Source organism: Xanthobacter sp. AM11 (assembly GCF_047444035.1).
Taxonomy (GTDB): domain Bacteria; phylum Pseudomonadota; class Alphaproteobacteria; order Rhizobiales; family Xanthobacteraceae; genus Xanthobacter.
Map to the genome: position 1 here is coordinate 3,714,396 of NZ_JBLAOA010000001.1, position 56,413 is coordinate 3,770,808.

Here is a 56,413-nt window from a genome sequence, read left to right on the forward strand (position 1 = left end):
ACCTTCACCCAGGACGAGGTGAAGCTCACCGGCTGGGCGGTGGAAAGCCGCATCTATGCGGAAGACCCCTACCGCAACTTCCTGCCCTCCACCGGCCGCCTGGTGCGCTACCGCCCGCCCCAGGAAGGCAAGGACGGCCCCATCACCGTGCGCAACGACACCGGCGTCTATGAGGGCGGGGAAATCTCCATCTTCTACGATCCCATGATCGCCAAGCTGGTGACCCACGCCCCCACCCGCGCCATGGCCATCGAGGCGCAGGCGGATGCGCTGGATGCCTTCGCCATCGACGGCATCGGCCACAACATCCCCTTCCTCTCGGCGCTGATGGCGCATCCGCGCTGGCAGTCGGGCAACCTGTCCACCGGCTTCATCGCCGAGGAATATCCCGACGGCTTCCACGCCCGCGCCCCCGAAGGCGAGCTGGTGCATTACCTGTCCGCCGTGGCGGCGGTGATCGACCACATCCACAATTCCCGCAAGCGGCAGATTTCCGGCCAGACCTCCGGTGTCACCTGGACCATCGCCCGGCGCCGCATCGTCCAGCTCTCCGCCGGGGAGGCGACGCTCTCCACTCCCTGCGAGGTGGAAGCGGTGGACGGCGGCTACAAGGTGCAGATCTTCGACGCCGACGGCACCCCCGGCCACACCCACCTGCTGCGCTCCTCCTGGAAGCCCGGCGACGTGGTGTGGACCGGCACCATCGACGCCGACCAGGTGGCGGTGCAGGTGCGCCCCATCCCCAACGGCTATGTGCTGGCCCATCGCGGCATCTCCACCAAGGCGCGGGTCTATACCGAGCTGTCCGCCGCGCTGGCGGCGCTGATGCCGAAGAAGGAGAATGCGGGCGGTGGCAAGGAACTGCTCTGCCCCATGCCCGGCCTCGTGGTTTCCATCGCCGTGGTGCCCGGCCAGGAGGTGAAGAACGGCGAGATCCTCGCCATCGTCGAAGCCATGAAGATGGAGAACGTGCTGCGCGCCGAGCGCGACGGCATGGTCAAGGCGGTCCACGCCAAGGCCGGCGACAGCCTTGCCGTGGATGCGGTGATCCTGGAATTCGCGTGATGCTTGCAATGCGTCCGGCCCTGCCCCCTCCCCAACCCTCCCCCGCAAGCGGGAGAGGGAGGTCTACCGGCTGGAGCGGAACAAGCCCTCTCCCGCTTGCGGGGGAGGGTTGGGAGGGGGCCGACCGCCGACTCGAGCACGAGTGCTTCCGCGACAAAGGCAGCAGCGGCGGCTACCTTCTGGCGGCACTCGCCCGGAAGGACTCCTGAATGCGCCTCCTCTCCCACCTCCTCAGCCGCTTCGTGGAGAAGGGCCAGCTCACGGTCCTCACCGCGGACGGCCAGCGCCACGTGTTCGGCTCGGGGCAGGACGGGCCGTCCGTCACGGTGCGGATGCACGACAAGAGACTGGAGCGCGACCTGTTCTTCAATCCCGAGCTGGTGGCGGCGGAGGCCTATATGGACGGCCGCCTCTCCTTCGAGGACGGGGCCGGCGCGTTCGAGCTACTGATGCTGTTCTCGGTGAACCGCAAGGGCCTCGGCTCCCACCCGGTGCAGCAGGCGCTCAGGCAGGCGTGGCGCTCGGTGCGGCGGTTCCAGCAGGCGAACCCGGTGGGCAAGGCGAAGGAGAACGTCTCCTCCCATTACGACCACCCGGCCGAATTCTACCGGCTGTGGCTGGACGAGACGATGGCGTATAGCTGCGCCTACTTCACCCACCCCGACCAGCCGCTGGCCGATGCCCAGCGCAACAAGTTCCGCCACATCGCGGCCAAGCTGAACATCTCCCCCGGCATGCGCGTGGCGGAGATCGGCTCCGGCTGGGGCGGGCTTGCCATCTATATGGCGAAGGAATGCGGGGCGCAGGTCACCGCCATCAACGTCTCGCCCGAGCAGCTGGCGGAAAGCCGGCGCCTCGCCGAGGCGGCGGGCGTCATCGACCGCATCGACTTCCGCGAGGTGGACTACCGCAACCTTTCCGGCAAGTTCGACCGGGTGGTCTCCATCGGCATGATGGAGCATGTGGGCGTCTCCCACTTCGACGAATACTTCACCACCATCCGCAATCTTCTGGACGAGGGCGGCTTCGCGCTGGTGCATGCCATCGGCCGCATGTCGCCCCCCGGCACCACGGCGCCCTTCATCCGCAAGTATATCTTCCCTGGCGGCTATGTGCCGGCGCTGTCCGAAGTGTTCGCCTCCACCGAGCGCACCCATCTGTGGGTGGACGATTGCGAGGTGCTGCGCCTGCATTATTACTGGACCATCCGGGCGTGGCGGCGGAACTTCATGGCGCGCCGCGCGGAAGTGGACGCCATGATGGGCGAGCGCTTCGGCCGCATGTGGGAATTCTACCTCGCCGCGGTGGAGCTGGGCTTCCTGCACGGCTCCAACATGGTGTTCCAGTTGCTCCTCTCCGACAAGCGCGACGACGTGCCGGTGATCCGCGACTACATCGTGGACGCCGAGCGCGCGCTGGCGGCGCGGGAGGGGCGGTGATGGAGGCCTTCGGTGCCGGACATGGGCGCCGGCTGCGCCATGGACCCTCCGGTCAAGCCGAAGGGCGACGCCCTGCCGATTGTCTACCGCCGTCGTGCTCCGGCTTGACCGGAGCACCCATGCCGCGCCCGCAGCCGCCCGCGGCGCGCGAAGCCCAAACCTTTTCGGAGGCCCTGCCATGACCACCCTCCCCTTCGCCCAGGACATCGCCCGGGGCCTTGCCCCCGTCACCCGCGCCGACTGGCTGAAGCTGGTGGAAGGGGTGCTGAAGGGCGCGCCCTACGACAGGAAGCTCGTGACCCGCACCTATGAGGGCCTCGCCCTCGATGCCCTGCCCGAGCGCAAGGCCGACGCCCCCATCGTCGCCGGCCGGCCGGCGGGGGCGCCGTGGGTCATCTCCATGCGGGTGGACCAGGGCGACCTTGCCGCCGCCCATGCCCAGGCCCTGGAGGATCTGGACGGCGGCGCCTCGGGCCTGGCGCTGGTCTATGCCTGCGCCCCCTCCGCTTATGGCTTCGGCCTGCCCGACGGCGCCGACCTTGGCGTGGTGCTGAAGGACGTGCTGCTCGACCTCATCGAGACCCGCATCGAGAGCGGCAATTTCCAGGGCCGCGAGGATGTGCTGGCCTTCGCCGACCATGTGGCGGGGCGCGGCTTCGATCCCAAGGGCATTGCCGCCTCCTTCGGCCTCAACCCGCTGGGGGATTTCGCCGCCCACGGCACCCTGCCCATGGCGTGGCCGCTCCTGGCCAAGCGCTTCGCCGAAACCTCGGCCATCCTCGCCGCCCGCGGCTTCGCCGGCCCCTTCGCCCGGGCCGACGGCGGCGTGTTCCATGCCGCCGGCGCGTCCGATGCGCAGGAGCTGGCGGCGGTGCTGGCCACCATGGTGGCCTATCTGAAGGCCTATGCGGAGGCGGGCATTCCCGTGGCCGAGGCCGCGACCCGCATCGAGGCGGCGCTGGTGGCCGACGTGAACCAGACCGCCACCATCGCCAAGTTCCGCGCCATCCGCCTGTTGTGGGGCGCGGTGCTGCGCGAATGCGGCGTGCCCGAGACGGCGCTGAGGCTGCACGCCACCACCGCCTGGCGCTCCCTCACCCGCCGCGATCCCTATGTGAACCTGCTGCGCAATACGGTGGCCGGCTTCGCCGCCGGCGTCGGCGGGGCGGACAGCGTCACCGTGCTGCCCTTCACCCAGGCGCTGGGCCTGCCGGACGCCTTCGCCCGCCGCCTCGCCCGCAACACGCAGGTGATGCTGCTGGAAGAGAGCAACGTCCACCGCGTGGCCGACCCCGCCGCCGGCGCCGGCGCTGTGGAGGCGCACACGGACGGGCTGGCGGAAAAGGCGTGGGACCTGTTCCGCACCATCGAAAAGCGCGGCGGCATGGCCGACGTGCTGGAGGACCGCTGGCTGAAGGCCGAGATCGCCGAGGTGAAGGCCAAGCGCGACGCGGATGTGGCCACCCGCCGCGCGCCCATCACCGGCACCTCGGAATTCCCCATCCTGGTGCAGGAGATGCCCGAGGTGCTCAGCCCCCTGTCGCCCGAACCTGTCCCGGTGGCCGACGGCGCGCTGGCGCCCAGCCGCATCGCCGAGGCCTTCGAGGTCCTGCGCGACACCGCCGAGGCCGCGCCGAAAGCTCCGTCGGTGTTCCTCGCCACCCTCGGCCCGGTGGCCGCCTTCACCGCCCGCGCCACCTTCGCCAAGAATTTCTTCGAGGCCGGCGGCATCTCGGCTGCGGTGCCGGACGGCTTCGCCGATCTCGACGCGCTGGTCGCCGCCTTCAAGGCCTCGGGCACGCCCTTCGCCTGCCTCGTCTCCTCCGATGAAGTCTATGGCGCCGAGGGCGCGGCGGCGGCCGAGGCGCTGAAGGCCGCCGGCGCCGCCGCCGTCTGGCTCGCCGGCAAGCCCGCCGCCGAGCTTCAGGCGGCGCTGGCGCCGGCCGGCGTGACCGATTTCATCTTCGCCGGCTGCGACGCCCTGGAGACGCTCACGCGCGCCCAGGCGGCGGCGGGGATCTGAGATTGGCGCCTCCCGAGCGGGGGCGCCCCTTCGACACCAACGCCCCTCCGATGGAGGCGGCACTGCATTTGCGCTAGGATGAAGCGCGACAGGATGGATGCCATGAGCCGGATCCCCAACTTCGCCGATATCGACTGGCGCGCACCGGAAGCGGCGGCGCCTGTGGCTGCGGCCGCCCCCTGGATGACGCCCGAGGGCATCCCGGTGAAGCCGCTCTACGGCCCGGCGGACATCGAGGGCCTCGGCTATATCGACACCTACCCCGGCATCGCGCCCTTCCTGCGCGGGCCTTATGCGCCCATGTATGCGACCCAGCCCTGGACCATCCGGCAATATGCCGGCTTCTCCACGGCGGAGGATTCCAACGCCTTCTACCGGCGCAACCTCGCCGCCGGCCAGAAGGGGCTTTCGGTGGCCTTCGACCTCGCCACCCATCGCGGCTATGACTCCGATCACCCCCGCGTTGCCGGCGACGTGGGCATGGCGGGCGTCGCCATCGACAGCATCTACGACATGCGCACCCTGTTTTCCGGCATCCCGCTGGACCAGATGAGCGTGTCCATGACCATGAACGGCGCGGTGCTGCCCATCCTCGCGCTCTATGTGGTGGCGGCGGAAGAACAGGGCGTGGCGGCCTCCAAGCTTTCCGGCACCATCCAGAACGACATTCTCAAAGAATTCATGGTGCGGAACACCTATATCTATCCGCCCGCACCCTCCATGCGCATCATCTCGGACATCTTCGCCTATACGTCGAAGGAGATGCCGCGCTTCAACTCCATCTCCATTTCCGGCTACCACATGCAGGAGGCCGGGGCGACGCAGGATCTCGAACTCGCCTACACGCTGGCGGACGGCGTGGAATATGGCCGCGCCGGCGCCGCCGCGGGCCTGCCCATCGACGTGTTCGCGCCGCGCCTCAGCTTCTTCTGGGCCATCGGCATGAATTTCTACATGGAGGTGGCCAAGCTGCGCGCCGCCCGCCTCCTGTGGACGCGGCTGATGACCGACCTCGGGGCCAAGAACCCCAAGTCCCTGCCGCTGCGCACCCATTCCCAGACCTCCGGCTGGTCGCTGACCGCGCAGGACGTGTTCAACAATGTGATGCGCACCGCCATCGAGGCCATGGCGGCGACGCAGGGACAAACCCAGTCGCTGCACACCAATGCGCTGGACGAGGCCCTGGCCCTGCCCACGGACTTTAGCGCCCGCATCGCCCGCAACACCCAGATCCTGCTGCAGCAGGAGAGCGGCACCACGCGGCAGATCGACATCTGGGGCGGCTCCTATTTCGTGGAGAAGCTCACCACCGATCTTGCCGCCAAGGCCTGGGCCCATATCCAGGAGGTGGAGGCGCTGGGCGGCATGGCCAAGGCCATCGAGGCCGGCATTCCCAAGCTGCGGATCGAGGAGGCGGCGGCCACCACCCAGGCCCGCATCGACGGCGGGGCGCAGACCGTGGTGGGCGTGAACAAGTTCAAGCCGCAGCGCGACCGCATGATCGACGTGCTGAAGGTGGAGAACGCCACCGTGCGCGCCGCGCAGATCGAGAAGCTCAACCGCCTGCGCGCCGAGCGCAACCCCGCCGAAGTCGCCGGCAAGCTGGAAGCCCTCACCAACGGCGCGGCCGGGGGCGGCAACCTTCTGGCGCTGGCCATCGACGCCGCCCGGGCCAAGGCCACGGTGGGCGAGATTTCCGACGCGCTGGAGAAGGTGTTCGGCCGCCACCGCGCCGAGATCCGCGCCATCTCCGGCGTCTACAAGCGCGAGGCTTCCGCCATGACCGACAAGGTGGGCAAGGTGCAGAGACTGGTGGAAGCCTTCGAGCACGCGGAAGGCCGCCGCCCGCGCATCCTGGTGGCCAAGGTGGGCCAGGACGGCCACGACCGCGGCCAGAAGGTGATCGCCTCCGCCTTCGCCGACCTCGGCTTCGACGTGGACATCGGCCCCCTCTTCGCCACCCCCGAGGAAGCCGCCCGGCAGGCGGTGGAGAACGACGTTCACGTGGTGGGAATCTCCTCGCTCGCCGCCGGCCACCTCACCCTCGTGCCGGCGCTGAAAAAGGCGCTGGAGGCGGAAGGCCGCCCCGACATCATGGTGGTGGTGGGCGGCGTGGTGCCGCCGCAGGATTACGAGGCCCTGCGGGCGTTCGGCGCCGAAGCCATCTTCCCGCCCGGAACCGTGATCGCCGACGCGGCGAAGGAGCTCATCGGCACCCTCTCCCAGCGCCTCGGCCACACTCTCGAAGCGGCGGAGTGAGCGGGGCGCAGGCCACCAGCCCCGGCTCCACCCTTCGGGTGCTGGAGCCGGCACCGCACCTGCTCGCCTTCTATGACGGGCGGGTGCCGGGGGTGCGCCTGCACGGGCCGCACGAAAACTGGCTGGACGACGGCGCCTACGCGCTGGGCATCGCCTCCTATGCTCTGATCGACGGCGGCGAGGCCCTCGTCTACGACACCCACATCTCGCTGCCACACGCCCGCATCATCCGCCGCACTTTGGAGGAGAAGGGCGCCCGGCGCATCCGCGTGGTGCTGAGCCACTGGCACGACGACCATGTGGCCGGCAACGCGGTGTTCGCCGATTGCGAGATCATCGCCAATGGTGCGACGGATGCCCTGCTGCGGGCCAACCGCGCCCGGCTGGAGGCGGCCGACCCGCCCATCAAACCGCTGGTGCTGCCGAACGTGCTGTTCGAGGAACGGCTCCGCCTGATGGTGGGCGCCGTACCGGTGGAGCTGATCCACCTGGACATCCACAGCCGCGACGGCACCGTGGCGCTGCTGCCCGGCGGCGTGCTGCTGGCCGGCGACACGTTGGAAGACCCCATCACCTATGTGGACGAGCCGGACCGCCTCGCGGTGCATCTCGAAGGGCTGGACCGCCTCGCCGCGCTGGGGGCGACCCGCATCCTGCCCAACCACGGGGCGGAAGAGGTGATCGCCGCCGGCGGCTACGGGCCGGGGCTGATCGACGCCACGCGGCTCTATGTGGAGAAGCTGCTGCGGCTGAAGGGGGAGCCGGCGCTGGCGGCGCTGGATTTGCGCACCTTCGCGGCGGAGGCGTTCGCCACCGGGGCGATCGGGTATTTCGAGCCCTATGAGGCGGTGCACCGGAGGAATGTGGAGTCGGTGCTGGGGGTGGCCTGACACACATTTGCAGTGCAACATGGCCATGCTCCGCGCCGATCTTTCGACCCGGAGCACAGCGCAATGAGGTGGCTGTCGCGTCTCTTCAGAAAGCCGGCCACGCCGGAGCCTCAGGACCCACCGGGAGCGACGCCCGGTGGCGTCGCAGCAACGCCGGATCCGAAGCCGGCGTCCCGGGACGCAGGGGTGGCCGTTTCCCCGAGCCTGGCCGCCGCAGCCTTCCCCGTGAGGCAGGTGCCGGCCGAAGCAGCGGCCGACGCATGGCTGGCGGAACAGGCGGCGGGCCGGCGCGCCGGCTTCTCCCCCCTTCTATTCCTGCCGCATGCCCCACCCCCGTGGGCGGACGCGGCGTCGGCGGCTTCCGCCCACGTCTTCGCAACCGATGAAATCATCGCCGCTTATGTTTCGCGTCTGGTCTATGAGGAATGGGCGCTGCGCCAGCCCGGCGAAACGCCCGGCTTCGATGCCGCTAGCCCAGACGCAGTGGAAGCTGCGCTCGCCGCCCACAAGGGCCATGTGCCGGGCGATCCCTATTCCTACGTGTCACCGGATTTCGACGCCGTACGCGAACGGCCGGCACCCCTTGAACCGGAAGGCCTGCGGCTGCGGATACTGGAACCACCTCCGAGCTTCAGTCACCCCGGGCCGCAGGTCGCGATTGCGCGCATTCCAACCGCAGAAAGCTGGCGTCTGCCCCTGTTCGCGGGCTTCGGCGGCTGGAACGCCGTCCCCCGGCCGGCAGAGATCGCGGCCTTCGCGCAACGCTGGAAGCGCCTGCACGGCGCCGACATCGCCGCCATCACCACCGACACCATGGAATTCATCGTGGCCGAACCGCCCGCCGCTTTCGAGGCCGCGCGGCGCCTCGCCATGGAACATGCCCTGTTCTGCCCCGAGGATTTCGGCGATCTGGACGTCTATGTGGCCCGCCTGCGCACGGCGCGCACCTGGTCCTTCTGGTGGGATTGAGGGCGGGCGGCCCGGCGCCCACTTTGCGAAATCCCACGGTGCGCCTTTCTTCGCCGGTGAGGAGCGAAGCAATGAGACTTGCCGCATTCGACATGATGATGGAGGAGTGGACCGCTGCTCCCATCATCCGGCAGACGGCCAACGACAACACCGCAGATGTTGCGCATCTGCGCGCCGAGATCGAGCGCGATGTGGAAACGTTTCAGCAGGAAACGGACCGTTGGCTTGCGAGCATGTGGAAACGCATAGCCACCCTCGAAGAAACGTTCGAGCAGATGGCGTCCGACGATACGGCATCCGCCCGCAACCATGCCGAATCTCTCCTGTGGCCCGCCGCATCGGCAATGCAGACGCGGTTGGTGCAAGTCACCACAGCTGGCGATAAAGTCCGAAACGCCTTTGAAGATGCGATGCGAGATTTTGCACAGCAACATCCACTCTCGGCCGATTTGGCGCAAAGAGGGGCGCTGAAGATCGCGGAAATTGGAGCCATCCAGCGCAAAGCGCGGGCCGGGATGTATTTCCACATTCTTGACCTCGCCGAGAAATACGCCCCGAACACCCGCGCCGCCTCAATCGAAGCCTCGGTGAAACGCACGCTCAAGAGCTATTCGGTGGTGAATGACATCCTCGCCCGTTGAGCCCGACTGGCTCGGCGCCTTGGACATCATTGTCATCAACGCGGTGGTGGTCGCCGCCACCGGTGAGCCGCATGCCCTGATCCGCCCGGCGGAGTTGGAAAGCGCGGCCGCACGCCCGCTCAACGCCTGGCAATATGAGGACGAACAAGACATCCTATTGAAGGATCGGGCAGTGATCGTGCCGCGCCGCTGAACGCCCGGATTCACCCCGCCTTGTGCAGCCCCAGCCCGGCCTTCGCCTTGCCCACCAGCCCCTCCACCTTGGCCACGATGGCGTTGGCGTCGAGGCCGGCTTCGGCCAGCTGGCGTCCTTGCGTGTCGTGGTCGATGTAGATGTCCGGCAGGACCATGGCGCGCACCTTCACCGCGCCGCGGTCCAGCGCTCCCTCGTCGGTGAGGAGCTGGAGCACCTGGCTGCCGAAGCCGCCGATGGAACCTTCCTCGATCGTCACCAGCGCGCCATGGCCGGCGGAAAGCTTCAGCACGAGATCACGGTCGATGGGCTTGGCGAAGCGGGCGTCGGCCACGCTCACGGCAAATCCCGCCGCCTCCAGCCGCTCGGCGGCGTCGAGGCAGGCGGCAAGGCGGGTGCCGAGCGACAGAAGGGCCACATCGCCCTCCCCCGTGCCGCGGACGATGCGCCCCTTGCCGATGGGCAGGATTTCGCCCCGCTCCGGCCGCTCGATGCCCACGCCCTCGCCGCGCGGGAAGCGCACCGCGCTGGGGCCGTCGTCATGGGCCACCATGGTCGCCATCATGTGGGTCAATTCCGCCTCGTCGGCGGGGGCCATCACGGTCATGCCCGGCAGGCAGGCCAGGAAGGCGATGTCGAAGGCGCCCGCATGGGTCGCCCCGTCCGCCCCCACGAGGCCGGCGCGGTCGATGACGAAGCGGACGGGCAAGCCCTGCAGGGCCACGTCGTGCACCACCTGGTCGTAGCCGCGCTGCAGGAAGGTGGAATAAAGCGCGCAGAAGGGCTTGAAGCCCTCGGTGGCGAGGCCGGCGGCGAACGTCACCGCATGCTGCTCGGCGATGCCCACGTCGAAGGTGCGCTCGGGATACACCTGCCCGAACAGGTCCAGCCCCGTGCCCGAGGGCATGGCGGCGGTGATGGCCACGATCTTCGGGTCGCGCCGCGCCTCGCAAATGAGGCTTTCCGCAAACACGCGGGTGTAGGACGGGGCGTTGGACTTGGCCTTCACCTGGGCGCCGGTCACCACGTCGAACTTGACCACGCCGTGATACTTGTCGGCGCTGGCCTCGGCGGGGGCGTAGCCCTTGCCCTTCTGGGTCACCACATGAACCAGGATCGGCCCGGTCTTGGCGTCCCGCACGTTCTTGAGCACCGGCAGCAGGTGGTCCAGATTGTGCCCGTCGATGGGGCCGACATAATAGAAGCCCAACTCCTCGAACAGGGTGCCCCCGGTCCAGAAGCCGCGGGCGAATTCCTCCGCCCGCTGGGCGCCGCGCTCCACGAACTTGGGCAGGTGGCCGGCAATCTGCTTGCCGATCTCGCGCAGCGAGCGGTAGGTCTGCCCCGAGATGAGCCGCGCCAGATAGGCCGACATCGCCCCCGTGGGCGGGGCGATGGACATGTCGTTGTCGTTGAGGATGACGATGAGGCGCGAATCCATGGCGCCGGCATTGTTCATGGCCTCATAGGCCATGCCCGCCGACATGGCGCCGTCGCCGATGACCGCCACCACGTTGCGTTCCTCGCCGGAGAGGTCGCGCGCCACCGCCATGCCCAGCCCCGCCGAGATGGAGGTGGAGGAGTGCGCAGCGCCGAACGGGTCGTAGGCGCTTTCCGAGCGCTTGGTGAAGCCCGAGAGGCCCCCGCCCATGCGCAGGGTGCGGATGCGGTCGCGCCGGCCGGTGAGGATCTTGTGGGGATAGCACTGGTGGCCCACGTCCCAGATGAGGCGGTCGTGGGGGGTGTTGAACACGTGGTGCAGGGCCACCGTCAGCTCCACCACGCCAAGGCCCGCGCCCAGATGCCCGCCGGTGACGGACACGGCGTCGATGGTCTCGGCCCGCAGCTCCGCCGCCAGCTGGGCGAGCTTTTCCTGCGGCACGCGCCGCACGTCGGCGGCATCCTTGATGGTATCGAGCAACGGGGTCTTCAGCGACGTCACGGATCACTCCGACCGGTCCAAGCCGGGACAGCGAGCCTTACACAGCACGCTGGTGGTATGCAACGTACATTGGAGCCGGGCAACCCGCCGGTCCCTGATGCCCGGCAAGGGTTTCAGGGCGCGAGCGGGGCATTGCGGCACGGCCCGTCGAGGCATCCGGCGAGCTTGCCGGCGCGGATGGCGAAGCGGTGGAGATCCAGGCAGGCCAGCGCCAGCAGGCATCCCCCCGCCAAAGTGATGAGCCGTCCGGCCCGCCCCCGCGCCCGGTGGTATTTCGCCAGCACATACAGTTCGGAATGCATCTTGGCCCGGTTGGTGCGGAAGGTGTGGGCGAAGCTGGGCGTGCTGGAGCGCCCGCCCGCATGCACCACCCGCGCCTGCGGCACCACGATGATGGGAAGCCTGCGCGCCAGCGCCCGCAGGGAGAGGTCGTCGTCCTCGTGGTAGAGGAAGATGGCCTCGTCGAAGCCGCCCAGAGCGAGAAAGGCGGCCCGCTCCACCAGGAAGGCGGCGCCGTGCACGAAGCGGGTGCAGTAATCGCCGGCAATGTCCTGCGGCGCGAGGCGCGCACGCCGCGGCACCTTCTCCAGAATGGAGCCTTCCTTGCGCATCAGCCGGCCGTTCTCGCCGACGATGGCGGGCATGAAGATGCCGCCGCCATAGGCCCGCGCGGCATCGAGCAGGCGCGCCACCGTGTCCGGCGCCAGCTCCGCGTCGGGATTGAGGAACAAGACATAGGGGGTGGAGGCATGGCGCGCGCCGGCATTGCAGGCGGTGCCGAAGCCGGCATTGCGCGGCAGCGGCAGCAGATCCACCGCCCGCGCCAGGCCATCGCGCCAGGCGGTGCCCTCCGGGCTGGCATTGTCCACGATCACCACCGCGCAGTCGGCCGGCACGCTGGCCACGGCGCGGGCGATGACGGCGCCGCTGTTGTAGGTCACGAACACCACGGTGACGGCAGGCGGGCCGAAAGCGGCAATTGCGGCGGACACGGGCACCTCGAACGCTCCTCGCCGCAGCCGGAACCCCCGCGGCCCGCCCTTCCTGCCCCCGCCGACCCGCGAACTCAAGCCTGCGCGGCGGAAACCGCCAGCGTGCGCACCTTTTCCGAAGGGCCGGTCCAGGACTGGGCGCGCAACGGGCCGGGAGCGGGAGCGGGAAAGGGCAGCTTGCGCCTTCGCGGCAGGCCGAGGAGATCGCGCAGCTTCATTCTCGCCCTTTCGGAAGGCGCCCGGAGCGGGTGCCCGCCGGCTCATGTCCCATTAACTGAAGGAGAATGCACCGTAAAGTTGCCCGCCGCAGGGTCGGGGAACGGGCCTGGAAGCATCCGCCGCCACGCGGCGCACCAAAGCCCCCGGCCCGCTCCTGCCCGCAGGCGGAAGCGGGCACCAGGGCGCGGGCGCCTCCACCCCCACGCCGGCAGGCTGGCCTTCGCCGGCCGAGTTCGCTAGAAGGCGCCGCATGCGGGAGGTCCCAGGAACGCGCATCGGCCGGCGCCACGTCTTCTTTGTCGCGGGCTACGATCCCATGGCCGCGGACGGGCACCACCGCATCTTCACCCGCGAGTTGAACCGCTTCGGCGCAGTGTGGGGCGTGCGCACGCGCTGCGACGACGCCGAACCCGTGGCGGTGCCCACCGGCGCCTTGTGGCACACCCAAGCCGCCGGCCCCGACTGGCACACGCACACCACCTTCGAGCTTCTGGCCTGGGACGATCTGGTGCGCGCCGACATGGCCCGCCCGGCCCGCGCCCATCTTGCCGGATCGGTCCGGGCGCTGGCGGACATGGTGGCGAGCGGCACCCTTCTCAATTATTTCCGCACCAGCCGGCGCTACGGCATCTTCTTCCTGTTCACCTATCTGCTGCTGCTCGCCTTCTGGGCGATGGCGCTGGCCGCCGGCGTCGTGGCGGCGCAGGTGGCGTTGCCCCATGCGGGAGCGGCCGGCGCGGCCGCGGCCGGGCTTGCGGCGGCGCTCGCCGGCGGCGCCCTGCTGCTGCGCTGGCCCGGCCGCCGCTTCCGCCTGAAGCAGTCGCTGGACCTTGCGGAATTCTCGGTGGATTTCGTGCGCGGCCGCCATGGCGAGGTGGACGACCGCATCCGCGCCTTCGCCGGGCGGCTCCAGGAGGTGGAGCGCGCCGCCGCGGCGCAGGGGGTGGAGGAAATCATCGTCGCCGGCCACAGCCTCGGCGCCATGCATGCGGTGAGCGCGGTGGCGGCGGCGCTGGCGGACCCGGCGTTCGGCACACGCGTGCCGGTGCGCATCCTCACCCTCGGCAGCACCACGGCGAAATTCGCCCTGCATCCGGCGGGCGGGCGCCTGCGGGCGGCGGCCGCCACGGTGGCGGCGGCACCGCAGATCGGCTGGCTGGACATCCAGTCGCGGGACGACATCGTTTCCTTCTACAAGGTCAATCCCGTCACCCTCGGCCCCGCCACCTTCGCTCCACCGCTGCTGCCGGCGGGGGATTTCTCCGCCCGGCCGGTGCTGCGGCACGTGCCCATCCGCGACATGATCTCCCCCGCCGTGTACCGGCGGCACTGGTTCGACGTGATGCGCCTGCACTGCCAGTGCTTCCTTTCCGGCGACATCCGCTCCAGCCACGATTTCAACGCTTATGTGTGCGGGCCTCTGGCCTTCGATATCCTCGCCGCACACGCCAACGCCCTGCGCGCCTTCCTCCTCCCCGACGGCAGCCTGCGCCCGCTGGCGCGCGACGCGGAGGGGCGCGTCCAGCCCGCCAACAAAGCCGGAAGCCCCCCATGAGCCTTCTCACCTTCGCCAAGATCGCCTGGGCGCTGGGCGTCGTCGCCTGGTACGTCATGCGCATGCCGTTCGAGCGCAAGGCGAAGCGCCAGCGGGTGGCGGATGCGCGCCACCGCACCGCGCGGGAGATGACGCTGCTCACCCTCTCCACCACCGGCCTTGGCATCGTGCCGGCGGTCTATGCCCTCACCTCCTGGCCGCGCTTTGCCGCCTACCCGCTCAGCCTGGCGCAGGTGGTGGCGGGGGTGCTGGTGTTCGCCGCCGCGCTCTGGCTGTTCTGGCGCACCCACCGCCAGCTCGGGCGCAACTGGTCGGTGACGCTGGAGATCAAGGACAAGCACCAGCTCATCACCTCCGGCGTCTATGCGCGGGTGCGCCACCCCATGTATTCCGCCTTCTTCCTGTGGGCGCTGGCGCAGGCGCTGCTGCTGCCCAACTGGATCGCCGGCCCGGCCGGGCTGATCGGCTTCGGCACCCTGTTCTTCTTCCGCGTGGGGCGCGAGGAACAGATGATGCGCGAGGCCTTCGGCGCCGAATATGAAGCCTATGAGAAGCGCACCCGGCGCATCATCCCCGGGCTCTACTGAGAGAGCCGGAACGAAGGGCGAATCGGGGCGCGCCACCGATTCGCTCACCCTGCGTTCACGCCGCGTGCCGGGGCAGGCGGCGACGGCGTCCCGAAACGGGACACGGCCGCGATCAGAATCGGGAAACCCCGCGGCGGTATTGTTTGCCTGCCGGCCCCCGAGCCGGCCCCCAGCGCCCCGGCGCCTCCCACGCGAGACCGCAATGCGTCTTCCTTCCCGAATCCTCGCCGCCGCCCTGGCGCCGCTCGGCGCGGCCCTTCTGTCGCTCGGCGCGGTCCTTGTGCCGGCGCCTCCGGCCCGGGCCCAGGAGGCCGCCCCCGTCGCCGCGGGGGTCTCCTACAGCCTCATCGGCCGCTGGGACGCGGACCGGCTGAACCAGGTGCTGACCACGGACGCCGCCAAATTCTTCGGCGTCCCGGTGGCCTACACGCCCGCCCGCAATGCCGTGCGGCTCTACCGGATCACCTACCCGTCGGTGATCCCGGAAATGGCCAACAAGCCGACGCTGGCCACCGGCCTGCTGGCCATTCCCGACACCGGGGAGACGCGCTTTCCCCTGCTTTCCTACCAGCACGGCACGGTGTTCGGGAAACAGGAGGTGCCCTCCGTACCCGACCAGTCGCCCGAGACCCAGCTCGTCCTCGCCCAGTTCGCGGGCCAGGGCTATGCGGTGATCGGCGCCGATTATTTCGGCATGGGCGGTTCGGCGGAAAAGGAAGGCTATCTGGTCAAGGAAAGCCACCAGCAGGCCACCTACGACATGCTCATCGCCGCCCGCGCGGTGCTAGCGCAGATGAAGCTTTCCCCCTCCAAGCTGGTGCTGGGCGGCTGGTCGCAGGGTGGGTTCGTCACCATGGCGCTGCTGGAGAAGCTGGAGGGGGTGGGCGAGACCGTGGCCGGCGCCGCCACCGCCAGCGCCCCCTTCGACGGCTTCGCCACCCTGAGCGGCTTCCTCGATTTCCCGCGCAGGAACGACGCCGGCTGGGTGCCGACGCTGTTCATCCTCACCGCCTTCTCGTTCGAGACTTACTACGGCCTGCCGGGCCTCGCCCAGTCGCTCCTCACGGCGGATCATTACGAGCTGTGCCGCAAGGCCTATGCCCGCGAGCCGTTCGATCCGGCGCAGATCCCCACGGATCTCAGGACGCTGGTGCGGGCCGAATATTTCGACCCGCGCTTCTTCGCCGCCTCGGCCTATGGCCGCATCCTGCTGCAGAAGACCAACGCCTATCGCTGGATCATCCAGAGCCCGGTGCGCAATTATTTCGGCGCCGCCGACGAGGTCATCACCACCGGCCAGGGGCAGGCCGCCATGTATTACCAGCGCTCCATCGGCGCCGGGAACACCAAGGTGGAAGCCATCTCCACCGGCGACACCACCCATCGCGGCACCTTCGCCACCGCGGTGCCGCAATGGAAGGCCTGGTTCGACGGGCTGTGAGGGGCGAAGCCCGCGCCCCTCACCCTTCCGGGTCGAGGGGGCGGGTGCCCACCGGGCGGCCGTCGGCGTCGCGGGTGATGGTTTCCACCCGCGCCTCGGCAGCCTTCAGCAGCGCCTCGCAGCGCGCCTTGAGCGCCTCGCCCCGCTCGTAGATGGCGATGGATTCGGCCAGCGGCACATTGCCCTTCTCCAGGCTGGAGACGATGGCCTCCAGCTCGGCCAGCGCCTCCTCGAAGCTCAGTTTCTCCACGCCCGCCGCCGCGGCCGCCGCCCCCTTGGCCTTGCCCGCGCCGCCGCTTCCTGTCGCCTCGGCCATGGCCGTCTCCCGCTGATTCACGCGCCGCCACCATAGACGAGAGCGGCGCCGGGCTTAAGGTGGCGTTGCGCCGGCGGGGTGGCCGCGGCGCCCCGCCTTTGCTAGAAGCCCGGCAAACCTGACGGAAACGCACATCCATGTTGCCCGCGGCCGTAGCCGACCCCCGAGATGCCTCCAGCCTGGAAGACGCGCTGCTCGCGTGCTTCGACGCTGCCGGATTCACGCGCCTCAACCCACCCATCCTGCAGCCGGCGGACGTGTTCCTCGACCTGTCGGGCGAATCCATCCGCCGCCGCATGTATCTGACGGTGGACACCGAAGGCCGGGAGCTGTGCCTGCGGCCGGACCTGACCATTCCCGTGGCCCGCGCCGTGCTCGACGAGAAGCTGCCGCTGCCGGCGAAGGTGAGCTATCTGGGGTCCGTCTTCCGCTTCCGCGGCGAGGGGTCCGGGGAGTTCCGCCAGGCCGGGGTCGAATCCTTCGGCCGCGCCGACATCGAGGCGGCGGATGCGCAGATCCTCGCCCTCGGCCTCAATGCCTGCGCCGTCTACGGCCTCGCCCAGCCGGAGATCCGCCTGGGGGACGTGGGCCTGTTCGCCGCCCTGCTGGAGGCGCTGCCCCTCGCCCCAGCGCTGCGCCGGCGCCTATTGAAGGATTTCGGCCAGGGCCGGCTCGACACCGACCTGACGCAGCTGGCCGCCCGGCCGCAGGAAGGTGCCGCCGCCCATGCCGGCGTGCTCGCCGCCCTGACCGGCGCCGACCCCGCGGCGGCCCGCGCCCTCATCACCGACCTGCTCTCCATCGCCGGCATCTCCACCGTGGGCGGGCGCTCGGTGTCGGAAATCGCCGAGCGCTTCCTGGAGCAGTCGGCCCTGGATGCGGGCGGCGGCGTCTCCCGCGAGACCGGGGAGATCCTGTCGCGCTACCTCGCCATCTCCGGCTCGCCCGACGAGGCCTCCGCACGGATGCGCGCGCTGGCCGCGGAAGCAGGCATCGATTTGTCCGCCGCCCTCGGCGTGTTCGACCGGCGCACCGGCTTTCTCACCGCCTACCAGGTGAACCTTGCCGACGTGCGCTTCTCCACCGCCTTCGGCCGGCCGCTGGATTATTACAGCGGCATGGTGTTCGAGCTGCACGATCCCACCGGCCGGGCCGCCGGCCCGCTGGTGGCGGGCGGGCGCTACGACCGGCTGCTCTCGCGCCTCGGCGCGCCCGAATGCGTGCCGGGGGTGGGCCTCGCCGCATGGGTGGAGCGCCTCGCCGCCCTCGATCTGTCCCGGGAGGCCGCACGATGACGAGCCCGCTCATCCTCGCCGTACCCTCCAAGGGACGGCTGCAGGAGAATGTCCACGCCTTCTTCGCCCGCGCCGGCATGCCGCTGACCCAGGCCCGCGGCGCCCGCGACTATCGCGGCGCGCTGGGCGGGGTGGAGGGGGTGGAGGTGGCCTATCTCTCCGCCTCGGAAATCGCCGCGGCTCTGGCCTCCGGCGGCGCCCATCTCGGCGTCACCGGGGAAGACCTGGTGCGCGAGAACATCCTGGAGGCGGACAGCCGCGTGGCGCTGCTGGAGAAGCTGGGCTTCGGCCATGCCAATGTGGTGGTGGCGGTGCCGCAGGCCTGGATCGACGTGCGCACCATGGACGACCTGGACGACGTGGCGAGCCACTTCCACGGCCGCACCGGACGGCGCATCCGCGTCGCCACCAAATATGTGAACCTGACGCGCGGCTTCTTCGCCCGCCACGGCATCGTGGACTACCGCATCGTGGAGAGCGCCGGCGCCACCGAGGGCACCCCGGCCGCCGGCACCGCCGAGCTGATCGTGGACATCACCACCACCGGCGCCACCCTCGCCGCCAACGCGCTGAAGGTGGTGGACGACGGCGTGATGCTGAAGTCGGAAGCCAATCTCGTGGCCTCGCTCACCGCCGGCTGGGGCGCCGGCGCGCTTTCCGCGGCGCGCGCCATGTTCGACCGGCTGGGCGCGGAAAAGCGCGCCCGCACCATGCGCGAGGTGCGCACCCGCTTCGCCTGCTGCGACAATTCGCTGGTGGATGAGGCGGTCACGGCCTACCGCTGTGTAGCCCCGTTCGGCGGTCCCACCTCCTCGGGCATGCTCACCCTGCACTGCCCGCCGGACACCTTGCACGGCCTCGCCACCTTCCTGCGCGCCCGCGGCGCCAGCATGGTGACGGTGGGACCCATCGAATATGTGTTCGCCGCCGACAACCCCCTGTTCGAGGCGCTCCAGGCCCGCCTTGAGGCCCGCCTCGGCGGCTAGAGCACGCGCCGATCAGCTTGCAACGCAAGCTGATCGGACAACGCGTTCTCTATCCCTAACTGAGAGCACCGGGGCAAGGTCGGGAGCGGGCCCGGGCCATCCATGCCCGGGACCGCGGCGGCCGAAGGTCAGCCCGCCGCGCCGCCCGTCAGGCCGCCGAACCAGGCGCCGAAGAAGCCGGCGTAAAGCTCCGGCGCTTCCAGGTTCATGGAATGGCCGATGCCGGGAACCGCCACGAAGCGGCAATGGGGCATCACCTGCGCCATCTCCTCCAGGGTTTCCGGCGCGATGATGTGGTCGTTCATGCCCCAGGCCACCAGATGGGGATGGCGGATGGCACCCATCTGCGCCTTCAGCTCCCCGCTCTGCGCCTCCCGGGTCAGGGTGTCCGGCGTGCCGAACCAGATGCCGTCCGACACCGCGAAGGTCTGGGCGACGATGCGCTCGAACAAGGCGGCGCGGTCCTCAACGCCCGGCCGGAAGCGGGCCGGCCCCTCGGCCAGGCTCTCGGGCACGAACAGGCTCATGGCGGTGGAGGCCATGACCTGCCGGGTGAGGGCGAGATCCGCCTTCATGGCTTCGAAAAAAGCGACCTGCGCGGGCGCAAACGCAATGCCCTGCGGCCCCACGGGGGAGAGCGAGAACACCCGGCCGAAGCGCTCGGGCGCCTTCAAGAGCATCCGCGTGGAGATGATGCCCCCGGTGGAATGGGTGGCGAGATGGCAGAAGCCGATGCCCAGGGCGTCCAGCGCCGCCAGCATGTCGTCCGCATGGCGGGCGATGGAATAATTGGAGAAATCGGCCAGCGGGGCCGGCTTGTCGCTGTCCCCGCAGCCGCGCCAGTCGATGGCGATGGTGCGCACGCCGCGCGGAAAATGCGGCGCGGCCAGCTCGATCCAGTCCTTGCTGGCCAGATTGCCGTGGAGGAAGAGGACGATAGTGTCGCCCTCCCCCCAGTCCCGCCAGGCCAGGGTCACCTCGCCTGCCTGCACCTTGTGCATGGCCGCTCCTATTTGTTGAGGCCGGTGGGCGCGGCTGCCTTGGCCTCGGCGGGGCCGGCGGCGGCCGGCGCGCCATGGATGAGGCGATCGACGCCGGCCGGCGTGCCGGTGGCGACCCGTCCGGTTTCCACAAAGTCCACCACGTCTTCCGCGAAGGCCACCGGCTCGTCGGTGTGGATGAAATGGGCGGTGCCGGGATAGATCTTCAGCTGCACGTCGCCCCCGGCCGCATTCATGCGGCGCATGAAGGGCAGGATGAGCTGGCGGGAGAGGTCGTTCAGCCCGTTGAAGGCGTGGCCGGGAATGAACGGCTCCTTGTCGCCGAACGCGAGGAAGATGGGGGTCTTGATCTCGGTGAGCCGCTTGTAGAGGCTTTTGGGGTCCTTCTCCTGCAGCTCCGCCACCATGGCGTAGATGTCGAAGATGAACACGTCCACCCACTGCTGCAGCTCGCGCGGGTCGCCCTTGATCATGCCGATGCGCTGGGCCGTGTGCAGGCGGGCATATTCGCTGTCGCGCAGGAAGTAGCCCGAATCCTGGGGCGTCACCGCGCCGGTGACGGGATCGCGGCGGCGGAAGTGGAAGAAGTCGTCGATCTGCTGGGCGGTGAGGTTCTTCTCCCGCTCGCGCAGGCCGGTCTGGTCCCACGTCTTCTTCCAGGCGTCGAAATCATGGGCGAAGGCGGGATCGAACAGGTCCAGCTTCTTGCCGGGCGCGACCGTGACCTCGCGGGGATATTCCTCCAGGCCCGCGGGCGCCTCCAGGATCAGCCTGGACACCGCCTCGGGCCAGGCGAGGGCATAGCCGAGTACGATCTGCCCGCCCATGGAGTGGCCGAGATAGGCGGCCTTGCCCACCTTGAGCTGGTTGACCACCACCTCATGCAGCACCTCCCGCATCTCCTGCAGGGTGCGGGCGGGGCTCTTGTCCAGGTTGCCGGGGCCGGACATGCCGTAATGGGGCATGTCCACCGCGATGACCCTGAGGCCGCGCTGCAAGGCGATGCGCATGATGTTGCCGTAATGGCCGCTGAACGCGCCCTTGCCATGGACGATGACCAGCACGTCGGGATTGGCGGACGTGCCGGCATATTCGTCCATGTAGCCGATGTCCCAGGCGATGCCGCGGCTGTCCTTGGCCGTGGTCTTCTTCACCGGGAAGGGATAGGTGACGAAGCTGTTCCAGAACGACTTGTCCGCCGTGATGCCGGCGGCGACGCCCGGATTGCGGTAGGTCTTGGCCACCAGATCCTGGTTGCGCGTCAGGCGCGACACGTCGCCGAGGAAGCCGGCGACCACCGGGTCGAACTCCCGATTCTTCAGGATGGAGAACACGCCATAGTGCGCCACCGGGCTGCGCTCATGCACGAAATCGGCGCCCGGCACCTTCTCCACCGTGCGCTTGGCCCGGTCGAAGGTGAGCCACTGGTCGTTCTCGATATGCATCACCAGCGTGCGGGCCTTGATGCGGCCGAGCTGGGCATTGATGTTGTAGGTCTCGCCCGCGCGGTTGCGCCACAACAGGTCCACCGCATCGAACAGCAGCGCACGCTTGTTCACCGCGGCGCCGGCCTGCGGGGTGGGCGGGTTCCAGTAGAACACGTCCGGCTGCACCTTGGCCCAGTCCTGCTGGGAGCGGAAATCGAAGTCGAATCCGGTCAAAAGCAGCACCGACCAGCCGAACGCGACCCCCTGGTTGGGGTGCTTGTCCTTGGGCAGGTTGTAGTAATTGCCGCCGGTGGCGCGCCACTGGGGATCGCTCTCGATGGCCGCGGACATGAGCTGGAAGGTCCAGTTGCCCACCGGGTCGCCGCCGTCCGACTGGCTGGTGCCGCCCACCGGCATGAGGCCATTCATGAAATCGGGGTGCATGACGCCCCAGACATAGGTCTGGGTGGCGCCCATGGAGGCGCCGGTCACCAGCGCCGCGCGGGACACCTTGAGGTGGTCGCGCAGCATGCGGTAATTGGCCTGCACCATGTCCTGGTAGCTGTATTGCGGGAACTTCTGCCCCAGCCCGTCGGACGGCTTGGAGGTGCCCCACAGGCCCAGCGCGTCGGTGATGACCACATAATATTGGTTGGTGTCGATGGCCTTGCCCGGCCCGATCACCGGCCCACCCGACAGCGCCGTGCCCTCCACCCACTGGGCGTACATGTCGGTTGCGTCGCCGGAATAGAAGGAATTGACCACCACCGCATTGGTGATCTCCCCGGCCGCGTTGCGCACCGGGGTGCCCAGGGTGATGTAGGCGGTCTTCACCGGCGCCGCGCCGAGCGACTCCAGGGTGGTGCCGCCCTCCCCGCCATGGGCCCATTTTTCCGGGGTATCGAGGTCGTAGCGTCCGCCGATGCGGAAGTTGTCGATGCTGTAGAAGTTCTTGAGGTGGCAGAGGCGCTCCTGCGAGCAGGTGGCGGTGATCTTGAGGGCCGGCGCCGGCGTCGCCGGGGCGGCAGTCTGGGCGTAGGCGCAGGGCATGGCGGCGAGCAGCGCAAGGCCGATCGCAAGGGGGAATCTCATGTCCGTCTCCCGGGGCGCTCTTGTTCTCTGACGGCGCCAACACACCACGGACCGCCCCCGCTTGGAAGATGGGAACGGGAGGAAAGGGTTGCGGCAGCGCGGCAATCGCGTCACCACTCTGTCACGACGCTGAAGGAAAGTGCGCGCCTTCCGGGACTTCGCGGCATTCGCTCATGCACCATCCCATCCGCTGCCTCGTCCGCCATCGCCTGCCCGGCCGTACCCGGCTGGCCGTGGCCGGCCCGTGGCCGCGCCACATGGCGCAGGTGCGCGAGGCCCTGGGCGCCGCGGGAATCACCCTGGCGGCGGCCAATCGCGACACCGCCACCCTGCTGCTGCGCCATGGGCCGGAGCTCGACGCCGACGTGCTCGCGCACGGCATCGGCCAGATGCTCGCCGGCGGCCCGATGCCGCCGGAGCTGCAGGCCGCCGCCCCCGCCCCGCCGCCGTCGGTGCCGCTGTTTCCCCGTAACGCCCGCATCCGCGCCACTGCGGCGGCGGCAGGGCCCGGGCCCGACGCCGCCTTCGACGCCCTCTTCCCCCTGACCGCGGAGGAGGTGCTCGCGCGCCTGGGCACCACGCGCCAGGGCCTTGATGCGGCAGACGTTATCCGCATGCGCACCCGCCATGGCGCAAACCTGCTGCCGCAGCCGGAAGGCCGTTCGCTGAAGGGCATCCTGCTGGAGCAGGTCTCCACCCTGCCGGTGGCGCTGCTGCTGGGCTCGGCGGTGTTGTCGGTGGCCACCGGCGGCGTGTTCGACGCGGTGGTGACGGTGGCCGTCATCGCCGTCAACGCGGGCATCGGCTTTGCAACCGAAAGCTCGACGGAACGGCTCATCCGCCGCCTGTCCCGCCCGGTGGAGCACGCCGCCCCGGTGCTGCGCGCCGGCATGGTGGAGGCGGTGGCCGCCCGCGACGTGGTGATGGGCGACCTGCTGGTGCTGGCACCCGGAACGGTGGTGGCGGCCGACGCCCGGCTCATCAGCGCCAGCGACCTCAGCCTCGACGAATCCGCCCTCACCGGCGAGAGCCTGCCGGTGGAGAAGACCGCATCGCCCCTCCCCGCCGCCCCCGGCGCCGTGGCCGAGCGGCACAATATCGTGCATTCCGGCACCGTGGTGACCGGCGGCGACGGCCTTGCGGTGGTGGTGCGCACCGGCATTTCCAGCGAGGCGGCCCGCACGCGCAGCCTCATCGGCGCGGCGCGCCCGCCCCGCTCGGTGACCGAGGAAAAGCTGGCGGAACTCTCCACAAAGCTCGCGCTGGGCTGCATCGGTGCGTCCGGTCTGCTGCTGGTCACCAGCCTTCTGCGGGGCGAGCCGGCCATCGCCGCGGTGCGCAGCGCCATCGCCCTGGCGGTGGCGGCCATTCCCGAAGGCCTGCCGGCGGTGGCCACCACCACCTTTGCTCTGGGCGCAAGGGCCATGGAGAAGGACCATTCCCTGGTGCGCTCGCTGCCGGCCATCGAGGCCATCGGTGCCATCGACACGGTATGCCTGGACAAGACCGGCACCCTCACCCGCAACGAGATGGCGGTGGTGCGGGTGGCGGCGGGCGAGCGGGTGCTCGACTTTGGCGGAGCGCCGGAAACCGGCGCGGGGGCCGCCGATGCCGCCATCCTCGCCCTCGCCGAGGCCGTGGCCCTGTGCAGCGAGGCCCAGCCCGCGCCCCGCGTCGGCTCCTCCACCGAGCTGGCGCTGATCGACTTTGCCGCCGACCTTGGCCTCGACGTCGCCGCCCTGCGCGAAGCGCAGCCGCTGCGGGCCATGCGCAACCGCAACCATGCGCGGCGCTACATGGCCAGCGAGCACGCCGGCCCGGCGGGGGCCGGCCTCTATGTGAAGGGCTCGCCGGAAGAGGTGCTGGAGCTGTGCACCCACGAGCTGCGCGGCGGCATCGCCGTGCCGCTGGATGCGGAACGCCGGCAGGCCATCGGCGCGCGCAATGGGGAGTTCGCGGCGGGCGCGCTGCGGGTGCTGGCGGCCGCGCGCGGCACCGGCCCCCTGGCGGAGGGGGCGCCGCAGGGCCTCTGCTTCCTCGGCCTGTGCGGCCTTGCCGACCCGGTGAAGCGGGAGGCGGCGGAGGCCATTGACCTGTTCCACCGGGCCGGCATCCGCACCATCATCCTCACCGGCGACCAGCCCGGCACGGCCATGGCGGTGGCCCAGTCCCTCGCCCTGTCGCGCACCGGCATCCTGCGGGTGGCGAGCGGGCCGGACATCGCCCATCTCGATGCCGACGCGCTGGGCGAGCTTGCGCTGCGCACCTCGGTGTTCGCGCGGGTGAGCCCGGCGGACAAGCTGCGCATCGTCGAGGCCCTGCAGGCCAAGGGGCGGCGGGTGGCCATGCTGGGCGACGGCGTCAATGACGGGCCAGCGCTTCGGGCCGCATCGGTGGGCGTGGCGGTGGGCGAGAAGGCCACCTCCATCGCCCGTGAGGTGGCGGACCTGGTGCTCGCCCATGACGACCTGCGCGAACTCGCCCGCGCCATCGCCCGCGGCCGCTCCACCCAGGACAATGTGCGCAATGCCATCCGCTTCTTCTTCTCCACCAACCTCTCCGAGATCCTGGTGATGCTGGCGGAGGAGTTGCACGGGCGCGGCGAAGGCGAGACGCCCATGGAGCTGTTCTGGCTCAATTTGGTCACGGACGTGCTCCCGGGCCTCGGCCTCGCCCTTGCCGAGCCCCGCGGCGACGTGATGGCCCGCCCCCCGATCGACGCATCGGCGCCGCTGTTCGACCGGCGCGAGGCGAGCGGAATGGCGCTGGATGGCACCTCCATTGCCGTGGCCGCCCTGGCCGGACATTTCCTGATGATGGGGCGCCTTGGCCCCGGGCCGCGCACGCGCGCCGTCACTTTCACCACCCTGGCGCTGGCCCAGATCGCCAACGCCTGGGTGCTGCGCGACCGCTCCCCCGGCGCACCGGAGGCGCTGCTGGAATCCGAGCGGAGGCTGGAAGGCACCCTGGCGGGTGCGCTGGGCCTGCTGGCGGTGCCCTTCCTGGTGCCGGGGCTGCGAACCCTGCTGGGCATCGCCCCCGCCACGCTGGGGGATGTGGCGCTCTCGGCCGGGCTTGCCGGCGCCTCGTTCGCCTTCAGCGAGGCCCGCCGCATCGTGCGCCTGCCGCCCCCGGCGGGGCGGACGGACGGGGCCATTGCCCCGTAACAATTCTGCGGCATACTTTCGGGCCGCTCGAAACCGATTGAACACAAACGCGCGCAGCGACAGGACGGTCACAATGGAAGTGGGCAAGGTGGTGCGGGGCGGCTTTCTCATCGGCGTCGCCGTGGGTATCGGCGCGGCAGTGGTCGGTCCCACATTGTGGCGCCTGGCGCGCCCGGCGGCGAAGGATGCCGTCAAGGCCGGCGTCGCCGGCTATGGCGCCGCCCGGGTGGCGCTGGCCCGTGCCGCCGAGGAGGTGGAAGACCTCGTGGCCGAGGCCGGGCACGAACTGCGCGGCGCCGCTGCCGACGCCGGTGCGGCGGCCGACACCGCCGGCACGGCCGGCGCGGATGCCGGCGGGGTCATCATCCGTGGCTGAAGGTGCGCACGCCCCGCTGAAGGCCCGGATCGTCCACCAGACCGAGGGGCGCACCCGCCTCGCCCTCGCCGCCCCCGCCACCCACGAGCGGCTGGTGGCGCTGGCCGATGCCCTCGCCGCCTGCGGCGTGGAGAAGGTGGAGATCCGCACCGTCACCGGAAGCGTCATCCTCACCCATGACACCCCGTGGCCCGCCATCGCCGGCGCGGTCGCCGCCGCCGGCCTGGAGCTCTTCACGCCGCCGCCGCCACCGCCGCCAAAGGACCCCATCGGCGAGACCGGGGACCGCCTGTCGCAGGCCGACCTGCTGGTGACCCTGTTCAGTCGCGGCCAGCTGGACGTGCGCAATGCCGCCTTCCTCGCCTTGGTGGTGGGGGGCCTGGTGCAGCTTGCCCGCGGCCGGGTGGCGGGGCCGGCCCTGACCCTGTTCGGGCAGGCGCTGACCCTGGCCGTGCTGGGCAAAAACCGCCCGCAGCGCTGAAGCCCCGCCGCCGCACCGGCCGGCGGTCGGCGCCCCTCCCGCAATGACCCGCCCCGCTGCCGCGTTGCCGCCCGGTAACGCAGAGGCAGGCCCGCCCATTGAAAGCGCACACTTTGGGCGCACTTGAGTTCCGGGCGGGGTGCGGGTATGGGACCCGTGGCGAAGGCGTTCGAACCGATTAGCAGAACACGAAACGCCTGCGTCTCGTCGCAAAGCGCGCCTTAAGCGCAAACGGACCCGGCCTCCCGGTGCGCGGTTCGCCATATGCACGCTGCAGGGCGTGCCCGAGGAGAGTGGGTAAATGCAGGGCCTTCTGGCTGCGGGCCGGGTGATCGACCGTCTGTCTGCGGCGTGCGCCGTGGTTGCGGCCTACCTGGTGCTGAGCGCCGCGCTGGTGAGCGCCGGCAACGCCACGGTGCGCTACCTGTTCAACATGAGTTCCAACGGCTGGCTGGAAATCCAATGGTACATGTTCGGCGGCATGGTGTTCCTGGGCGCCGCGCAGACCCTGCGCCTCAATGAGCATGTGCGGGTGGACGTGCTCTATTCCATCATGTCCGACCGGGCGCGCCTGTGGGTGGATACCGTTGGATTCACGGTCTTCTTCCTGCCCCTCATGGCCTATCTCACCTACCTGTCGTTCAGCTTCTTCTGGTCGGCCTTCGTCTCCGGCGAGGTGTCCATGAATGCCGGCGGCCTCATCCTCTGGCCGGCCAAGGCACTGCTTCCGCTGGGCTTTGCCCTGCTGTTCCTGCAGGGGCTGTCGGAACTGGTCAAGCGCATCGCGGCGCTGCGGGGCGATATCGCCCTCGACACCCATTACGAAAAGCCGATCCAGTAAGTGTCGTCGCCGCACCAACCAGACCAAGAAGGCCCTGAGGGGGGATTTTGATGTTTTCCCACGGCATCATGCCGCCGCTCATGTTCATGGGGATGATCCTGTTCCTCCTGGCAGGATTTCCCGTCGCCTTTTCTTTGGCGTCGGTCGGTATCGTCTTCGGCATCATCGGCATCGAGACGGGTCATTTCGATCCGAGCTTCCTGCAGGCGCTGCCGTTCCGGTTCTACGGCATCATCTCCAACGATCTTCTGCTGGCCATCCCCTTCTTTACCTTCATGGGCGCGGTGCTGGAGCGGTGCGGCCTGGCCGAGGACCTGCTGGAGGGCACCGGGCAGTTGTTCGGCAAGGTGCCCGGCGGCCTCGCCTATGCGGTGATCGTGGTGGGGGCCATCCTCGGCGCCATCACCGGCACGGTGGCGGCATCGGTCATCGCCATGGGCATGATCTCGCTGCCGGTGATGATGCGCTACGGCTACGACCACCGCCTCGCCACCGGCGTCATCGCGGCATCGGGCACCATCACCCAGCTCATTCCGCCGTCTCTGGTGCTGGTGGTGCTGGCCGACCAGCTCGGCCGGTCCGTGGGCGACATGTATCTCGGCGCCATCGGCCCCTCCATGCTGCAGGTGGCGATCTTCCTGCTCTACATCGTCGGCCTGTCCATCGTGCGGCCCCACACCATGCCACCCCTGCCGCCCGAGGCGCGCGGGGAGATGGGATGGAAGCTCATCCGCCGGGTGCTGTGGGGCATGGTCCCTTCGGTGGTGCTCATCTTCCTGGTGCTGGGCACCATCTTCATGGGGCTGGCGACACCCACGGAATCCGGCGCCATGGGCGCGGTGGGCGCCATCGTGCTGGCGGCGCTTCACGGGCGGCTGTCCTGGGCTCTGCTCTACCGCTCCATGTACAACACCATGCAGATCACGGCGATGGTGGTGTTCATCCTCATCGGCTCCACCGTGTTCAGCCTGGTGTTCCAGGGCATGGATGGCGCCCTCTGGATCGAACACCTTCTCACCGGCTTGCCCGGCGGCGCCACCGGCTTCCTGATCTTCGTGAACATCTTCGTGTTCTTCCTGGCGTTCTTCCTCGACTTCTTCGAGATCGCCTTCATCGTGGTGCCGCTCCTGGTGCCCGTGGCGCAGAAGCTGAACATCGACCTCGTCTGGTTCGGCGTTCTGCTGTGCGTGAACATGCAGACCTCGTTCATGCACCCGCCCTTCGGCTTCGCCCTGTTCTACCTGCGCGGCGTGGCTCCGCGCTCGGTGAAGAGCTCGGACATCTACTGGGGCGCCATTCCCTGGGTGGTGATGCAGCTGCTGCTGGTGGTGATCGTGATCGTGTGGCCGCAATCGGTGACCTATTTCCTCGACAAGGCGCCGGTGGACGACGGAAAGAGCATCGAGCTCGTCGCCCCGCCCGACGACGCCCCGCCGCCCGAAATCAAGTTCTGACGCCGGGCCGCTGAAGGACAGGCGCCGCCGGCCATGCGGCGCGCGCCCACGGCGCCGCGATGCGGCTGGACAGGGGCGGCGGCACGCGCATGATCCGCCGATGATCGACCTGCGCAACATCGAGACCTTCTTCTGGGCCGCAGCCCTGGGCAGCCTGCGGGCCGCCTCGGAGAAGCTGGGGACGACGCAACCCGCCGTTTCCCAGCGCATCGCCTCCCTGGAAGCAGCTCTGGGCGTGCGCCTGTTCGAGCGCGACGCGCGCGGGGTGAAGCTCACCGCCAAGGGCCACGAGCTGCTCGCCCATGCCGAACGCATGATCGAGGCGCGCCGCGACATGATCCGCGCCGCCAAGGACCAGTCCACCATGGCCGGCACCCTGCGCATCGGCGTGGCGGAAACCATCGTCCAGACCTTCCTGCCGGCGCTCATCGAGAAGATCCACACGGCCTATCCGGCACTGGTGCTGGAGATCGAGGTGGACAGCACCCACGTGCTGCAGACCCATCTCATGAGCCGGCAGATCGACCTCGCCTTCCTCATGGGGCCGGTGCTGGAAGCGCGGGTGGAGAACCTGCCGCTGTGCACCTATCCCCTGGCCTGGGTGGTGAAGCCCGGGGTGCCCCTCGGCCCCGGCCCGGTCACCCTGGCCGAGGTGGCGGCCTTCCCCATCATCACCTATCCGTCCAACAGCTCGCCCTACCGGGTGGTGCGGGACATGCTGATGCGGGCCGGCATCTCCACGCCGCGCATGTATGGCAGCGCCTCGCTCTCCATGGTGGTGCGGATGGTGCTGGACGGCATCGGGCCGGCGGTCATCACCCCCGTCTTCCTCGGCCGGGAGCTGGAGCGGGGCGACCTGCGGCTCCTGGATGTGACCTCCGACCCGCTGCCGGACCTCAGCTTCACCGCCAGCTGGATCGACGGACCGGACAGCTTCCCCTCCCGCGTCATCGCGCGCATGGCCCAGCTCGTGGCCGAGGGCGAGCAGGCTGCGCGGGAGGATCGCGGCCGGGGGGCATAAAGATTACTTATACCTCTCTTCCAAACATACAATTGGACAAGAAACGCCACCCTGCCGTGCAATGCTGGCCATAAAGCGGGCAAAAGTCCGCATCCAGAGGGACAGGCACCATGACACACCCGCACCGGGCCCACGGCACGGACGCACGCGCTATCGCGCGCGCCGCCTGACCGCGAACCATGCCGCGAACCATGCCTGGTACCGCCTCCCCCCTGCCCCCCCGCGCACCGGCCGAAGGCCCGGAGGTGTTCGCCGCCCGCCGCCGCGCGCTTCTGCGGCAGGCCGGGGCCCGCGGCCTTGGCACCGTGCTGGTGTTCGGCCACGGCAGCGCGCTTGGCGCGGGAAGCCAGTCCCACGGCGCCCTGCGCTACCTGTGCGGCTGGGACGGGCACGAAAGCCCCTCCCTGCTCGCCCTCACACCCACTGGCGACCACCTGTTCGTGGGCAGCGCGTTCCTGATGCCGCTGGCCCGCGCGCTGCACGCCGACCTGGCGCTGCATGACGTCCGCCCCGCCGCCTGGGCGGCGGCGCTCGGCGCCCTCACCGGCGCTTCGGCCTGCGGCACCGTGGGATTTTCCGAGATGCCCGCGGGCATCCACTCGCCCTTGGCGGCGCCCGGCCATGTGGCGCTCGACGGCGAACTGGCCCGCATGCGGCTGGTGAAGGACACGGCGGAGCTGGCCCTCCACCGTCAGGCCGCGGCGCTGTGCGACATGCTGTTCGCACGCCTCGGCACCGAGCTGGCGCGGCGCATTCCGGCGTGGCAGGCGCAGCTCAATCTTGAAACCGCCGCCCGGCTGGCCGGCGCCGACTATTGCCGCACCTGGCTCACCGTGGCGCCCGAGGCGGACTATTGCCGCTACTGGCGCGAGGAAGCGCAAAGGGTGCCGCAGGCGGGCGACCAGGTGCTGTTCGGCATCGCCCTGACCGTGGACGGCCATTGGGGCCACGGCATCCGCATGGGCGCCATCGGCCCGCTGAAGACGCAGCATGTCGCGCTGGCGCAACAGGTGGAGGCCATGCTCCAGGCGGGCCTCGCCGCGCTGGCGCCGGGCCTGCCCCTGGCGGGGGTGGAGGCAGCCATGGACGGGCAGATGCAGCGCGCCGGCCTGATGGCGGCCCACCCGGGGCTTGCCCGGTTCCGCAACGGGCACGGGCTCGGCTGCTCCTACGAGGACCCTCTGCTCACCGAGGCCTTCCCCCAGCATTTCGACCGGACCACCCCGGCACACCGCGCGCCCGAGCTGGCGCTTGCCCCCGGCATGCTGCTGGAGCTGCACCCGAATTTATTCATCCCCGGCCTCGGTGGGGCGGCGATCGGCGAGATGGTGCTCGTCACCGCCGAGGGTCCGAGTTGCCTTCTCGCGTTCCCCCGTGCCCCGATGGCATGGGACTGAGAGTTCACCGCCAGAGTTCGCACCATGGACAAGATCGGAACCAGAGGATGAAGACAGCCATGAAACGCTTTGCGATCTCCCTCGCCGCCCTTTTCGCCGCCACGGCGGCGTCGGCCCAGGAGCTGCCGAAGGCCAGCCTGCGCGTGGTGGGGGGCCTGTCCAACCTCACCGCCTACCAGGACTTCGAGAAGCCGTTCTGGACCAAGACCATCCCGGAGAAGTCCGGCGGCCAGGTCACGGCCGAGATCAAGGGCTTCAACGAGATGGGGCTCAAGGGCCCGGAGCTGCTGCGCCTCATGTCCCAGGGCGTGGTGGAGTTCGGCACCGCCACCCTGTCCTATTTCGCCTCCGACAATCCCATCAACGAGGCCATCGACCTCGCCGGCCTCGCCCCGGATGTCACCACCGCGCGCAAGGTCACCGATGCGTTCCAGCCGGTGCTCGCCAAGCTCTATGGCGACGGCTCCAACGTGCGCCTGCTGGGCATCTCCACCTATCCGGCGCAGGTGCTGTTCTGCAATGCCGAGGTCAAGGGCCTGGCGGACCTGAAGGGCAAGAAGGTGCGCACCTCCAGCCGCACCCAGGCGGAGTTCGTGGAGGCGTTCGGCGGCTCCAGCGTCACCATGGCCTTCGGCGAGGTGGTGCCGGCGCTGCAGAACAAGGTGGTGGACTGCGCCATCACCGGCTCGCTCTCCGGCTATTCGGCCAAGTGGTACGAGGTCTCCACCCATCTGCTGGCCCTGCCCATCAACTGGAACCAGCAGATCCACGCGGTGAATGAAAAGTCCTGGCAGAAGCTGGACCCCAAGGTGCAGGCCTTCCTGCAGACCAACATCAAGACCCTCGTCAACGACATCTGGGACGGCGCCGCCAAGCAGACCCAGATGGGCTTCGACTGCAACACCGGCGCCGCCGCCTGTCCGCAGGAGGTGAAGGGCAAGATGGTGCTGGTGACCCCCAGCGAGGCCGACAAGGCGCTGCTGAAGAAGGTGCTGCAGGAGCAGATCCTGCCCAAGTGGGCGGCCCGCTGCTCGGCCGAATGCGTGGCGAGCTTCAATGCCACCGTGGGCAAGGAACTCGGCGTCACCGCCGCCAAGTGACATCCAGCCTGGCGATGCCGGCCCGGCGGCCGGCATCGCCACACCTCACGTGCTTCCGGGAACCCGCCACATGACCAGCCGTCCCACACCCGCCACCCTCGCCGGGCTTACGCGCCATGCCGAGGCCCTGGCCCGCTTCGCCGTCTGGGTCGGGGGCGGGCTCACCATCGCCAGCGTGCTGCTGATCTCAGTGGACGTGCTCGCCCGCAAGTTCCTCGGCCGCACCACCGGCGGGGCCGACGAGCTTTCCAGCTACGCCTTCGCCATCTCCACCAGCTGGTCGCTGGCCTTCGCCACGCTGCAGCGCGCCAACGTGCGGGTGGATGTGCTCTACCAATATCTGCCGGTCCGCCTTTCCGCGGTGCTGGACTGGCTGTCGCTGGTGGCGCTGGGCACCTTCATGGGCTTCCTCACCTATTATGCGTCCGAGGTGGTGGGCACCTCGCTGGCGCAGGGCTCCCATGCCAACACGCCCCTCGCCACCCCGCTCTATATTCCCCAGGGGCTGTGGTTCATCGGCCTCGTCTTCATGTGCATCGTGCTCGCCCTCATGCTGCTGCGGGCGTCGGTGGCGCTGGTGACCGGCGACATCGAGGTGGTGAAGGCCATCGCCGGCGTGCGCTCCACCCGCGAAGAGGCCGAGGAAGAAGCCGCCGCCGGCGAGCGCATGGTGAAGGGAGAGACGGCATGATCGCCACCACCCTCATCCTGCTCCTGGTCCTCATCGGCCTGTCCATCCCCGTGGGCGCGGCGCTCGGGGTGATGGGCCTCATCCTGGACCCGCTCTATTCCTTCCTGCCGCTCACCCGCGCCATCGGCGAGCTGGCGTGGAGCACCAACAACGAATTCCTTCTGGTGGCCATCCCGCTGTTCATCATGCTGGGCGAGGTGCTGCTGCGGGCCGGTTTCGCCGAGCGCATGTATTCGGCCATGAGCCTTTGGCTCTCCTGGCTGCCGGGCGGGCTGATGCATGCCAACATCGGCGCCTCGGCCCTGTTCGCCGCCACCTCCGGCTCCAGCGTCGCCACCGCGGCCACGGTGGGCACCGTCTCGATCCCGCAGATCAGGCGCTACGGCTACAATGAGCCCCTGTTCCTCGGCAGCCTGGCCGCCGGCGGCACGCTGGGCATCCTCATTCCGCCCTCCATCAACCTCGTCATCTATGGCGTGCTCACCAATTCGTCGGTGCCCAAGCTCTATCTGGCCGGCATCATCCCCGGCCTCATGCTGGCGGGGCTGTTCATGCTCACCGTCATCATCGCCTGCGTGGCGAAGCCGGAATGGGGCGGGCGCAAGGTGACGGCCAGCTGGGGCGAGCGCGTGCGCGCTTTGGTGCATCTGGCGCCGCCGGTGGGCATCTTCCTTCTGGTGGTGGGCTCCATCTATGCCGGGCTCGCCACCCCCACCGAGGCGGCGGCGCTCGGAGTGCTCGGCGCCCTCATCCTCGCCGCCTGGTTCGGGCGGCTCAGCCTCGCCATGCTGCGCGAGGCGGTGGAAGGCACCATGAAGGCGAGCGCCATGATCATGCTGATCATCCTGGCCGCCGGCTTCCTGAATTTCGTCATGTCGGGCACCGGCATCACCGACGCCATCACCGGCTCCATCTCCGGCCTCGGCCTGAGCCCGGTGCAGATGCTGGTGGTGGTGGTGATCTTCTACCTGATCCTCGGCTGCTTCATGGAGACCCTCTCCATGATGATCACCACCATTCCGATCGTCGCGCCCATCATGCTCGGCCTGGGCTATGACCCCATCTGGCTCGGAATCCTCATCATCGTGCTGGTGGAGGCCGCGCTCATCACCCCGCCGGTGGGCCTCAACCTGTTCGTGGTGCAGAGCCTGCGCAAGAGCGGGTCGATGAATGCGGTGATTATCGGCTCCATCCCGTTCGTTCTGGCCATGGCGGCGCTGCTGGTGCTGATCAGCATCTTCCCCGACATCGCCCTCTTCCTGCCCCGCGTCTTCTCGTAAGGCGCGGGCCACCTTCTGCCGGGTCACATCATGAAACTGGAATTCGACGTCGCCGGCGCGGGTCCGCGCGCGCTCAGCCTTGCCGACCTTGTGGTGGCCGGCTGGGCGGGGCGCGACATGGCCGTCATCGAGCATCACATCGAGGAATTGTTCGCCATCGGCGTGCCGCGGCCCAGCGCCGTGCCGCTCTACTATCGCTGCGCCGACACGCTGTTGACGCAGGCCGCGCGCATCCAGGTGGTCGGGACCGAGACCTCCGGCGAGGTGGAGGCCTTCGTCTTCATGGCCGACGGACAGATGCATGTGAGCCTCGCCTCCGACCATACCGACCGCAAGCTGGAGACGCTGAGCGTGGCGCTCTCCAAGCAGATCTGCCCCAAGCCGGTGGCCTGCGAGGCCTGGCGCCTCGCCGAGGTGGAGGGACACTGGGACGAACTGGTCATCCGCGCCTTCATCGAGGAGGGCGGCGCGCCGGTGCTCTACCAGGAGGGCCCGCTCTCCACCCTGCGCCCGCCGCGGGAGCTGGTGGCCGGCTTCACCGGCGGCGCCGGCAGCCTGCCTGAAGGCGTGGGCATGCTGTGCGGCACGGTGGGCGCCATCGGCGGCATCCGCCCGGCGCCGGCCTTCGCCATGGAATTGTTCGACCCCGTGCTGGGGCGCTCCATCCGTCACCGCTATGCGGTGGACGTCCTGCCCGAGGTGGCCTGACATGACCCTGAACACCATTGCCCAGCTCGCGGCCGCCCTCGATGCCGGGGCAACCAGCGCCGCCGCGCTCACCGAAGCGGCGCTGGAACGCGCCGCCGACCCCGCGGGCGAAGGCGGACGGGTCTTCACTCGGCTCTACCCGGAGCGCGCCCGCGCCCAGGCCCAGGCCTCCGACGCCTTGCGCCAGGCCGGTGCGGCGCGTTCGCCCATCGAGGGCCTGACGGTTTCCATCAAGGACCTGTTCGACGTGAAGGGCGAAACCACCCGCGCCGGTTCGCGCGCGCTGGAGGATGCCGCCCCGGCCCCCGCGAATGCGCCGGTTGTGCGCCGGCTGATGGCGGCCGGCGCCGTGCTGGTGGGGCGCACCAACATGACCGAGTTCGCCTATTCCGGCCTCGGCCTCAACCCCCATTTCGGCACCCCGCTGAACCCCTACGACCGCGCCGCCGGCCGCATTCCCGGCGGCTCGTCCTCGGGCGCGGCGGTGTCGGTGACCGACGCAATGGCGGTGGCGGGCATCGGCTCGGACACTGGCGGCTCGGTGCGCATTCCCGCCGCCCTGTGCGGCATCACCGGCTTCAAGCCGACGGCCGCGCGGGTGCCGCGGGACGGCGTGCTGCCGCTCTCCACCAGCCTTGATTCCATCGGCCCGCTGGCCCCCAGCGTCGCGTGCTGCGCGGCGCTGGATGCCGTGCTCTCCGGCAGCGGGGAAGACGTGCCCCTGCCGTGCCCGGTGGCGGGCCTGCGGCTGGCGGTGCCCACCACCCTGGTGATGGAAGGGATGGACGAAACCGTGGCCGCGGCCTTTGCCGCCGCCCTCGGCATCCTCAGCCGGAACGGCGCGCAGGTGCGCGAGATCCCGGTTCCCGAATTCGCCGGGCTTGCCGCCATCAACGCCAAGGGCGGCCTGAGCGCGGCGGAGGCGTGGCACTGGCACCGCGACCTGATCGCCCGCAGGGGACCCGCCTACGATCCGCGCGTGCTGTCGCGCATCCTGCGCGGCCGGGACATGACGGCGGCGGATTATCTCGACGTGGTGGAGGCCCGCGCCGCCTGGGTCCGCGCCGTGGCGGCGCGCCTGGCGCCGTTCGACGCGCTGCTGCTGCCCACCGTGCCGGTGGTGGCGCCCCTCGTCTCCACCCTCGCGGCCGACGATGCCGCCTATGGCGCGGCCAACGCCCTCATCCTGCGCAACCCCACCTTGCTGAACTTCCTGGACGGCTGCGCCCTTTCGGTGCCGTGCCAGCCGGCGGGCGGCGCCCCGGTGGGCCTGATGATCGCGGCTCCGGGCGGCATGGACCGCCGGCTCCTGTCCATGGGCCAGGGCATCGAGGCCGCCCTGCGCGCCGCCCTCGACGCCTGAGACCTTTCACCGAGATGACCATGCACCAGCTCAGCCATTCCACCCCCTACGAGGCCCGGCTCGCGGCGCGCTCGGGCGCGCTCGACGCGCCCACGGCCAATGTCGCCCCCGGCTTCGTGCAGGCCAACCTCGCCATTCTGCCGCGGGCGCTGGCCTATGATTTCCTGCTGTTCTGCCAGCGCAATCCCAAGCCCTGCCCGCTGGTGGGCGTGTCGGAGACCGGCGACCCGTTCCTGCCGGCGCTGGGCCGCGACCTCGACATCCGCAGCGATATTCCACGCTACCGGGTGTGGGAGAAGGGCGAGCTGGTGGCGGAGCCGACCGACGTGGGGGCCTTCTGGCGCGAGGATCTCGTGTCCTTCCTCATCGGCTGCTCGTTCTCGTTCGAGGAGGCCATGCTGGCGGCGGGCCTGCCGGTGCGCCATATCGAGCAGGGCTGCAACGTACCCATGTATCGCACCACCATCCCCACCAACCCGGCCGGGGTGTTCTGCGGTCCGCTGGTGGTGTCCATGCGCCCGCTGAAGGCGCAGGACGTGATCCGCGCGGTGCAGGTGACGGCACGCTTTCCCTCGGTGCACGGGGCGCCCGTGCATGTGGGCGACCCGGCTCTCATCGGCATCCGCGACCTTGCCGCGCCGGACTATGGCGACCCGGTGGAGGTGCGCCCCGGCGAGATTCCGGTGTTCTGGGCCTGCGGCGTCACCCCGCAATCGGTGATCGCCAGCGTGCGGCCGGACTTCTGCATCACCCATGCCCCCGGCTACATGCTGGTGACCGACATCCCCAACGGCGCGCTCGCGGCGGGGTGAGGACGGGGTGATCAGCCCCCCTCAGGCGGCGAGGGCGCCTTCCAGGATGCCCAGGCCCTCGTCCAGCAGGTCATCGGAGATGGTGAGCGGGCAGAGGATGCGGATGGTGTTGGCGTTGGTGCCGCAGGACAGGAGGATGAGCCCGTTCTCATAGGCCCGGCGGGTCACCCGCCGGGTGGCCTCCGCGTCCGGCTCGCCCCCGCCGCGCTGCTTCAGCACGTCGAACGCCACCATGGCGCCGGGGCCGCGGGCGGGAGAGATGGGGAGCAGATGGTTGGCGCCCGCCATGCGGTCCACCGCCGCCTTCACCCGGGCGCCGATGGCCACCGCGCGCTCCAGCAGCTTCTCCTCGGCGAAGATGTCGAGCACGGCGAGGGCGGCGGCGCAGGCCAGCGGATTGCCGGCATAGGTGCCGCCGAGCCCGCCCGGCTCCGCCGCATCCATGATGGCGGCGCGGCCGATGACGCCGGACAGGGGGAAGCCGCCGGCCAGGCTCTTGGCGACGCAGATCAGGTCTGGCGCCACATCATAATGCTCCATGGCGAACATCTTGCCGGTGCGGCCGAATCCGGTCTGCACCTCGTCGGCGATCAGGACGATGCCATGGGTGTCGCAGATGGCGCGCAGGCCGCGCATCAGCTCCTGCGGCACCTGGTGGAAGCCGCCCTCCCCCTGCACCGGCTCGACGATGATGGCGGCGACCCGCGAGGGGTCGATGTCCGCCTTGAAGATGAAGTGGATGTAGCGCAGCGCCTCGGCCACCGAGACCTCGCCCCCCTCCACCGGGAACGGCACGTGCCACACGTCGGGAATGGTCGGGCCGAGGCCCTTCTTGTAGGGCACCACCTTTCCAGTCATGGCGGAAGCGACGATGGTGCGGCCGTGAAATCCGCCGGTGAAGGCGATGATGCCGGCACGGCCGGTGGCGGCGCGGGCGATCTTCACCGCATTCTCGGTGGCCTCGGCTCCGGTGGAGAAGAAGGCGGTCTTGGCCGGTCCCGCGAGGGGCGCCAGCGCGTTCAGCCGCTCGGCCAGCTCCACGTAGGATTCATAGGGCAGCACCTGGAAGCAGGTATGCGTGAAGCGGTCCAGCTGGGCGCGCACGGCGGCGAGGACCCGGGGATGGCGGTGGCCGGTGTTGAGCACCGCGATGCCGCCGGCAAAGTCGATGTAGCGGCGGCCCTCCACGTCCCACACTTCGCTGTTCTGCGCCCGGTCGGCGAAGATCGGGGTGGCGTGGCCGATGCCGCGGACCACGGCGGCGTCGCGGCGGGCAAGGAGGTCGGCATTGGTGGACATGGGCACAGCTCCGGTCACGGCTCCTGCGCCCAACATGGCGCCACCGGCGCCTCGCGCACAATCAGCCATATTGACCGGATCAGGCTTATGCCGTCGGTCCCGGTCTTTGACCGTGCCAGGCGGGCTCGCTCAAGCGCCGTACCGGCCTGGCCGACGGCCCCTGAGCCTGCTCACGAGCCGCGGGTCCTAATCCTCCTGCGCCGCTTCCCGGAACACCGTGGCCAGAAGCTCCGCCTGGCGCTTCACGCCGACCTTGGAGAAGACGTGCTTCAGGTGCACCCGCACGGTGTCCGGCGAAATGTCCCATTTGTCGGCGATGGCGCGGATGGACAGGCCTTGCGCAAGGTTCAGGGTGATGTCCAGCTCGCGGCGGGTGAGGTTGAAGCGCGCGACGAGGCGCTCGGGGGAGATCGCACCCGCGCCGCCGTCGCGCCCGTCCACCACCACCACCACCGTCGGACCGGCGAAATAGCGCTCGATCAGGCTCTGGCCGGAATGGGCCAGCGTCACCTTCATCGTCCGCGCCGCGCCCGGGCGGCGGAGGGTGCCGGAGATGGTGCGCGGGAGCGGCTCGTCGTCCGGCAGGAAGGCGAGCATCCGCTTCAGGGCGTCCTCCAGGTCCGGGCTGCCCAGCCGCAGGCGCCCGGCGGCGTCGATGCCGACCCCCTCCCCCTTGGACAGCAGGGCGCGGGCGGTGTCGTTGGCCCATTGCACCACCCCGCCGGACCCCACCGTCATCACCCCCACGCCGATGGTGCTGATGGACTGGGCGACGGCGAGGGTGGAGGCACGCGCCTGGGCCTGCCGATGCAGGGCAAACACCCGTGTGAGATGGGGCGCAAGGCGCGTCAGCATGTCGGCCGCGGCCTGCTCGTCGCCCGCCTCCCGCCGGGCGCCGACGACGCTGAGCATGAAGCTGCGCGTGCCGTCCTGGACCAGGGTGATGCCGACGCCGCCGTGGATGCCGAACGGCTTCAGCAGCTCGTTGTAATATTCCGACCGCTGCACCACCGGGAACGGGCACATGAAGTCCGCGCGTGTCCCCAGCCCCACCGGCCGCTTGTGCAGGTTGCGCATCCAAAGATTGCGGGGCGCATATTGGGGATACAGCCGCTGGAACGCGGGGTCCACGCCATGGGTCAGGGAGAGGGCCCCCGTTTCCGCCAACTGGTCGTGGAAGAAAAGCGTGCTCTGGCCGTTGGGCGTGCAGGAGGCGACTTCCGCCAGGAAGTCCGCCCATGCGCTTTCGTTCACCAACGACGCATAGATCAGATCAATGAGCCGGCTTTCGAGTTCCGCATAAGGTCCCGCCGATCCGAACGTCATGACCCCGCCCCGATGGCCCCGGCAAGCCACGCCGCCGCCTTGCATATGACCTGCGCGGAACTGCCCGCGAGGGTATTAAAGCCGAAGCACACGCACGCGCAAGGTGTGGCCCGGAAGGGCGGCCGCAGCGCGCCAACTCCGTGAAAGGCGCAGGCCCGGCGCTACACGCGCGTACGGAAGGGCGTGAAATCCGTGCCGATGTCGAACACGTCCAGCCCCTCGCGCCGCTTCATGAAGGCGACGATCTTGTAGGTGACCGGCGTGAGAAGGGCTTCCCACCCCACCTTCATAAGGTAGTTGGAAACCATCACCGTCACCACGAGGCGGGTGTCCCACACGCCCAGGAAGGCGAGCGGATAGAAGATGAGGCTGTCCACCCCCTGCCCCACCACGGTCGAACCGATGGTGCGGGTCCACAGCATCTGCCCGCCGGTCCACAGCTTCATCCGCGCCAGCACCATGGCATTGGCGAACTCGCCGCACCAGAAGGCGAGGATGGAGGCGGCGAAGATGCGCGGCGTCTGCCCGAACACGGCGGCCAGCGTCTCCTGCCCGCCCCAGCCGGGCGCGGGCGGAATGGCGACCACGATGGCCGCCATCACCGCCGCGAACACCGACGCCGCGAACCCCACCCACACCACCCGCCGGGCGCGGGCATAGCCATAGACTTCGGTGAGCACATCGCCGAGCACGTAGGACAGGGGGAAGAACAGCACCGCCGAGCCGAAGGTGACGGTGCCCAGCCCCGGCAGGTCCACCGCCGAGACCTTGGCCGCGCCGATCAGGTTGGAGCAGATGAGGATGACCGAGAAGGCCACCATGCAATAATCATAATAGCGCAGCCGCCGGCCCTCGATGGCTCGCGCCTCCACGGCGCGGATGCCGGACCTCTCGGCGATGCCCGGCACGCCGGGGACGACACTTTCCAGATGCGGTTTCAAGGGGGCAGCCTCGATATTGCACCGCATTAAAGCGCACCAGGGCGCGTCCGCAAAGCTTTGCCAGCACCGCATGGTGCGATCTTGCGTCAAGGCCGGATCTGCCAGGGCAGAATCGCCGGGGCGATACAGAACCCTATCGGGCGAGCACGGCCACCAGCTCCACATGGGGCGAATAGCGAAACTGGTCCACCGGCGTCACATGCAGGAGGCGCCATCCGCCGTCCGTGAGGATACGGGCGTCGCGGGCGAAGGTGGCGACGTTGCAGGACACATAGACGAGGCGCGGCAGCTTCGCGCGCGCCAGCTCCCACGCCTGCGCCTGCGCGCCCTGCCGGGGCGGGTCGATGACCACCGCGTCGAAGGCCGCCAGTTCCGCGGCCATCAGCGGGCGGCGGAACAGGTCCCGCGCCTCCCCTTCCACCCCCTTCAGGCCCGATGTGGCGCGCGCCGCCTTCAGCAGCGCCGCCAATGCGCCCGCATGGCTTTCCACTGCCAGCACCCGGGCGCGGGCGGCGAGGCGCAGGGCGAAGGTGCCGGCGCCGGCGAACAGGTCCGCCACCCGTCTTGCCCCCTCGGTGGCCGCAAGCACCGCCTCCGCCAGCACGCGCTCGCCCTCCGCCGTGGCCTGGAGGAAGGCGGCGGCGGGCAGCTCCACCTCCGCCTGCCCCATGGTGAGGCGCGGCGGGATGCGCTGGAGCACCAGTTCCCCGTGGCGGGTGAGCCGCGCCAGGTCGAAGCGCTCCGCCAGCCCCGCCACCTCGCCCAATAGGGAGGGTGGCAGCGGGCCGGAGCCGCGCACGTCCATGTCCAGGCCGGTGTCGGTGGCCACCACCTGCAGGTCCAGGGGCTTCTTCAGCGGCGCCAGCGCCTGCGCCACCGCCCGGGCCGCCGGCAGCGCGGCGTCGAGGCCGGGCGCCAGCACCGGGCAGGCGTCGATGGCCACCATGGCGTGAGACCGGCGCTCGGCGAAGCCCACCACGGTCTTCGCCCCATATTGCCGGGCGTGGAAAATGACCCGGCGGCGGCCCGCGCCATGCGCGTCCACCACCGGGCGGATTTCGGTTTCAAGGCCCTCGCGGGCGAGGGCGTCGGCCACCATCTCCCGTTTCCAGGCAAGATAGGGTGCGGGGGCCCAATGCTGCAGCAGGCAGCCGCCGCAGCGGCCGAAATGCGCACAGGCGGGCGCGGTGCGATCCGGGCTCGGCGCGATCACCGCCTCGACCACCAGCCGGTCATTGTCGGCATGGCCCAGCACCCGCTCGCCGGGCAGGACATAAGAAGCGAAGAGGGGGCCATCGGGCCCGCGCGCCAGCCCGTCGCCCTGGGCGCCCACGCGCTGGATCTCGAATTCGGTCTGGCTCATGGCGCTGTTTCCCTTGAAGGCACGGCCCCGCCCCGCTCCGCACCCAGCAGGAACTCGCGGTTGCCGTCTCCCCCCTCGATGGGGGACGGCACCACGCCGAGGACGCGCCAGCCGAGGCCCTCCACGTCTGCGCAGACGCGCGCGCACACCGCCGCATGCACGGCGGGATCGCGCACCACACCCTTGCCCGCCGCGGCCCGGCCCGCCTCGAACTGCGGCTTCACCAGCGCCACCAGGCGCGCATGGGGCGCCGCGAGGGCGAGGGCCGCGGGCAGCACCAGCGACAGGGAGATGAAGCTCACGTCGGCCACCACCAGATCCACCTCCCCCTCAAGGCCGGCGGCATTGAGGCGGCGGATGTCGGTTCCCTCCATCAGCGCCACCCTTGGGTCGGCGGCAAGGCGCGGGTGGAACTGGCCGCGGCCCACGTCCACCGCCAGCACGCGCCGCGCCCCGCGCCGCAGCAGCACCTCGGTGAAGCCGCCGGTGGAGGCGCCCACGTCGAGGGCAAGCAGGCCGGCAGGGTCGATCGCGAAGGCATCGAGGCCCGCCGCGAGCTTGAGCGCCCCGCGGGACACGAAATCGTGCACGTCCTCGGCCTCGATCCGGGCATCGGCCGGCACCTCGGCGGACGGCTTGGCCACCACCACGCCATCGGCCCGCACCAGCCCCGCCAGCACCGCAGCCTGGGCCCGGGCGCGACTTTCAAACAGGCCGCGCTCCACCAGAAGGCGGTCGATGCGCATACGCTGCGGGCCGGCGGCAGCCCCGCCGCTCATGGCAGAAGGCCCGGTGATGATGCGCCTTTCGGCAGGAAAAGGGGTTTCAACAAATTTCCGGTGCGTCAGTGCGCCCGAGGTCGCGGGCGATCGGGGGCCGTGATATGCGAAGGCGTCGGGGGACGCAAACACCCGTCGATTCCAGGCAGGATCGGAACCACCAGCGCCGGGCCACGGCACGCGGTGGGAAACACCCGTTCCGGCGCGGCGAAGGCGAGAACCGATGGGCGCGTGGCTCTTTTCCAGATTGGCGTATGCGGTCGTGGTGGCGCTGTTCGCCGCCGGGCCGGCCCATGCCGCCCCCAAGGCGGCGCAGGGCGCCAAGGCTTCCAGCCGGAGCGACGCCAAGGCCGATCCGCGGGTGTGGAGCATCGCCAAGGGTGAGGACACCTACGTCCTGCGCTACGGCGCGCCCCGTGCGGCCGATCCGGTCTTCGCCGTCGCCTGCCAGCCGGGGGCCAGCCTCATCCAGTTCACGGTGGAAGTGGCGACGGGCAAGGTGAAGGCCGGCGATGGCGTCGCCCTCTCCCTCGCGGCGGGCAAGCGGCGGCTGGAACTGGCGGCATCCGCCTTTCGCGGCGCGGCGGACGGGCGGGTGGTGGTGGAAGCGGCCGTCAGCCTCGACGCCCGCGTCCTGGACCTGTTTTCCGAGGGCGAGACGCTGAGCGTGAAGATGCCCGGCGCGGCCGAGAGCTATCCCCTCGCCGGCGCCAGATCCAAGCTGCCGGATTTCCGCCGGGTGTGCCTCGCCGGCCGATAGGTGGGCGCCCCCGCCCTGCGCTGCCGCTGCGAGTCGCCGGGGACAAGGCGCGCTTTCGTTTCGGATCAACGGGTTAAGGCCAGCCTTCCCCTTTGCCCCGCAATCGCTATGATCCGCCGCCGCAAAGATGGACCCCTTCTCATGCTTCGCATCGCATTCGCAGCCTTCGCCCTCGCCGCGCCGATCGCCCTGGCCCTGCCGGCGGCCGCCCAGCAGAAGATGGTCTGGCACACCCAGGAGGGCGAGGAGAGCGCCGCGCTCGTCTTCGGCGTGCCGGAGACCGACCAGGCCGCCATCTTCTTCCTGTGCAAGCCGGGCACGGAAGGCGTGACGGTGCAGACCATGATCGGCAGCAAGGGCCTGGCGAAGGATGCGGACGCCCGCATCATCCTGACCGCGGGCGGCACCAAGAAGACCTTCGAGGGCAAGGCCGTCTCCAGCGAGGAAAGCGGCGCCGTGGACGTGGAGGCCGCGGGCAAGATGGAAGACATCAAGCCCCTGGCCAAGGCGAGCGGAAGCCTGACCATCGAGGTTAAGGGCGCCAAGCGCTCCGTGGCCCTCGCCGGCATCGGCGAGCAGCTCGCCAAGTTCGAGGCTGCCTGCAAGCCCAAGAGCTGACGCCAACGGAGCTGACGCCAAGAGGGCTGATGCCAAGAGGGCTGATGCGCGAAGGGCTGCGCGGCGAGGCCTGACGGGCGAAGCCTGACGGGAAAGAGCCCCGTGCGGGCGGGGCCCGGGGCTCGCCCGGCACCCTCGCAAGGGCCTGGCTTCAGCCGCCGTTGCCAAGCCCCCCGGCCGCCTCGATGAAGCGGGCCACCACCTCCACCCCCACCCCGTTGCGGATGGCGGCGAAGACATAGGGCCGCCCCGCCCGCATGCGGATGGTGTCCGCCTCCATCACCGAAAGGTCGGCGCCCACCATGGGGGCGAGGTCGGTCTTGTTCACCACCAGAAGATCCGAACGGGTGATGCCCGGCCCGCCCTTGCGCGGGATCTTCTCCCCGCCCGCCACGTCGATGACGTAGATGGTGATGTCCGCCAGCTCCGGCGAGAAGGTGGCGGCGAGGTTGTCGCCGCCGGATTCGATCAGCACCAGGTCGAGGTCCGGGAAGCGCGCGCTCATGTCCGCCACTGCCCGCAGGTTGATGGAGGCGTCCTCGCGGATGGCGGTGTGCGGGCAGCCGCCGGTCTCCACGCCAAGGATGCGCTCGGGCTCCAGCGCGCCGGCCACGGTGAGTAGGCGGGCGTCTTCCTTGGTGTAGATGTCGTTGGTGATGGCGCAGATATCGTAGCGCGCGCGGAAATTCTTGCAGAGCGCCTCCATCAGCGCCGTCTTGCCCGAACCCACCGGGCCGCCGATGCCGACGCGCAACGGGGGACGCTTGGGATTTTCGCCGGAGCTCATGAGCGGAACAGCCTCGTATATTGGGTTTCGTGGCGGAAGCTGCCGAGATCGGCGCGGAAGGTGGCGCTGCCGAGATCGTCCAGCGTGAGGGTGGGAATCTGCGCCGCCAGCGCCCGCACCCGCGGCGCCATCTGTGCCACCACCCGCGTGCCGGCGGTCTGGCCGATGGGGGCGAGGCGCACGGCGGCGGAGACGAGGTTCTGCGCCGTGGCGAGCAGGAAGGCCTCCAGCGTCACCGCAAGGGCGATGCCGTGCGCCCCGGCGGCAAGGCCCACGGCCACCGGATAGGCTACCTCGCCGGAAAGGGCGGGTGCCAGCGCCTCCAGCGCCGGAACGGACCATGCGGCGCGCACCGCCCCGAGGAAGGAGCCGCCCTGCTGGCAGGTCTCCAGCCGCAATTCGGCGGAAGGGGCAAGCGCCACGGCCAGCCCATTCACCTCGGCGAGCGCTGCGCCATCCCCCGCCGCGGCGGCGCGGTGGGCGTGGGCCAGCAGGATGCCGTCCGACCGGCCGAAGCCCAGGGCCACCAGATCGCCGAGGAAGGCGGCAAGGCTGGCCTCGCCGGTGATGTCGCCGGCCTCCACCGCCCATTCCAGCGCGTGGGAATAGGCATAGGCGCCCACCGGGAAGGCAGGGGACAGCCAGGCGAACAGCGCCAGCGCACCGGCCGGCTCCGGCATGGCGGCCGCAGGGATGGCGGAGGCAGGGATGGCGGGCGCCGCCTCCCCTGCCCCATGGGTCTCAGGCGTGGGGAATTGGGCGCCGGACCTCTCCGGGTCAGCCATGCTTGTGGTCGTGATGGTCGTGGCCGTGCCCATGGCCGGCTTCCGCCGGGCCGGACTTTCCCGGGGCCGCATGGGCGTGCGGCTCATGGGCGTGCTGCTCTTGGGCGTGATGGTCGTGGGCGTGATGGTCGTGGCCGTGATGGTCGTGGCCGCAGCCCGGCCCATGCTCATGCGCCGGCTGCGCATCATGCGCATGATCGTGGTGCGCATGGCTGTGCTGCTCATGGGCATGGTGCTCATGGCCATGGTGCTCATGGGCATGGTCATGGCCGCAGCCGCATTCCGGGCCATGGGCGTGGTGCTCGTGCCCCGGCTCATGGCTGTGCCCATGCGCGTGGCCGTGGTGCGCGTGCCCCTGCTCGTGCCCGTGCGCCCCATGGGCCTCGGCCGCCTCATAGGCGCCCTTCTCCGGGCGGAACGGCCGCATCACCTTGGCGACGCCCGCGCCCAGACCGCGCACCATCTCGGTGAGCACGTGGTCGTCCACGAAATAGACCGCGCTCTCGGTGATCTCCGCCGGCACATGGCGGTTGCCCAGGTGCCACGCCACCTTCATCAGCCGCAGGGGATTGGCGGTGGTCACCTCCACTAGGTCTTCCGGCGCGGCCTTGATGCGCACGAGCCGGCCATCCTCCAGCTTCACCGCGTCGCCGTCGTCCAGCACCGTGGCCTTGTCCAGGTCGAGGAGGAAGTCGGTGCCGCCATCGGCCTTGAAGGCGAAGCGGCGGCGGTGACGGGCGTGGTGGTCGAGAGTGATGGTGTCCGCCACCTTCTCCTCACGGACGGCGGGGCGGCGGACGACGGTGGTGGCGCGGATCATGGGGCTTGACCTTCCCTGGCACCGGAGCGGCCGGCGTTTCGCCCACAGAACTAGAACAGGAAATAGCGCTGCGCCATGGGCAGCACCTCGGCCGGCTCGCACACCAGGAGCTCGCCGTCGGCGCGCACGTCGTAGGTTTCCGGGTCCACCTCGATATGGGGCGTGGCGTCGTTGTTGATCATGCTCTTCTTGGAAATGCCCGAGCGGGTGTTCTCCACCGCCACCAGCTCCTTGGAGATGCCGAGCCGGCCGGCCAGCCCGTCCTCCACCGCCGCCTTCGACACGAAGGTGAGGGAGGTGTGGGCGCGCGCCCGGCCATAGGCGCCGAACATGGGGCGGTAGTGCACCGGCTGGGGCGTCGGAATCGAGGCGTTGGGATCGCCCATCTGCGCCATGGCGATGGCCCCGCCCTTGATCACCAGGTCCGGCTTCACGCCGAAGAAGGCCGGCGTCCACAAAACGAGATCGGCGAGCTTGCCGGCCTCCACCGAGCCGATATGCCGCGACATGCCGTGAGCGATGGCGGGATTGATGGTGTATTTGGCGATATAGCGGCGGGCGCGGATGTTGTCGGCGTCGGTCTCGCCCTTCAGCCTGCCGCGCTGGCGCTTCATCTTGTCCGCGGTCTGCCAGGTGCGGATGATCACCTCGCCCACCCGGCCCATGGCCTGTGAGTCCGAGCTCATCATGGAGAGGGCGCCGAGGTCGTGCAGGATGTCCTCCGCCGCAATGGTTTCCTTGCGGATGCGGCTCTCGGCGAAGGCGAGGTCCTCGGCAATCTCCGGGTCCAGGTGGTGGCACACCATGAGCATGTCGAGATGCTCGTCGATGGTGTTGCGGGTGAAGGGCCGCGTCGGGTTGGTGGAGGAGGGCAGCACATTGGCCAGCCCCGCCACCTTGATGATGTCCGGCGCATGGCCCCCGCCCGCCCCTTCCGTGTGGAAGGCATGGATGGTGCGGCCCTTGAAGGCGGCGATGGTGTCCTCCACGAAGCCCGATTCGTTCAGCGTGTCGGTGTGGATCATCACCTGCACGTCGAAGGCGTCGGCCACCGAGAGGCAGCAGTCGATGGCGGCCGGCGTGGTGCCCCAGTCCTCGTGGAGCTTGAGGGCGCAGGCCCCCGCCAGCACCATTTCTTCCAGCGCCCGGGGCAAGGAGGCGTTGCCCTTGCCGGCGAAGGCGAGGTTCATGGGGAAGGCGTCCGCCGCCTCGATCATGCGGGCGATGTGCCAGGGCCCCGGCGTGCAGGTGGTGGCGAAGGTGCCGGTGGCAGGTCCCGTGCCGCCGCCCAGCATGGTGGTGACACCGGAGGCCAGCGCCTCCTCGATCTGCTGCGGGCAGATGAAATGGATGTGGCTGTCGAAGCCGCCGGCGGTGAGGATTTTCCCCTCGCCCGCGATCACTTCCGTGCCGGGACCGATGATGATGTCCACGCCGCTCTGCACGTCCGGGTTGCCGGCCTTGCCGAGCTTGTAGATGCGGCCGTTCTTCAGCCCCACATCGGCCTTCACCACCCCCCAGTGGTCGAGGATGACCGCATTGGTGATCACCGTGTCCACCGCCCCGTCCGCATTGGCCACCTGCGACTGGCCCATGCCGTCGCGAATGACCTTGCCGCCGCCGAACTTCACCTCCTCCCCATAGGTGGTGAAATCCTTCTCGATCTCGATGACGAGGGAGGTGTCGGCCAGCCGCACCCGGTCGCCCGTGGTGGGGCCGAACATGTGGGCGTAGGCGGCGCGGGGCATGCGGGAGGAGGACATGAGGCGGGCCTTCTAGGGAAGACGTGTGAAGCCGGATTGCACAGGTGCACCCTTGTCGAACGTCACGGTCGTGGTGCAGCCGGCTGCGGCATTGAGCTGGGCGATGAGCACGTCGGTAAAGCCGCCGAGCCCCTCCCGGTAGTCCTGGAGCGCCACGAGCACGCTTTCGCGCTCCAGAATGACGAAGGCGGGATTGCCGACGATATCGTCGAGGATGGAAACAATCTCCGCGCGGCTGGCCTTGAACTTGGCCCGCAGCGCCCAGACCATTTCGGCCACAACCACCGCATTGACCACCGCCGGGTCGTCCGGGCTGCGGGCGAGAAGGAACTCCGCCGCCTTCGGCGACTGGGCGCGGTCATCCTCGGCGATGGCCCGCAGCAAAATGCTCGTGTCGATGCCGATCATTCCCCGGCCTTCGTCTGAGCATCATGGGCAGCGACGGCGGCGCCGATGGCCTCGGCGTCCGTTATGCGCGCCGCGCGGCCCTTCAGCCGCCCGAGCAGGCGCGAGGTGGGGGTCTTGCGGGCGTGGACGAGGACGCGTCCGTCCCGGTGAACAAAGAACTCCACCTGGTCGCCCTCGCCCACGCCGAGCGCACGGCGCACCTCCACGGGAAGGGTGATCTGGCCCTTGGACGTGATGCGGGCGCCAGCGGCGATATTCATGGCCATACGTCCTTACTTTTCGCAGAATGTAAGGAGAATAACTTCACAGCCCGACTTATAAAAGGCCAGCATCACAGCTTCCCCGCCACCGCGCCGCGGAAGCCGTAGACCTCCCGCTTGCCGCCGAAGGGCACCAGCGTGACCTCCCGGCTGGCGCCCGGCTCGAAGCGCACGGCCGTGCCGGGGGCGATGTCGAGGCGCATGCCGCGGGCCTTGTCCCGCTCGAAGGCCAGGGCCGGGTTGGTCTCGAAGAAATGGTAATGGCTGCCCACCTGGATGGGCCGGTCCCCGGTGTTGGCCACCGTGAGATGCACCCGCTCGGCGCCCTCGTTGAAATGGATGTCGCCGTCCTGCGGCAGCAGCTCGCCGGGCACGGTTTCCGACGGCATGCCGCGGATGGGATGGTGCACGGTGACCAGCTTGGTGCCGTCCGGAAAGGTGGCCTCCACCTGGATGTCGTGGATCATCTCGGCGATGCCCTCCATCACCTGATCGGTGGTGAGCACTTTTGCGCCCGCCTCCATCAGCTCGGCCACGGTGCGCCCGTCGCGGGCGCCCTCCACCACGAAATCGGTGATGAGGGCCACCGCCTCGGGATGGTTGAGCTTCACCCCCCGGGCAAGGCGCTTGCGCGCCACCTCGGCGGCCATGGCGACGAAGAGCTTGTCCTTCTCGCGCGGCGTCAGCAGCACGGCGTCATCTCCTTCAACCGGATGTCAGGTGGCCCACACGCGGGGCAGCGGGGCGTTTCGGAACGCCATCAGAAACGAGGTTGCGGCCCGGCGCAACGTGCCGATGTCGGGAGCGAGCCAGCGCACGGAAAGAATGCCGTTCCAGGCGCTTGCCCCGGCCTCGCAGGGGGTGCCGGCGAGACGGGCGCGGGCCTCCTCCAGCCGGCGTTCCGCATCCGGGGCGATGACGAGCAGGCTCGCCAGCGCCCGGTTGCCCGCCGCCACCGCCGGCCGGTCCAGAAGCTGCGCCACCGGCCCGGACAGGCGGAAGGCATCGGCGAACACCAGGGCGCCGCCGCGCCGCACCCGCCAATGATCCTCCAGGTGCCCCTCCCCCATCACATCGCCATGGGCGAGGCGTCCCAGCATGAGAGCCTCGAAGGCGAGGAAATGCGCCGATGGCGAAAGGTCCACCTCGTAGCGCCGCCGCAGCCGCGCGCGATCGAACAGGATGGTTTCCTGCGGCAGCCATTCCAGCCGCGCCCCCTCCGCCGCCGCCAGCCGCACGCTGATTTCCGCCAGCGGGCCGTCGGAGCGGTAGACCTTCTCGGCGGCCGGGGTGGACACGGTGAGATGGGCGCCGGCCTCCGCCCGCGCCGCGATGGCGAAGCGGTCGCCGCAGCAAACGCCGCCGGCCGTATTGACGATGACGGCCTCAAGCCCCGCACCGCCGCGCGGCACCCGTGCGCGCAGGGCGCCGGCCTCGGCGAGGTCGGACACCCGCGTCGCGGCGCCGAAGGCCGAGGCTGCGATGCGCACCTGCCCTTCGCTGCGCTGCCGGCGCGGCGGATCGGCCGGGGGGGAGGACATCTGCAGCGGGGCGCTCGCCTCAGATCGCCATGAGGCGGCGGACATCGTCGCCATCCAGCCCGCTCCTGTCCCCGCTCGCCACCACCTCGCCGCGGTCCATCAGGATGAAGCTGTCGGCGAGGTCGCGGGCGAACTCGAAATATTGCTCCACCAATATGATGGCCATGTCGCCCTTGTCACGCAGATAGGCGATGGCCCGGCCGATGTCCTTGATGATGGACGGCTGGATGCCCTCCGTGGGCTCGTCCAGCACCAGCAGGCGCGGACGGGTCACCAGCGCCCGGCCGATGGCCAGCTGCTGCTGCTGGCCGCCGGAAAGGTCACCGCCGCGCCGGCGCAGCATGCTCCTGAGCACCGGGAACAGCTCGAAAACCTCTTCCGGCACGTATTTGTCCTTGCCGGAAAGGCGCGCATAGCCGGTTTCCAGGTTCTCCTTCACCGACAGCAGCGGGAACACCTCGCGCCCCTGGGGCACGAAGCCGATGCCGAGGCCGGCGCGGTCCGGCGTCGACATGCGGGAGATTTCCTTGCCGTCCAGGGTGATGGACCCGCCGGCGATGGGCCGCTGGCCGACGATGGCGCGCAGCAAGGAGGTCTTGCCCACGCCGTTGCGCCCCAGCACGCACGTCACCTTGCCGGCCTCGGCGGCCACCGACACCTTCTTCAGGGTGTAGGCGGCGCCGTAATAGAGGTCGAGGTTCTCCACCTTCAGCATGGGCGGTGCTCCGGGCTACGTGACATCCACACGCCGAAAGCCCTCTCCCGCTTGCGGGGGAGGGTTGGGAGGGGGAGGAGGGCGCAAACGCCCGAACGCGGCGTCTTCAGGCGGGCGGGGAGCCCCCTCCCCATCCCTCCCCCGCAAGCGGGAGAGGGAGCGCGATGGTGCGGCTTCATCCTCACCTCCCCAGATAGACTTCGATGACCCGCTCGTCGGCGCTCACCTGGTCGAGCGGTCCTTCGGCGAGCACCGAGCCTTCGTGCAGCACGGTGACCTTCACGTCGAGGTCGCGCACGAACTGCATGTCGTGCTCCACCACCACCACCGCGCGGGTCTTGGCGATCTCGCGCAGCAGCACTGCCGTGTCCGCCGTCTCCTGGTCGGTCATGCCGGCGGCGGGCTCGTCCACCAAGAGCAGGCGCGGCTCCTGGGCCAGCAGCATGCCGATCTCCAGCCATTGCTTCTGGCCGTGGGAGAGGTCGCCGGCGCGGCGGAAGCGGGCATCCTTCAGGCGCACGCGCTCCAGCAGTTCGTCGATGCGCTCGCGCTCGTGGGCGGTGCGGCGCCAGTAGATGTTGGAGAAGGGCCGGCGGTCCTCCTTCAGGGCGAGCAGAATGTTGTCCTCCACCGTGTGCATGTCGAACACCGTGGGGGTCTGGAACTTGCGGCCGATGCCCAGCTGGGCGATGGCCGCCTCGTCCAGGCTGGTGAGGTCGCTGGTGCCGGCGAACAGGGCGACGCCCTGGTTGGGGCGGGTCTTGCCGGTGATGACATCCATCATGGTGGTCTTGCCGGCGCCGTTGGGGCCGATGATGGCCCGCATCTCCGCCTCGCCGATGACGAGGGACAAGGCATTGAGCGCACGGAAGCCGTCGAACGAGACGGTGATGTTGTCGAGATAGAGCAGCGCCGGGGTCAGGGCCAGGGGGTCCGGTGCCGGCTGCTCCTGCCGGAGGAAGCCGAGTTCGGATTCCAGCGACAGGGCGCCCTGGGACTTCACCGCATAAGGATCGGCGGAGGGGCTGTACATGCTCATGGGGCTCACTCCGCGGGCGTGGGGCTGGGCGTCGCCGCGGAAGGCGGGCGGCGGGCCTTCCACCGCTCGGAGATGCTGGCGGCAAGCCCCAGCACCCCCCTGGGCAGGAACAGGGTGACCAGCACGAACAACGCCCCCAGCGCAAACAGCCAGGCCTCCGGCAGGACGCCGGTGAACCAGGTCTTTCCTGCATTGACGATGACGGCGCCCAGCGCCGCGCCCACCAGCGTGCCGCGCCCGCCCACCGCCACCCAGATCACCATCTCGATGGATTGGGCGGGGGCGAATTCGGACGGGTTGATGATGCCCACCTGCGGCACATAGAGCGCGCCGGCAACCCCCGCCAGCATGGCCGAAAGCACCCAGGCCACGAGCTTGTAGTTCTCCACCCGGTAGCCGAGGAAGCGGGTGCGGCTCTCCGCGTCGCGCACCGCCACCAGGACCTTGCCGTATTTGGAGGTGACCAGCGCCCGGCACAGCACATAGCCCGCCGCCAGCGCCGCCGCGGAGAGCACGAACAAGGTGAGCCGGGTGGAGGGCGCGGAGATGGGAAAGCCCAGGATGTCCTTGAAATCGGTGAGGCCGTTGTTGCCGCCGAAGCCCATGTCGTTGCGGAAGAAGGCGAGCATCAGCGCAAAGGTCATCGCCTGGGTGATGATGGAGAGATAGACCCCCGTCACCCGCGAGCGGAAGGCGAACCAGCCGAACACGAAGGCCAGGGCCCCGGGCACCAGCACCACCATGAGCATGGCGAAGGGGAACAGGTCGAACCCGGTCCAGAACCAGGGCAGCTCCTTGTAGTTCAGGAACACCATGAAATCCGGCAGCACCGGATTTCCATAGACGCCGCGCGAGCCGATCTGACGCATCAGATACATGCCCATGGCATAGCCGCCCAGCGCGAAGAAGGCGCCGTGGCCGAGCGAGAGCACGCCGCAATAGCCCCACACCAGATCCACCGACACCGCAAGCAGCGCATAGGCCAGATACTTGCCGAGCAGGGGGATCATGTAGTCCGGCACGTGCAGCGGATGCCCGGCCGGCAGCAGGAGATTGGACGCCGGCACCAGCACGGCCACCGCCAGGAGGACGAGAAGGAAGATGCCGCCGGTGCGGTCGATGATGCCGGGGCGGTTCATGGGCGAAAGCTCCTCGACGCTGCATGGGGCACGCGGGCTGACGGGGGGCGGCGGATGCCGCTCTCCCGTGCGGGAGTGGGCGGGGGTGAGGAGGGCCTCGACGCCCCTGGAAGGGACACCGCAGGCACAGTCGTTCCCCTCACCCCCGGCCATTCTCCCGCCCGGCGGGAGGAAAGATGGCCGGGGCTGCGGCGGCGCCCGTGCAGCGGGGCCGGACGCCCCCCGCCGCTCACGATTCCACCGCCCGGCCCTTGAGCGCGAACAGGCCGCGCGGGCGCTTCTGGATGAACAGGATGATGAAGACCAGCAGCAGGATCTTGCCCAGCACGGCGCCGGCGAAGGGCTCCAGGAGCTTGTTGGCCACCCCCAGGGTGAAGGCGCCCACCAGCGTGCCCCACAGGTTCCCCACGCCGCCGAACACCACCACCATGAAAGAGTCGATGATGTAGCCCTGCCCGAGGTTGGGGCTCACATTGTCGATCTGCGAGAGCGCCACCCCGGCGATGCCGGCGATGCCCGAGCCCAGGCCGAAGGTGAGGGCGTCGATGCGCCCGGTGCGGATGCCCATGGCCGCCGCCATGCGCCGGTTCTGCGTCACCGCCCGCACATAAAGGCCCAGCGGCGTGCGCTTCAGCACCAGGAGCAGAGCGAAGAAGACCATGAGCGCGAAGACGATGATCCACAGCCGGTTGTAGGTGATGGACAGCTGCCCCACCTGGAACGCGCCGGACATCCACGAGGGCGCGCCCACCTCCTGGTTGGTGGGGCCGAACACTGAGCGCACGGCCTGCTGCAGGATGAGCGACACGCCCCAGGTGGCGAGCAGCGTCTCCAGCGGCCGGCCATAGAGGAAGCGGATCACCGTGCGCTCGATGAGGATACCCACGAGGCCGGTGAAGACGAAGGCCAGCGGCAAAGCGATGGCCAAAGACCAGTCGAACAGCCAGGGCGCCGAGGTGCGGATCAGCTCCTGCACCACGAAGGTGGTGTAGGCGCCGAGCATCACCATCTCGCCATGGGCCATGTTGATCACACCCATGACGCCGAAGGTGATGGCGAGGCCGATGGCCGCCAGCAGCAGCACCGAGCCCAGGGACAGGCCGTACCAGACGTTCTGCGCCACCGCCCAGAACTTCAGGTTCTGCTCCACCTTGGCGATGCCCGCATCGGCTGCGGCCTTGAGGGCGGGGGGCGAATCGGCGGGCAGGCTGCGCAGCAGGCCGATGGAGTCCTGGTCGCCGCGCGCCGCGATGGCCTGGATGGCGGCGCGGCGCTCCGCCTCCGGCGCGTCCGCCTTGCCGATCAGGATGGCAGCCCGCGCCTGCTCCAGCGCGGCCTTCACCGCCGGCACGGCTTCCTTGGCGATGGCTGCCTCCACCGTCGCCAGCGCCGCCGCATCGCGGGACTTGAACACCGCCGCGGCGGCGTCCGCGCGCCGGGCGGGGTCGGCATTGAGGAGGGTGAGCGCGCCGGCCGCCGCCTCGATGGCGCGGCGCACGCGGTTGTTGGCGCGCACCGGCGAGAGGCCGGCCGGCGGGCTTGCCACCGGGGCGCCGGTGGCCGCATCCACGATGCCGGAAGGGGTGCGGATGAAGACGGACTTGGTGGCCGGATCGAACACCAGCCGCCCGTCGGCCAGGGCATCCACCACCGCCGCCGCCCGGGCGCTGCCGGTGGCGGAAAGGGCCACGAGGGCGTCCGTCGTGTCCGAATAGCTGTCGTTGGCGAACTTGGCGACGATGCCGGAGATGTCCTCGCCGCCCTGGGCGCGCGCCGCGCCGGGGGACAGGGCCGGGACCAGCGCCAGCATGCCGAGGAAGAGCGCGCAGGCCCGCACCAGGGGAGCCAGCCGGATGGAGAGGCGCATCATGAGGGGCTTCCGCTTCAGCGCGCCCTGCCGGATCGGCGGCGCACGACGAGACAGGGCTCCCCCTCCCGGTGAGGGGAGAGGGAGGGGCGCCCCCGACGGGACGGTACGAGAGGAGAGCAAATCAACAGGCTTAAAAATCAGGGCCTGCGTCGTCAGGCGGCAGGGGCCGCCCGACTACTTGCCGGCGGCAAGGCAGGTTTTCTTGGTGGTGTCGTAATTGCCGCAATTATACTTCACCCAGTCGGCTTCCAGGGTCTTGGAGCCGTCGAGGAAGTCGGACCACGCATCGCCCGGCACCAGGCCGGGGGTCTTCCACACCACGTCGAACTGGCCGTTGCCTTCGATCTCGCCGATGAAGACGGGCTTGGTGATGTGGTGGTTGGCCAGCATCTCGGAGACGCCGCCGGTGAGGTTGGCCTGCTTGGTGCCCGGCAGCGCCGCGATCACCTTGTCGGGGTCGGTGGTGCCGGCCTTCTCCACGGCCTTCACCCACATGTTGAAGCCGATGTAGTGGGCCTCCATGGGGTCGTTGGTGACGCGCTTCTTGTCCTTGGTGAAGGCGTGCCACTTGTCGATGAACACCTTGTTCTCGGGCGTGTCGATGGACATGAAGTAGTTCCAGGCCGCGAGGTGGCCGAGGAGCGGCTTGGTGTCGATGCCGGCGAGCTCTTCCTCGCCCACCGAGAACGCCACCACCGGGATGTCGGTGGCCTTGACGCCCTGGTTGGCCAGCTCCTTGTAGAAGGGCACGTTGGCATCACCGTTGATGGTGGAGACCACCGCGGTCTTCTTGCCGGCGGAGCCAAACTTCTTGATATCGGAGACGATGGTCTGCCAGTCCGAATGGCCGAACGGGGTGTAGTTGATCATGATGTCCTCGGCCTTCACGCCGCGGGACTTCAGATACGCTTCCAGGATCTTGTTGGTGGTGCGGGGATAGACATAATCCGTGCCGGCGAGGACCCAACGCTCCACCTTTTCTTCCTTGGCGAGGTAATCCACCGCCGGAATGGCCTGCTGGTTGGGCGCGGCGCCGGTGTAGAACACGTTGCGCTCGCTCTCCTCGCCCTCGTACTGCACGGGGTAGAAGAGGATGTTGTTCAGTTCCTTGAACACCGGCAGAACGGACTTGCGCGACACCGAGGTCCAGCAGCCGAACACGGCCGAAACCTTGTCC

The 56,413-nt window shown here is 69.7% G+C and carries 52 protein-coding genes (2 of these 52 only partly in view); 28 read left to right on the forward strand and 24 right to left on the reverse strand.

Translation table 11 applies throughout. The features are described from left to right. The 8 genes from ACI7BZ_RS17005 to ACI7BZ_RS17040 all read left to right on the forward strand — a co-directional run. Window positions 1-1,065, forward strand: the 3' portion of a protein-coding gene (locus ACI7BZ_RS17005; RefSeq protein WP_414118336.1) for an acetyl-CoA carboxylase biotin carboxylase subunit. It extends 963 nt beyond the left edge of the window; only the last 1,065 of its 2,028 coding nucleotides appear in the window; the start codon falls outside the window, past its left edge; the stop codon is at window positions 1,063-1,065. A 209-nt stretch (window positions 1,066-1,274) separates the two neighbouring features. After that, window positions 1,275-2,504: a class I SAM-dependent methyltransferase gene (locus tag ACI7BZ_RS17010; RefSeq protein ID WP_414118337.1), complete on the forward strand. Its 1,230-nt coding sequence runs from the start codon at window positions 1,275-1,277 to the stop codon at window positions 2,502-2,504. A gap of 178 nt (window positions 2,505-2,682) precedes the next feature. Then, the gene (locus tag ACI7BZ_RS17015; protein WP_414118338.1) at window positions 2,683-4,527 is read left to right on the forward strand and encodes a methylmalonyl-CoA mutase subunit beta; all 1,845 of its coding nucleotides are present in this window, start codon (window positions 2,683-2,685) and stop codon (window positions 4,525-4,527) included. 102 nt (window positions 4,528-4,629) lie between these two features. Beyond that, window positions 4,630-6,786 carry a methylmalonyl-CoA mutase gene (scpA, locus tag ACI7BZ_RS17020; protein WP_414118339.1) on the forward strand — a complete coding sequence of 719 codons (2,157 nt, stop codon included), beginning with the start codon at window positions 4,630-4,632 and terminating at the stop codon, window positions 6,784-6,786. Further along, entirely contained in the window at window positions 6,783-7,676 is an 894-nt protein-coding gene (locus tag ACI7BZ_RS17025; RefSeq protein WP_414118340.1) for an MBL fold metallo-hydrolase, read from the forward strand. Before scpA ends, ACI7BZ_RS17025 begins: the two co-directional genes overlap by 4 nt. Before the next feature lie 186 nt (window positions 7,677-7,862). Continuing rightward, window positions 7,863-8,645 (forward strand): DUF4253 domain-containing protein, encoded by a 783-nt coding sequence (locus ACI7BZ_RS17030; protein ID WP_414118341.1) that lies wholly within the window; start codon window positions 7,863-7,865, stop codon window positions 8,643-8,645. 71 nt (window positions 8,646-8,716) lie between these two features. Continuing rightward, entirely contained in the window at window positions 8,717-9,286 is a 570-nt protein-coding gene (locus ACI7BZ_RS17035; protein WP_414118342.1) for a hypothetical protein, read from the forward strand. Further along, window positions 9,267-9,479 (forward strand): hypothetical protein, encoded by a 213-nt coding sequence (locus tag ACI7BZ_RS17040; RefSeq protein ID WP_414118343.1) that lies wholly within the window; start codon window positions 9,267-9,269, stop codon window positions 9,477-9,479. The genes ACI7BZ_RS17035 and ACI7BZ_RS17040 overlap by 20 nt, the downstream gene beginning before the upstream one ends. A gap of 10 nt (window positions 9,480-9,489) precedes the next feature. Here the strand turns inward: ACI7BZ_RS17040 and dxs are convergent, their stop codons facing one another. The 3 genes from dxs to ACI7BZ_RS17055 all read right to left on the reverse strand — a co-directional run bounded on the left by dxs (window position 9,490) and on the right by ACI7BZ_RS17055 (window position 12,631). Next, window positions 9,490-11,421, reverse strand: coding sequence for a 1-deoxy-D-xylulose-5-phosphate synthase (gene dxs, locus ACI7BZ_RS17045; protein WP_414118344.1), 1,932 nt, complete (start codon window positions 11,419-11,421; stop codon window positions 9,490-9,492). A gap of 113 nt (window positions 11,422-11,534) precedes the next feature. Continuing rightward, entirely contained in the window at window positions 11,535-12,413 is an 879-nt protein-coding gene (locus ACI7BZ_RS17050; protein ID WP_414118345.1) for a glycosyltransferase family 2 protein, read from the reverse strand. A 74-nt stretch (window positions 12,414-12,487) separates the two neighbouring features. Then, window positions 12,488-12,631, reverse strand: a complete 144-nt coding sequence (locus ACI7BZ_RS17055; protein ID WP_414118346.1) for a hypothetical protein — start codon at window positions 12,629-12,631, stop codon at window positions 12,488-12,490. A 251-nt stretch (window positions 12,632-12,882) separates the two neighbouring features. On the opposite strand from ACI7BZ_RS17055, the gene ACI7BZ_RS17060 reads away from it, so the two are divergent. The 3 genes from ACI7BZ_RS17060 to ACI7BZ_RS17070 all read left to right on the forward strand — a co-directional run bounded on the left by ACI7BZ_RS17060 (window position 12,883) and on the right by ACI7BZ_RS17070 (window position 16,215). After that, entirely contained in the window at window positions 12,883-14,187 is a 1,305-nt protein-coding gene (locus tag ACI7BZ_RS17060; protein ID WP_414118347.1) for a hypothetical protein, read from the forward strand. Next, a complete protein-coding gene (locus ACI7BZ_RS17065; RefSeq protein ID WP_414118348.1) occupies window positions 14,184-14,774 on the forward strand; it encodes a protein-S-isoprenylcysteine O-methyltransferase in 591 nt (196 codons plus the stop codon). The genes ACI7BZ_RS17060 and ACI7BZ_RS17065 overlap by 4 nt, the downstream gene beginning before the upstream one ends. A gap of 202 nt (window positions 14,775-14,976) precedes the next feature. Further along, complete coding sequence (locus ACI7BZ_RS17070) at window positions 14,977-16,215, forward strand: alpha/beta hydrolase family protein (protein ID WP_414118349.1); 1,239 nt, start codon at window positions 14,977-14,979, stop codon at window positions 16,213-16,215. Window positions 16,216-16,234: 19 nt separating this feature from the next. On the opposite strand, the gene ACI7BZ_RS17075 is transcribed toward ACI7BZ_RS17070, so the two are convergent. Then, window positions 16,235-16,531 carry an exodeoxyribonuclease VII small subunit gene (locus tag ACI7BZ_RS17075; RefSeq protein WP_414118350.1) on the reverse strand — a complete coding sequence of 99 codons (297 nt, stop codon included), beginning with the start codon at window positions 16,529-16,531 and terminating at the stop codon, window positions 16,235-16,237. Window positions 16,532-16,668: 137 nt separating this feature from the next. Here ACI7BZ_RS17075 and ACI7BZ_RS17080 point away from each other — a divergent pair, with 137 nt between their 5' ends. Next, window positions 16,669-17,826: an ATP phosphoribosyltransferase regulatory subunit gene (locus ACI7BZ_RS17080; RefSeq protein WP_414118351.1), complete on the forward strand. Its 1,158-nt coding sequence runs from the start codon at window positions 16,669-16,671 to the stop codon at window positions 17,824-17,826. Then, entirely contained in the window at window positions 17,823-18,812 is a 990-nt protein-coding gene (gene hisG, locus ACI7BZ_RS17085; RefSeq protein ID WP_414118352.1) for an ATP phosphoribosyltransferase, read from the forward strand. Before ACI7BZ_RS17080 ends, hisG begins: the two co-directional genes overlap by 4 nt. A gap of 128 nt (window positions 18,813-18,940) precedes the next feature. Here hisG and ACI7BZ_RS17090 read toward each other — a convergent pair whose 3' ends face one another. After that, window positions 18,941-19,813 (reverse strand): alpha/beta fold hydrolase, encoded by an 873-nt coding sequence (locus ACI7BZ_RS17090; RefSeq protein WP_414118353.1) that lies wholly within the window; start codon window positions 19,811-19,813, stop codon window positions 18,941-18,943. An 8-nt stretch (window positions 19,814-19,821) separates the two neighbouring features. Next, window positions 19,822-22,290, reverse strand: a complete 2,469-nt coding sequence (locus tag ACI7BZ_RS17095) for an alpha/beta hydrolase (RefSeq protein WP_414119198.1) — start codon at window positions 22,288-22,290, stop codon at window positions 19,822-19,824. Between the two features lie 215 nt (window positions 22,291-22,505). On the opposite strand from ACI7BZ_RS17095, the gene ACI7BZ_RS17100 reads away from it, so the two are divergent. From ACI7BZ_RS17100 to ACI7BZ_RS17160, 13 genes are all read left to right on the forward strand, one after another. Continuing rightward, a complete protein-coding gene (locus tag ACI7BZ_RS17100; RefSeq protein WP_414118354.1) occupies window positions 22,506-25,499 on the forward strand; it encodes a cation-translocating P-type ATPase in 2,994 nt (997 codons plus the stop codon). Window positions 25,500-25,572: 73 nt separating this feature from the next. Beyond that, on the forward strand, window positions 25,573-25,875 hold the full coding sequence (locus tag ACI7BZ_RS17105) for a hypothetical protein (protein WP_414118355.1): 303 nt from the start codon (window positions 25,573-25,575) through the stop codon (window positions 25,873-25,875). Beyond that, window positions 25,868-26,356, forward strand: coding sequence for a hypothetical protein (locus ACI7BZ_RS17110; RefSeq protein WP_414118356.1), 489 nt, complete (start codon window positions 25,868-25,870; stop codon window positions 26,354-26,356). The genes ACI7BZ_RS17105 and ACI7BZ_RS17110 overlap by 8 nt, the downstream gene beginning before the upstream one ends. A 301-nt stretch (window positions 26,357-26,657) precedes the next feature. Beyond that, window positions 26,658-27,197, forward strand: a complete 540-nt coding sequence (locus ACI7BZ_RS17115; protein ID WP_414118357.1) for a TRAP transporter small permease subunit — start codon at window positions 26,658-26,660, stop codon at window positions 27,195-27,197. 50 nt (window positions 27,198-27,247) lie between these two features. Beyond that, on the forward strand, window positions 27,248-28,651 hold the full coding sequence (locus tag ACI7BZ_RS17120; RefSeq protein ID WP_414118358.1) for a TRAP transporter large permease: 1,404 nt from the start codon (window positions 27,248-27,250) through the stop codon (window positions 28,649-28,651). A gap of 100 nt (window positions 28,652-28,751) precedes the next feature. Then, window positions 28,752-29,672: a LysR family transcriptional regulator gene (locus tag ACI7BZ_RS17125; protein WP_414118359.1), complete on the forward strand. Its 921-nt coding sequence runs from the start codon at window positions 28,752-28,754 to the stop codon at window positions 29,670-29,672. A 179-nt stretch (window positions 29,673-29,851) separates the two neighbouring features. After that, window positions 29,852-31,069 carry a M24 family metallopeptidase gene (locus ACI7BZ_RS17130; protein ID WP_414118360.1) on the forward strand — a complete coding sequence of 406 codons (1,218 nt, stop codon included), beginning with the start codon at window positions 29,852-29,854 and terminating at the stop codon, window positions 31,067-31,069. Window positions 31,070-31,128: 59 nt separating this feature from the next. Continuing rightward, on the forward strand, window positions 31,129-32,169 hold the full coding sequence (locus ACI7BZ_RS17135) for a TRAP transporter substrate-binding protein (RefSeq protein WP_414118361.1): 1,041 nt from the start codon (window positions 31,129-31,131) through the stop codon (window positions 32,167-32,169). 70 nt (window positions 32,170-32,239) lie between these two features. Then, window positions 32,240-32,860 carry a TRAP transporter small permease subunit gene (locus tag ACI7BZ_RS17140; protein ID WP_414118362.1) on the forward strand — a complete coding sequence of 207 codons (621 nt, stop codon included), beginning with the start codon at window positions 32,240-32,242 and terminating at the stop codon, window positions 32,858-32,860. Further along, on the forward strand, window positions 32,857-34,140 hold the full coding sequence (locus tag ACI7BZ_RS17145) for a TRAP transporter large permease (protein ID WP_414118363.1): 1,284 nt from the start codon (window positions 32,857-32,859) through the stop codon (window positions 34,138-34,140). Before ACI7BZ_RS17140 ends, ACI7BZ_RS17145 begins: the two co-directional genes overlap by 4 nt. Before the next feature lie 30 nt (window positions 34,141-34,170). Next, a complete protein-coding gene (locus ACI7BZ_RS17150) occupies window positions 34,171-34,848 on the forward strand; it encodes a DUF2848 domain-containing protein (RefSeq protein WP_414118364.1) in 678 nt (225 codons plus the stop codon). 1 nt (window position 34,849) lies between these two features. After that, window positions 34,850-36,211, forward strand: coding sequence for an amidase (locus ACI7BZ_RS17155; RefSeq protein ID WP_414118365.1), 1,362 nt, complete (start codon window positions 34,850-34,852; stop codon window positions 36,209-36,211). A 14-nt stretch (window positions 36,212-36,225) separates the two neighbouring features. Then, entirely contained in the window at window positions 36,226-37,023 is a 798-nt protein-coding gene (locus ACI7BZ_RS17160) for a putative hydro-lyase (protein WP_414118366.1), read from the forward strand. A 21-nt stretch (window positions 37,024-37,044) separates the two neighbouring features. Here ACI7BZ_RS17160 and gabT read toward each other — a convergent pair whose 3' ends face one another. The 5 genes from gabT to ACI7BZ_RS17185 all read right to left on the reverse strand — a co-directional run bounded on the left by gabT (window position 37,045) and on the right by ACI7BZ_RS17185 (window position 42,731). Next, window positions 37,045-38,322, reverse strand: coding sequence for a 4-aminobutyrate--2-oxoglutarate transaminase (gene gabT, locus ACI7BZ_RS17165; RefSeq protein ID WP_414118367.1), 1,278 nt, complete (start codon window positions 38,320-38,322; stop codon window positions 37,045-37,047). A 186-nt stretch (window positions 38,323-38,508) separates the two neighbouring features. Beyond that, on the reverse strand, window positions 38,509-39,648 hold the full coding sequence (locus tag ACI7BZ_RS17170; protein WP_414118368.1) for a response regulator transcription factor: 1,140 nt from the start codon (window positions 39,646-39,648) through the stop codon (window positions 38,509-38,511). A gap of 161 nt (window positions 39,649-39,809) precedes the next feature. Further along, entirely contained in the window at window positions 39,810-40,589 is a 780-nt protein-coding gene (locus tag ACI7BZ_RS17175; protein ID WP_414118369.1) for a queuosine precursor transporter, read from the reverse strand. Between the two features lie 133 nt (window positions 40,590-40,722). Next, complete coding sequence (locus ACI7BZ_RS17180) at window positions 40,723-41,952, reverse strand: class I SAM-dependent RNA methyltransferase (protein WP_414118370.1); 1,230 nt, start codon at window positions 41,950-41,952, stop codon at window positions 40,723-40,725. Then, entirely contained in the window at window positions 41,949-42,731 is a 783-nt protein-coding gene (locus tag ACI7BZ_RS17185; RefSeq protein WP_414118371.1) for a TlyA family RNA methyltransferase, read from the reverse strand. The genes ACI7BZ_RS17180 and ACI7BZ_RS17185 overlap by 4 nt, the downstream gene beginning before the upstream one ends. 247 nt (window positions 42,732-42,978) lie before the next feature. Between ACI7BZ_RS17185 and ACI7BZ_RS17190 the strand changes: the two genes are divergently transcribed. After that, a complete protein-coding gene (locus ACI7BZ_RS17190) occupies window positions 42,979-43,491 on the forward strand; it encodes a hypothetical protein (RefSeq protein WP_414118372.1) in 513 nt (170 codons plus the stop codon). A 141-nt stretch (window positions 43,492-43,632) separates the two neighbouring features. Beyond that, window positions 43,633-44,109: a hypothetical protein gene (locus tag ACI7BZ_RS17195; protein WP_414118373.1), complete on the forward strand. Its 477-nt coding sequence runs from the start codon at window positions 43,633-43,635 to the stop codon at window positions 44,107-44,109. Window positions 44,110-44,260: 151 nt separating this feature from the next. Here the strand turns inward: ACI7BZ_RS17195 and ureG are convergent, their stop codons facing one another. From ureG to urtA, 13 genes are all read right to left on the reverse strand, one after another. Further along, window positions 44,261-44,896, reverse strand: coding sequence for an urease accessory protein UreG (gene ureG, locus ACI7BZ_RS17200; protein WP_414118374.1), 636 nt, complete (start codon window positions 44,894-44,896; stop codon window positions 44,261-44,263). Continuing rightward, entirely contained in the window at window positions 44,893-45,576 is a 684-nt protein-coding gene (locus tag ACI7BZ_RS17205) for an urease accessory protein UreF (protein WP_414119199.1), read from the reverse strand. The genes ureG and ACI7BZ_RS17205 overlap by 4 nt, the downstream gene beginning before the upstream one ends. A gap of 97 nt (window positions 45,577-45,673) precedes the next feature. Then, window positions 45,674-46,501: an urease accessory protein UreE gene (locus ACI7BZ_RS17210; RefSeq protein WP_414118375.1), complete on the reverse strand. Its 828-nt coding sequence runs from the start codon at window positions 46,499-46,501 to the stop codon at window positions 45,674-45,676. Between the two features lie 50 nt (window positions 46,502-46,551). Beyond that, the gene (ureC, locus tag ACI7BZ_RS17215) at window positions 46,552-48,264 is read right to left on the reverse strand and encodes an urease subunit alpha (RefSeq protein ID WP_414118376.1); all 1,713 of its coding nucleotides are present in this window, start codon (window positions 48,262-48,264) and stop codon (window positions 46,552-46,554) included. Window positions 48,265-48,276: 12 nt separating this feature from the next. Next, window positions 48,277-48,672: a type II toxin-antitoxin system VapC family toxin gene (locus tag ACI7BZ_RS17220; protein ID WP_414118377.1), complete on the reverse strand. Its 396-nt coding sequence runs from the start codon at window positions 48,670-48,672 to the stop codon at window positions 48,277-48,279. Next, window positions 48,669-48,932 (reverse strand): AbrB/MazE/SpoVT family DNA-binding domain-containing protein, encoded by a 264-nt coding sequence (locus ACI7BZ_RS17225; RefSeq protein WP_414118378.1) that lies wholly within the window; start codon window positions 48,930-48,932, stop codon window positions 48,669-48,671. Before ACI7BZ_RS17225 ends, ACI7BZ_RS17220 begins: the two co-directional genes overlap by 4 nt. A 71-nt stretch (window positions 48,933-49,003) precedes the next feature. Then, window positions 49,004-49,624, reverse strand: a complete 621-nt coding sequence (locus tag ACI7BZ_RS17230; protein WP_414118379.1) for an urease subunit gamma — start codon at window positions 49,622-49,624, stop codon at window positions 49,004-49,006. 24 nt (window positions 49,625-49,648) lie between these two features. Next, complete coding sequence (locus tag ACI7BZ_RS17235; protein WP_414119200.1) at window positions 49,649-50,518, reverse strand: urease accessory protein UreD; 870 nt, start codon at window positions 50,516-50,518, stop codon at window positions 49,649-49,651. Further along, window positions 50,493-51,188 carry an urea ABC transporter ATP-binding subunit UrtE gene (gene urtE, locus ACI7BZ_RS17240; RefSeq protein ID WP_414118380.1) on the reverse strand — a complete coding sequence of 232 codons (696 nt, stop codon included), beginning with the start codon at window positions 51,186-51,188 and terminating at the stop codon, window positions 50,493-50,495. The genes ACI7BZ_RS17235 and urtE overlap by 26 nt, the downstream gene beginning before the upstream one ends. A 181-nt stretch (window positions 51,189-51,369) precedes the next feature. After that, a complete protein-coding gene (gene urtD, locus ACI7BZ_RS17245) occupies window positions 51,370-52,227 on the reverse strand; it encodes an urea ABC transporter ATP-binding protein UrtD (RefSeq protein WP_414118381.1) in 858 nt (285 codons plus the stop codon). A 5-nt stretch (window positions 52,228-52,232) separates the two neighbouring features. After that, window positions 52,233-53,366, reverse strand: a complete 1,134-nt coding sequence (gene urtC, locus ACI7BZ_RS17250; RefSeq protein WP_414118382.1) for an urea ABC transporter permease subunit UrtC — start codon at window positions 53,364-53,366, stop codon at window positions 52,233-52,235. A gap of 229 nt (window positions 53,367-53,595) precedes the next feature. Continuing rightward, the gene (gene urtB, locus ACI7BZ_RS17255) at window positions 53,596-55,233 is read right to left on the reverse strand and encodes an urea ABC transporter permease subunit UrtB (protein ID WP_414119201.1); all 1,638 of its coding nucleotides are present in this window, start codon (window positions 55,231-55,233) and stop codon (window positions 53,596-53,598) included. A 177-nt stretch (window positions 55,234-55,410) separates the two neighbouring features. Then, window positions 55,411-56,413 carry the 3' portion of an urea ABC transporter substrate-binding protein gene (gene urtA, locus ACI7BZ_RS17260; protein ID WP_414118383.1) on the reverse strand. 308 nt of this gene lie beyond the right edge of the window, so 1,003 of the gene's 1,311 nt are visible here — the last part of the coding sequence; the start codon falls outside the window, past its right edge; the stop codon is at window positions 55,411-55,413.

Excerpts from the sequence above, each read along its gene's own strand:
- urtC (WP_414118382.1), bottom strand. The coding sequence starts at position 53,366 with ATGAACCGCCCCGGCATCATCGACCGCACCGGCGGCATCTTCCTTCTC.
- hisG (WP_414118352.1), top strand. The coding sequence starts at position 17,823 with ATGACGAGCCCGCTCATCCTCGCCGTACCCTCCAAGGGACGGCTGCAG.
- ACI7BZ_RS17235 (WP_414119200.1), bottom strand. The coding sequence starts at position 50,518 with ATGTCCGCCGCCTCATGGCGATCTGAGGCGAGCGCCCCGCTGCAGATG.
- gabT (WP_414118367.1), bottom strand. The coding sequence starts at position 38,322 with ATGTCCACCAATGCCGACCTCCTTGCCCGCCGCGACGCCGCCGTGGTC.
- ACI7BZ_RS17195 (WP_414118373.1), top strand. The coding sequence starts at position 43,633 with ATGCTTCGCATCGCATTCGCAGCCTTCGCCCTCGCCGCGCCGATCGCC.
- ACI7BZ_RS17135 (WP_414118361.1), top strand. The coding sequence starts at position 31,129 with ATGAAACGCTTTGCGATCTCCCTCGCCGCCCTTTTCGCCGCCACGGCG.
- ACI7BZ_RS17010 (WP_414118337.1), top strand. The coding sequence starts at position 1,275 with ATGCGCCTCCTCTCCCACCTCCTCAGCCGCTTCGTGGAGAAGGGCCAG.
- urtE (WP_414118380.1), bottom strand. The coding sequence starts at position 51,188 with ATGCTGAAGGTGGAGAACCTCGACCTCTATTACGGCGCCGCCTACACC.
- ACI7BZ_RS17130 (WP_414118360.1), top strand. The coding sequence starts at position 29,852 with ATGCCGCGAACCATGCCTGGTACCGCCTCCCCCCTGCCCCCCCGCGCA.
- ACI7BZ_RS17210 (WP_414118375.1), bottom strand. The coding sequence starts at position 46,501 with ATGATCCGCGCCACCACCGTCGTCCGCCGCCCCGCCGTCCGTGAGGAG.
- ACI7BZ_RS17205 (WP_414119199.1), bottom strand. The coding sequence starts at position 45,576 with ATGCCGGAGCCGGCCGGTGCGCTGGCGCTGTTCGCCTGGCTGTCCCCT.
- ACI7BZ_RS17150 (WP_414118364.1), top strand. The coding sequence starts at position 34,171 with ATGAAACTGGAATTCGACGTCGCCGGCGCGGGTCCGCGCGCGCTCAGC.
- ACI7BZ_RS17100 (WP_414118354.1), top strand. The coding sequence starts at position 22,506 with ATGCACCATCCCATCCGCTGCCTCGTCCGCCATCGCCTGCCCGGCCGT.
- ACI7BZ_RS17105 (WP_414118355.1), top strand. The coding sequence starts at position 25,573 with ATGGAAGTGGGCAAGGTGGTGCGGGGCGGCTTTCTCATCGGCGTCGCC.
- ACI7BZ_RS17035 (WP_414118342.1), top strand. The coding sequence starts at position 8,717 with ATGAGACTTGCCGCATTCGACATGATGATGGAGGAGTGGACCGCTGCT.
- urtD (WP_414118381.1), bottom strand. The coding sequence starts at position 52,227 with ATGAGCATGTACAGCCCCTCCGCCGATCCTTATGCGGTGAAGTCCCAG.
- ACI7BZ_RS17060 (WP_414118347.1), top strand. The coding sequence starts at position 12,883 with ATGCGGGAGGTCCCAGGAACGCGCATCGGCCGGCGCCACGTCTTCTTT.
- ACI7BZ_RS17140 (WP_414118362.1), top strand. The coding sequence starts at position 32,240 with ATGACCAGCCGTCCCACACCCGCCACCCTCGCCGGGCTTACGCGCCAT.
- ACI7BZ_RS17115 (WP_414118357.1), top strand. The coding sequence starts at position 26,658 with ATGCAGGGCCTTCTGGCTGCGGGCCGGGTGATCGACCGTCTGTCTGCG.
- ACI7BZ_RS17095 (WP_414119198.1), bottom strand. The coding sequence starts at position 22,290 with ATGCCCTGCGCCTACGCCCAGACTGCCGCCCCGGCGACGCCGGCGCCG.
- ACI7BZ_RS17225 (WP_414118378.1), bottom strand. The coding sequence starts at position 48,932 with ATGAATATCGCCGCTGGCGCCCGCATCACGTCCAAGGGCCAGATCACC.
- ACI7BZ_RS17055 (WP_414118346.1), bottom strand. The coding sequence starts at position 12,631 with ATGAAGCTGCGCGATCTCCTCGGCCTGCCGCGAAGGCGCAAGCTGCCC.
- ACI7BZ_RS17070 (WP_414118349.1), top strand. The coding sequence starts at position 14,977 with ATGCGTCTTCCTTCCCGAATCCTCGCCGCCGCCCTGGCGCCGCTCGGC.
- ACI7BZ_RS17040 (WP_414118343.1), top strand. The coding sequence starts at position 9,267 with ATGACATCCTCGCCCGTTGAGCCCGACTGGCTCGGCGCCTTGGACATC.
- ACI7BZ_RS17185 (WP_414118371.1), bottom strand. The coding sequence starts at position 42,731 with ATGAGCGGCGGGGCTGCCGCCGGCCCGCAGCGTATGCGCATCGACCGC.
- ACI7BZ_RS17145 (WP_414118363.1), top strand. The coding sequence starts at position 32,857 with ATGATCGCCACCACCCTCATCCTGCTCCTGGTCCTCATCGGCCTGTCC.
- ACI7BZ_RS17155 (WP_414118365.1), top strand. The coding sequence starts at position 34,850 with ATGACCCTGAACACCATTGCCCAGCTCGCGGCCGCCCTCGATGCCGGG.
- ureG (WP_414118374.1), bottom strand. The coding sequence starts at position 44,896 with ATGAGCTCCGGCGAAAATCCCAAGCGTCCCCCGTTGCGCGTCGGCATC.
- urtB (WP_414119201.1), bottom strand. The coding sequence starts at position 55,233 with ATGCGCCTCTCCATCCGGCTGGCTCCCCTGGTGCGGGCCTGCGCGCTC.
- ACI7BZ_RS17120 (WP_414118358.1), top strand. The coding sequence starts at position 27,248 with ATGTTTTCCCACGGCATCATGCCGCCGCTCATGTTCATGGGGATGATC.
- ACI7BZ_RS17090 (WP_414118353.1), bottom strand. The coding sequence starts at position 19,813 with ATGCACAAGGTGCAGGCAGGCGAGGTGACCCTGGCCTGGCGGGACTGG.
- ACI7BZ_RS17160 (WP_414118366.1), top strand. The coding sequence starts at position 36,226 with ATGACCATGCACCAGCTCAGCCATTCCACCCCCTACGAGGCCCGGCTC.
- ACI7BZ_RS17180 (WP_414118370.1), bottom strand. The coding sequence starts at position 41,952 with ATGAGCCAGACCGAATTCGAGATCCAGCGCGTGGGCGCCCAGGGCGAC.
- ACI7BZ_RS17075 (WP_414118350.1), bottom strand. The coding sequence starts at position 16,531 with ATGGCCGAGGCGACAGGAAGCGGCGGCGCGGGCAAGGCCAAGGGGGCG.
- ureC (WP_414118376.1), bottom strand. The coding sequence starts at position 48,264 with ATGTCCTCCTCCCGCATGCCCCGCGCCGCCTACGCCCACATGTTCGGC.
- ACI7BZ_RS17170 (WP_414118368.1), bottom strand. The coding sequence starts at position 39,648 with ATGACGTTCGGATCGGCGGGACCTTATGCGGAACTCGAAAGCCGGCTC.
- ACI7BZ_RS17080 (WP_414118351.1), top strand. The coding sequence starts at position 16,669 with ATGTTGCCCGCGGCCGTAGCCGACCCCCGAGATGCCTCCAGCCTGGAA.
- ACI7BZ_RS17015 (WP_414118338.1), top strand. The coding sequence starts at position 2,683 with ATGACCACCCTCCCCTTCGCCCAGGACATCGCCCGGGGCCTTGCCCCC.
- ACI7BZ_RS17220 (WP_414118377.1), bottom strand. The coding sequence starts at position 48,672 with ATGATCGGCATCGACACGAGCATTTTGCTGCGGGCCATCGCCGAGGAT.
- scpA (WP_414118339.1), top strand. The coding sequence starts at position 4,630 with ATGAGCCGGATCCCCAACTTCGCCGATATCGACTGGCGCGCACCGGAA.
- ACI7BZ_RS17065 (WP_414118348.1), top strand. The coding sequence starts at position 14,184 with ATGAGCCTTCTCACCTTCGCCAAGATCGCCTGGGCGCTGGGCGTCGTC.
- ACI7BZ_RS17125 (WP_414118359.1), top strand. The coding sequence starts at position 28,752 with ATGATCGACCTGCGCAACATCGAGACCTTCTTCTGGGCCGCAGCCCTG.